At 71.5% G+C, this 57,133-nt stretch carries 47 protein-coding genes and 1 pseudogene (1 of these 48 running past the window's edge); 28 read left to right on the top strand and 20 right to left on the bottom strand.

Annotated elements, in window-relative coordinates; translation table 11 throughout:
• A protein-coding gene (locus tag LRD69_RS05165; RefSeq protein ID WP_277325364.1) for a GNAT family N-acetyltransferase crosses the window boundary here: on the top strand, window positions 1-290 show its 3' portion. Its footprint begins 190 nt before the window's first position; 290 of the gene's 480 nt are visible here — the last part of the coding sequence; the start codon falls outside the window, past its left edge; its stop codon occupies window positions 288-290.
• A 35-nt stretch (window positions 291-325) separates the two neighbouring features.
• Window positions 326-1,804 carry a trifunctional class I SAM-dependent methyltransferase/NUDIX hydrolase/VOC family protein gene (locus LRD69_RS05160; RefSeq protein WP_277325363.1) on the top strand — a complete coding sequence of 493 codons (1,479 nt, stop codon included), beginning with the start codon at window positions 326-328 and terminating at the stop codon, window positions 1,802-1,804.
• A 200-nt stretch (window positions 1,805-2,004) separates the two neighbouring features.
• On the opposite strand, the gene LRD69_RS05155 is transcribed toward LRD69_RS05160, so the two are convergent.
• The gene (locus tag LRD69_RS05155; RefSeq protein WP_277325362.1) at window positions 2,005-2,493 is read right to left on the bottom strand and encodes a DUF402 domain-containing protein; all 489 of its coding nucleotides are present in this window, start codon (window positions 2,491-2,493) and stop codon (window positions 2,005-2,007) included.
• A complete protein-coding gene (locus LRD69_RS05150; protein ID WP_277325361.1) occupies window positions 2,474-3,394 on the bottom strand; it encodes a GNAT family N-acetyltransferase in 921 nt (306 codons plus the stop codon). The genes LRD69_RS05155 and LRD69_RS05150 overlap by 20 nt, the downstream gene beginning before the upstream one ends.
• 69 nt (window positions 3,395-3,463) lie before the next feature.
• Here LRD69_RS05150 and LRD69_RS05145 point away from each other — a divergent pair, with 69 nt between their 5' ends.
• The gene (locus LRD69_RS05145) at window positions 3,464-3,838 is read left to right on the top strand and encodes a GntR family transcriptional regulator (RefSeq protein ID WP_277325360.1); all 375 of its coding nucleotides are present in this window, start codon (window positions 3,464-3,466) and stop codon (window positions 3,836-3,838) included.
• A 124-nt stretch (window positions 3,839-3,962) separates the two neighbouring features.
• Here LRD69_RS05145 and LRD69_RS05140 read toward each other — a convergent pair whose 3' ends face one another.
• Window positions 3,963-5,057, bottom strand: coding sequence for a DUF5925 domain-containing protein (locus tag LRD69_RS05140; RefSeq protein WP_277325359.1), 1,095 nt, complete (start codon window positions 5,055-5,057; stop codon window positions 3,963-3,965).
• Between the two features lie 260 nt (window positions 5,058-5,317).
• On the opposite strand from LRD69_RS05140, the gene LRD69_RS05135 reads away from it, so the two are divergent.
• Window positions 5,318-6,127, top strand: a complete 810-nt coding sequence (locus LRD69_RS05135) for an SGNH/GDSL hydrolase family protein (protein ID WP_277325358.1) — start codon at window positions 5,318-5,320, stop codon at window positions 6,125-6,127.
• An 18-nt stretch (window positions 6,128-6,145) separates the two neighbouring features.
• Here the strand turns inward: LRD69_RS05135 and LRD69_RS05130 are convergent, their stop codons facing one another.
• A complete protein-coding gene (locus LRD69_RS05130; RefSeq protein WP_277325357.1) occupies window positions 6,146-7,825 on the bottom strand; it encodes a serine/threonine-protein kinase in 1,680 nt (559 codons plus the stop codon).
• A gap of 265 nt (window positions 7,826-8,090) precedes the next feature.
• Here LRD69_RS05130 and LRD69_RS05125 point away from each other — a divergent pair, with 265 nt between their 5' ends.
• On the top strand, window positions 8,091-8,354 hold the full coding sequence (locus LRD69_RS05125; RefSeq protein WP_277325356.1) for a hypothetical protein: 264 nt from the start codon (window positions 8,091-8,093) through the stop codon (window positions 8,352-8,354).
• Between the two features lie 514 nt (window positions 8,355-8,868).
• A complete protein-coding gene (locus LRD69_RS05120) occupies window positions 8,869-10,569 on the top strand; it encodes an amidohydrolase (RefSeq protein WP_277325355.1) in 1,701 nt (566 codons plus the stop codon).
• A gap of 106 nt (window positions 10,570-10,675) precedes the next feature.
• On the opposite strand, the gene LRD69_RS05115 is transcribed toward LRD69_RS05120, so the two are convergent.
• Both LRD69_RS05115 and LRD69_RS05110 read right to left on the bottom strand, forming a co-directional pair.
• Window positions 10,676-11,503, bottom strand: coding sequence for an ABC transporter permease (locus LRD69_RS05115; protein WP_277325354.1), 828 nt, complete (start codon window positions 11,501-11,503; stop codon window positions 10,676-10,678).
• Entirely contained in the window at window positions 11,500-12,477 is a 978-nt protein-coding gene (locus LRD69_RS05110; protein WP_277325353.1) for an ATP-binding cassette domain-containing protein, read from the bottom strand. Before LRD69_RS05110 ends, LRD69_RS05115 begins: the two co-directional genes overlap by 4 nt.
• 64 nt (window positions 12,478-12,541) lie before the next feature.
• Between LRD69_RS05110 and LRD69_RS05105 the strand changes: the two genes are divergently transcribed.
• Complete coding sequence (locus LRD69_RS05105) at window positions 12,542-13,261, top strand: TetR/AcrR family transcriptional regulator (protein ID WP_277325352.1); 720 nt, start codon at window positions 12,542-12,544, stop codon at window positions 13,259-13,261.
• Between the two features lie 14 nt (window positions 13,262-13,275).
• On the opposite strand, the gene LRD69_RS05100 is transcribed toward LRD69_RS05105, so the two are convergent.
• The 3 genes from LRD69_RS05100 to hmgA form a co-directional block, all read right to left on the bottom strand.
• On the bottom strand, window positions 13,276-14,493 hold the full coding sequence (locus tag LRD69_RS05100; protein WP_277325351.1) for a type ISP restriction/modification enzyme: 1,218 nt from the start codon (window positions 14,491-14,493) through the stop codon (window positions 13,276-13,278).
• A 69-nt stretch (window positions 14,494-14,562) separates the two neighbouring features.
• The gene (locus LRD69_RS05095) at window positions 14,563-15,348 is read right to left on the bottom strand and encodes a GntR family transcriptional regulator (protein ID WP_277325350.1); all 786 of its coding nucleotides are present in this window, start codon (window positions 15,346-15,348) and stop codon (window positions 14,563-14,565) included.
• 64 nt (window positions 15,349-15,412) lie between these two features.
• Entirely contained in the window at window positions 15,413-16,750 is a 1,338-nt protein-coding gene (gene hmgA, locus LRD69_RS05090; protein ID WP_277325349.1) for a homogentisate 1,2-dioxygenase, read from the bottom strand.
• Between the two features lie 177 nt (window positions 16,751-16,927).
• Here hmgA and LRD69_RS05085 point away from each other — a divergent pair, with 177 nt between their 5' ends.
• The 9 genes from LRD69_RS05085 to LRD69_RS05045 all read left to right on the top strand — a co-directional run bounded on the left by LRD69_RS05085 (window position 16,928) and on the right by LRD69_RS05045 (window position 30,578).
• Window positions 16,928-19,060, top strand: a complete 2,133-nt coding sequence (locus tag LRD69_RS05085; RefSeq protein WP_277325348.1) for a right-handed parallel beta-helix repeat-containing protein — start codon at window positions 16,928-16,930, stop codon at window positions 19,058-19,060.
• Window positions 19,057-19,893 carry a hypothetical protein gene (locus LRD69_RS05080; RefSeq protein WP_277325347.1) on the top strand — a complete coding sequence of 279 codons (837 nt, stop codon included), beginning with the start codon at window positions 19,057-19,059 and terminating at the stop codon, window positions 19,891-19,893. Before LRD69_RS05085 ends, LRD69_RS05080 begins: the two co-directional genes overlap by 4 nt.
• Window positions 19,890-21,173, top strand: coding sequence for a hypothetical protein (locus LRD69_RS05075; RefSeq protein WP_277325346.1), 1,284 nt, complete (start codon window positions 19,890-19,892; stop codon window positions 21,171-21,173). The genes LRD69_RS05080 and LRD69_RS05075 overlap by 4 nt, the downstream gene beginning before the upstream one ends.
• Before the next feature lie 46 nt (window positions 21,174-21,219).
• Window positions 21,220-21,840 carry a TetR/AcrR family transcriptional regulator gene (locus LRD69_RS05070; protein WP_277325345.1) on the top strand — a complete coding sequence of 207 codons (621 nt, stop codon included), beginning with the start codon at window positions 21,220-21,222 and terminating at the stop codon, window positions 21,838-21,840.
• Window positions 21,841-22,031: 191 nt separating this feature from the next.
• The gene (locus tag LRD69_RS05065; protein ID WP_277325344.1) at window positions 22,032-24,305 is read left to right on the top strand and encodes a molybdopterin-dependent oxidoreductase; all 2,274 of its coding nucleotides are present in this window, start codon (window positions 22,032-22,034) and stop codon (window positions 24,303-24,305) included.
• Between the two features lie 121 nt (window positions 24,306-24,426).
• Window positions 24,427-25,851, top strand: coding sequence for a citrate:proton symporter (locus LRD69_RS05060; RefSeq protein ID WP_277325343.1), 1,425 nt, complete (start codon window positions 24,427-24,429; stop codon window positions 25,849-25,851).
• Window positions 25,852-25,853: 2 nt separating this feature from the next.
• Complete coding sequence (locus LRD69_RS05055) at window positions 25,854-27,107, top strand: MFS transporter (protein WP_277325342.1); 1,254 nt, start codon at window positions 25,854-25,856, stop codon at window positions 27,105-27,107.
• A gap of 138 nt (window positions 27,108-27,245) precedes the next feature.
• Window positions 27,246-28,616 carry an ABC transporter ATP-binding protein gene (locus tag LRD69_RS05050; protein ID WP_277325341.1) on the top strand — a complete coding sequence of 457 codons (1,371 nt, stop codon included), beginning with the start codon at window positions 27,246-27,248 and terminating at the stop codon, window positions 28,614-28,616.
• A gap of 75 nt (window positions 28,617-28,691) precedes the next feature.
• Window positions 28,692-30,578: an ABC transporter ATP-binding protein gene (locus LRD69_RS05045; protein ID WP_277325340.1), complete on the top strand. Its 1,887-nt coding sequence runs from the start codon at window positions 28,692-28,694 to the stop codon at window positions 30,576-30,578.
• 25 nt (window positions 30,579-30,603) lie between these two features.
• On the opposite strand, the gene LRD69_RS05040 is transcribed toward LRD69_RS05045, so the two are convergent.
• Both LRD69_RS05040 and LRD69_RS05035 read right to left on the bottom strand, forming a co-directional pair.
• Window positions 30,604-33,969, bottom strand: coding sequence for an AAA family ATPase (locus tag LRD69_RS05040; protein WP_277325339.1), 3,366 nt, complete (start codon window positions 33,967-33,969; stop codon window positions 30,604-30,606).
• 338 nt (window positions 33,970-34,307) lie between these two features.
• On the bottom strand, window positions 34,308-34,610 hold the full coding sequence (locus LRD69_RS05035) for a hypothetical protein (protein ID WP_277325338.1): 303 nt from the start codon (window positions 34,608-34,610) through the stop codon (window positions 34,308-34,310).
• A 397-nt stretch (window positions 34,611-35,007) separates the two neighbouring features.
• Here LRD69_RS05035 and LRD69_RS05030 point away from each other — a divergent pair, with 397 nt between their 5' ends.
• The 3 genes and pseudogenes from LRD69_RS05030 to LRD69_RS05020 form a co-directional block, all read left to right on the top strand.
• Window positions 35,008-36,402: an aldehyde dehydrogenase family protein gene (locus tag LRD69_RS05030; protein WP_277325337.1), complete on the top strand. Its 1,395-nt coding sequence runs from the start codon at window positions 35,008-35,010 to the stop codon at window positions 36,400-36,402.
• A gap of 40 nt (window positions 36,403-36,442) precedes the next feature.
• Window positions 36,443-37,522 carry a Zn-dependent alcohol dehydrogenase gene (locus LRD69_RS05025; RefSeq protein WP_277325336.1) on the top strand — a complete coding sequence of 360 codons (1,080 nt, stop codon included), beginning with the start codon at window positions 36,443-36,445 and terminating at the stop codon, window positions 37,520-37,522.
• A gap of 197 nt (window positions 37,523-37,719) precedes the next feature.
• Window positions 37,720-37,949 (top strand): annotated as a pseudogene (locus tag LRD69_RS05020) (MFS transporter); the annotation flags it as partial.
• Between the two features lie 153 nt (window positions 37,950-38,102).
• Here the strand turns inward: LRD69_RS05020 and ppk2 are convergent.
• The 3 genes from ppk2 to LRD69_RS05005 form a co-directional block, all read right to left on the bottom strand.
• Window positions 38,103-39,131, bottom strand: a complete 1,029-nt coding sequence (gene ppk2 / locus LRD69_RS05015; protein ID WP_277325335.1) for a polyphosphate kinase 2 — start codon at window positions 39,129-39,131, stop codon at window positions 38,103-38,105.
• On the bottom strand, window positions 39,061-40,074 hold the full coding sequence (locus LRD69_RS05010; RefSeq protein WP_277325334.1) for a DMT family transporter: 1,014 nt from the start codon (window positions 40,072-40,074) through the stop codon (window positions 39,061-39,063). Before LRD69_RS05010 ends, ppk2 begins: the two co-directional genes overlap by 71 nt.
• 83 nt (window positions 40,075-40,157) lie before the next feature.
• Window positions 40,158-40,832 (bottom strand): TetR/AcrR family transcriptional regulator C-terminal domain-containing protein, encoded by a 675-nt coding sequence (locus LRD69_RS05005; protein WP_277325333.1) that lies wholly within the window; start codon window positions 40,830-40,832, stop codon window positions 40,158-40,160.
• A 66-nt stretch (window positions 40,833-40,898) separates the two neighbouring features.
• Here LRD69_RS05005 and LRD69_RS05000 point away from each other — a divergent pair, with 66 nt between their 5' ends.
• Complete coding sequence (locus tag LRD69_RS05000; RefSeq protein WP_277325332.1) at window positions 40,899-42,050, top strand: acyl-CoA dehydrogenase family protein; 1,152 nt, start codon at window positions 40,899-40,901, stop codon at window positions 42,048-42,050.
• Window positions 42,051-42,094: 44 nt separating this feature from the next.
• On the opposite strand, the gene LRD69_RS04995 is transcribed toward LRD69_RS05000, so the two are convergent.
• Window positions 42,095-42,679 carry a hypothetical protein gene (locus tag LRD69_RS04995; protein WP_277325331.1) on the bottom strand — a complete coding sequence of 195 codons (585 nt, stop codon included), beginning with the start codon at window positions 42,677-42,679 and terminating at the stop codon, window positions 42,095-42,097.
• Window positions 42,680-42,809: 130 nt separating this feature from the next.
• On the opposite strand from LRD69_RS04995, the gene LRD69_RS04990 reads away from it, so the two are divergent.
• Window positions 42,810-43,100, top strand: a complete 291-nt coding sequence (locus tag LRD69_RS04990; protein WP_277325330.1) for a YiaA/YiaB family inner membrane protein — start codon at window positions 42,810-42,812, stop codon at window positions 43,098-43,100.
• A 95-nt stretch (window positions 43,101-43,195) separates the two neighbouring features.
• Window positions 43,196-43,819 (top strand): TetR/AcrR family transcriptional regulator, encoded by a 624-nt coding sequence (locus tag LRD69_RS04985; RefSeq protein WP_277325329.1) that lies wholly within the window; start codon window positions 43,196-43,198, stop codon window positions 43,817-43,819.
• A 42-nt stretch (window positions 43,820-43,861) separates the two neighbouring features.
• Here the strand turns inward: LRD69_RS04985 and LRD69_RS04980 are convergent, their stop codons facing one another.
• A complete protein-coding gene (locus tag LRD69_RS04980) occupies window positions 43,862-44,323 on the bottom strand; it encodes a MaoC family dehydratase (RefSeq protein ID WP_277325328.1) in 462 nt (153 codons plus the stop codon).
• Window positions 44,324-44,472: 149 nt separating this feature from the next.
• Here LRD69_RS04980 and soxR point away from each other — a divergent pair, with 149 nt between their 5' ends.
• A complete protein-coding gene (gene soxR / locus LRD69_RS04975) occupies window positions 44,473-44,946 on the top strand; it encodes a redox-sensitive transcriptional activator SoxR (protein WP_277325327.1) in 474 nt (157 codons plus the stop codon).
• A gap of 33 nt (window positions 44,947-44,979) precedes the next feature.
• Here the strand turns inward: soxR and LRD69_RS04970 are convergent, their stop codons facing one another.
• Window positions 44,980-45,591 (bottom strand): hypothetical protein, encoded by a 612-nt coding sequence (locus LRD69_RS04970; RefSeq protein ID WP_277325326.1) that lies wholly within the window; start codon window positions 45,589-45,591, stop codon window positions 44,980-44,982.
• Between the two features lie 249 nt (window positions 45,592-45,840).
• Here LRD69_RS04970 and LRD69_RS04965 point away from each other — a divergent pair, with 249 nt between their 5' ends.
• Complete coding sequence (locus LRD69_RS04965) at window positions 45,841-48,669, top strand: penicillin acylase family protein (RefSeq protein ID WP_277325325.1); 2,829 nt, start codon at window positions 45,841-45,843, stop codon at window positions 48,667-48,669.
• A 246-nt stretch (window positions 48,670-48,915) separates the two neighbouring features.
• Here LRD69_RS04965 and LRD69_RS04960 read toward each other — a convergent pair whose 3' ends face one another.
• A complete protein-coding gene (locus tag LRD69_RS04960; protein WP_277325324.1) occupies window positions 48,916-50,193 on the bottom strand; it encodes a DUF1343 domain-containing protein in 1,278 nt (425 codons plus the stop codon).
• 184 nt (window positions 50,194-50,377) lie between these two features.
• Between LRD69_RS04960 and LRD69_RS04955 the strand changes: the two genes are divergently transcribed.
• From LRD69_RS04955 to LRD69_RS04940, 4 genes are all read left to right on the top strand, one after another.
• Window positions 50,378-51,142 (top strand): SDR family oxidoreductase, encoded by a 765-nt coding sequence (locus tag LRD69_RS04955; RefSeq protein ID WP_277325323.1) that lies wholly within the window; start codon window positions 50,378-50,380, stop codon window positions 51,140-51,142.
• Window positions 51,139-52,815: an AMP-binding protein gene (locus LRD69_RS04950; RefSeq protein ID WP_277325322.1), complete on the top strand. Its 1,677-nt coding sequence runs from the start codon at window positions 51,139-51,141 to the stop codon at window positions 52,813-52,815. Before LRD69_RS04955 ends, LRD69_RS04950 begins: the two co-directional genes overlap by 4 nt.
• 41 nt (window positions 52,816-52,856) lie before the next feature.
• The gene (locus LRD69_RS04945) at window positions 52,857-53,450 is read left to right on the top strand and encodes a TetR/AcrR family transcriptional regulator (protein ID WP_277325321.1); all 594 of its coding nucleotides are present in this window, start codon (window positions 52,857-52,859) and stop codon (window positions 53,448-53,450) included.
• 187 nt (window positions 53,451-53,637) lie between these two features.
• A complete protein-coding gene (locus tag LRD69_RS04940) occupies window positions 53,638-54,765 on the top strand; it encodes a hypothetical protein (RefSeq protein WP_277325320.1) in 1,128 nt (375 codons plus the stop codon).
• An 87-nt stretch (window positions 54,766-54,852) separates the two neighbouring features.
• Here the strand turns inward: LRD69_RS04940 and LRD69_RS04935 are convergent, their stop codons facing one another.
• Entirely contained in the window at window positions 54,853-56,067 is a 1,215-nt protein-coding gene (locus LRD69_RS04935; RefSeq protein ID WP_277325319.1) for an acyl-CoA dehydrogenase family protein, read from the bottom strand.
• 8 nt (window positions 56,068-56,075) lie between these two features.
• Window positions 56,076-57,098 (bottom strand): phosphotransferase family protein, encoded by a 1,023-nt coding sequence (locus LRD69_RS04930; RefSeq protein WP_277325318.1) that lies wholly within the window; start codon window positions 57,096-57,098, stop codon window positions 56,076-56,078.
• Window positions 57,099-57,133 lie beyond the last annotated feature (35 nt).

Genomic DNA, 57,133 nt, shown 5'->3' with positions numbered 1-57,133 from the left:
TCGGCGTCCTGGTCCTCGTTCCGCACGAGGACCACTTGTTCCTGGAGTCCATCGCCGTCCGCCCGGACGCCGCCGGCCGAGGAGTCGGCCGGCGGCTGCTCGCCTTCGTCGACGCACACGCCGAAAGCCTCGGCCTCCCCGAGGTCCGGCTCTACACGAATGCCCTGATGTGGGAGAACCGGAAGATCTATCCGCGTTACGGATACGAGCTGGTGGAGCGGCGTGTGGAAGGCGAGTACGACCGGTTCCACTACCGCAAGCGGCTGACCGGCCACCGGCTGTCCGGCTGATCGACTGTGTCACTGGTGGCTGCGAGGATCGACGCATGACGACGATCGACTGGGACTCCGCCGCCGACTCCTTCGACGACGAGCCCGACCACGGACTGCTCGATCCGGCGGTCCGGCACGCGTGGGCGCAGCGGTTGGAGAACTGGCTGCCCGGCGCACGCTCCGACGTTCTCGACCTGGGCTGCGGCACCGGAAGTCTGGCCCTGCTCGTCACCGGGCAGGGGCACCGGGTCACCGGCGTCGACCGGTCGCCGCGCATGGTCGAGCAGGCGCGCGCCAAGCTCGCCGGGACGGGCGCCGAGGTGCTCGTCGGAGACGCGGCGCGACCGCCGGTCGGGAAGCAGCAGTTCGACGTGATCATGGTCCGCCATGTGGTGTGGCTGCTGCCCGACCCGTCGGCGGCCCTGCGCCTCTGGTTCGGACTGCTGCGCCCCGGCGGGCGGCTGCTGCTGATCGAAGGCGTGTGGGGCGGGGTGGGGCTCTCCGCCGAGCAACTGACCGGGCTGCTCGCCCCGTTCACCGAGCGCATCCACCACGAGCGGCTCTCCGACGACCCGAACCTGTGGGGCAGACAGGTCGACGACGACCGCTACGCGCTGGTGGCCCGCGCCGAACCGCCGCACCGGCACACCGAGGTCGTCGATGTGCATCTGATCCTCCGGCGCGGCCCCGACGTCCTGCTCGCCCGCCGTGCGGGCACGGGGTACGCGGACGGGCTGTACAACGGGCCGTCCGGGCACGTGGAGGACGGCGAGGACGTCCGCGAGGCGATGATCCGCGAGGCCGCCGAGGAGATCGGCGTCGAACTGGAGCCGGACGAGCTGCGGGTCGCGCTGGTCATGCAGCACCGCGGTCCCGGCGGCGCCCCGCGGACCGGCTGGTTCTTCGAGGCGGAGTACGATCCGGCCCGCCCGCCGTACAACCGTGAACCGGAGAAGTGCTCCGGACTCGCGTGGTTCCCGCTGGACTCCCTGCCCGACGACATCGTCGCGTACTGCCGTGCTGGGCTCGACGGATACCGGGCGGGGGAGCGTTTCCTGATCCACTGGCACGAGGACGGCGACACCGTGGCGTACCAGCCGCACGGCATCCGCCGCGCGGTGCCGCTGCCGTCCGCCGGGGACCGTACCGGCGGGGTGCACCACATCGAGCTGTGGGTGCCCGATCTCGCGGCGGCCGAGGCGGGGTGGGGCTGGCTGCTCGGTGAGCTGGGCCATGTGCCGTACCAGAACTGGGGGCGCGGCCGCAGCTGGCGGCGCGGCGACAGCTATCTGGTGATCGAGCAGTCCGCCGATCTGGCCCCGGGGCCGCACGACCGGCTCCGCCCGGGCCTGAACCACCTGGCGTTCCACGTCGGGGACCGGGCCACGCTGGACGCGCTGGTGGCGCGGGCCCCGGACCACGGCTGGCGGCTGCTGTTCCCGGACCGTCATCCGTACGCGGGCGGTGAGGGGCACTGCGCGGCATATCTGGAGGACGCGGCGGGATACGAGGTGGAGCTGGTGGTGCGTTAGCGCGAGCTGCCGTCGCCGGGCGGGCCCGACGGTGCCAGGCCGTGTCTGACACATCCCGCCTGGCGCGCGGCGCCCGGCACGCGCACTCGCGGCGTTGTCGGAGTCATCCAAGTACGTCCGGTACGAGGATGATCCTCCGCCTTGCGATTGCACGCACCGGACGCCGCGCGCCCCGCCCTGCGGGCGGACGACGGGATGTGTCAGACACGGCCCAGCAGCCCCGCGAGTTGGCCCGCCAGGGCCAGACGTTCCAGCTCGTCCAGCGCGCGGCGGGCCGCGTCGGCCGCCGCCGGATCGCGACCGGCCAGGCCGCTCTCCTCGAACTCGTCCTCGTCCAGCCGCAGTACGGAGGAACCGTCCGCCGACACCCACAGATCGAGATCCAGGTCCTCGACGAGCAGTTGTCCGTCGCGCAGTACGGCGGGCCGGGTGATGTCGCAGTACCAGCCCTTCAGCGTCCCCGCACCGGTACGGACCTCCTTCACCGCGAACCACCGGTTGCGCCAGTAGTGCTCGGTGAAGACATCGCCCGGCTCGAACCGTACGAAGCCGAAGTCGCGCACGCCCGGAGCGGCCCACGGGGCCGTCACCGTCACCCGGGTGCCGTCGTCGCGCACGACGTCCGCCGGATATCTGATCTTCGTCCTGCCCGCCTTGACCAGCGCCACCTCAACCGAGCGCGCGGACATGCCGTACCTCCGTGGCGCAGATCTCGTAGCCGAACCAGGTGTTGATCGCCAGCATCGGACCGTTGTCCGTGTCATTGCCGGTGTACGCGTCCGTGTAGCCGGCCGTGCGGGCCCGGTGCAGCGAGTCGCTCTTGGCGAGCTTCGCCAGGCCCCGGTTGCGGTATGCCCTGCGGGTGCCCGTCATCCCCGACCAGTAGCGGGTCAGGCCGTCGGTGTTCGCCGCGCTGAACGCAGCGACCTCGCCGTCCACCACCGCGACCGAGGTGAGCTCCCGGTCCAGACCGGGGTGGTTCCAGGTGTGCTGCAGCCAGTCCTCGTAGTCCGTGAGCTCGGCCGGGGTGTCGCTCGGCTCGTCCGCCGTGGCCTCGGCGTCCGCTTCGAACAGCGGCCGCGGGTCGTCGGCGAAGTCGGCGGCCGTACGCAGTTCCACACCGGCCGGAGGGTCCTGACGGGACGGCAGGGTGCCGTGCGCCAGGTCGAGGTGGAGGAAGTGCGCCGAGCGGCTCGGTGTGTAGCCGCGCTTCTCGGCGAAGGCCCGGTTGGCCGGTTCGTCGAGCACCCAGGTGTAGACGGCGACGGCCCCCACCGATGCCAGATGCTCCTCGGCGGTGCGCAGCAGCAGCGAGCCGGCGCCGCGGCCCGTCCGGCCGGGGAGCGTGTACGGGTTGCAGAAGCCCTGGCCGGGCTCCGGGCTCTCATGGGCGACACCGACCTGTGCGGTGCCGATGATCTCCCCGTCCTCCTCTGCGACCAGCAGCCGGTACCGCCTGCCGGGGTGGGCGTTGGCCAGCTCGAAGCCGACCTGTTCGGGCGTCGTCACCATGTAGGGAAGAGCGGCCCGCCGCACCCGTACCCAGTCCTCGGCATCGGCGGGCAGAAAGTCGCGAACGATGACAGTCATGCGCCGGACGGTACGTGGAGTTCCGGCCCGGTCGCCTCCGAATTTCCGGTGGTGGGGGAGAATCGGGGCGTGACCTTGAAGATCTCGCTTGATCCGGACGCCGGTACCGCCCCGTACGAGCAACTGCGTACGCAGATCTCCGAACTGGCCCGCTCCGGCGAACTGCCCGTCGGCCACCGACTTCCGACCGTGCGCGGCTTCGCCGAGGAGCTCGGCCTGGCTGCGAACACCGTCGCCAAGGCGTACCGGGCGCTGGAGGCGGACGGGGTGATCGAGACCCGCGGGCGCAACGGCACGTTCATCGCCGCCGCGGGCGATGCGGCGGACCGCAAGGCGGCTGCGGCCGCGCGGGAGTATGCGGAGCTGGCGGTACGGCTGGGGTTGTCCCGGGCGCGGGCGGCCTCGCTGGTGGAGGATGCGGTGCGGGTGGCGTACGAGGGGTGACACGAGGGGACCGCGGCCGCCGAGTGGCCGTTCCGCCCCCCATCTCCTCATGGCCTCAAGGGCAGGGATGGCCCCCTCGACGGGTCCGATGTCGCCGCCGCCGGCGGGACCCGCGCGCGGGGGCTCAGAGGTACAGGCCCGCGTCCGCTCCCGTGTCCTGCTTCGGGACCGATGCGGGGCCGGTGCCCCGTCGCAGTGCGTACAGTTCGGCCAGCGTCGTGCCGTCCCGGCCGAGCCCCTCCTCCGTGCCCAGCCAGGCGGCCGCCTCCTGCCGGGTCAGTGAGCCGACCTCGATACGGGCCAGGCAACGGCCGGGTCTGACCACCGCGGGGTGGAGCCGTTCCAGGTCCTCGTTGGTCGTCACGCCCACCAGCACATTGCGGCCCTGGCCCAGCAGCCCGTCGGTGAGGTTCAGCAGCCGGGACAGTGCCTGGCCCGCCGTGTGCTTGGCCTCGCCGCGGATCAGCTCGTCGCAGTCCTCCAGGAGCAGCAGCCGCCACCGGCCCTTGGCCGTGCCGTCGTCCTCGCCGATCGCGATGTCCATCAGATAGCCGACGTCGTTGAAGAGCCGTTCCGGATCGAGTACGCAGTCGACCTGGCACCAGTCGCGCCAGGACCGCGCCAGTGTGCGCAGCGCCGATGTCTTGCCGGTGCCGGGCGGGCCGTGCAGCAGGAGCAGCCGGCCCGCGATGTCGTCCGGGGTCACCTTCATCAGCCGGTCCATCGCATCGGCCACCGGCGCCGTGTAGTTGTTGCGTACCTCGTCCCATGTGCCTGCGGCGATCTGCCGGGTGGTGCGGTGCGGGCCGCGGCGCGGGGAGACGTACCAGAAGCCCATCGTCACGTTCTCGGGCTGCGGTTCCGGTTCGTCCTGGGCGCCGTCGGTCGCCTGGTCGAGGACCTTCTGCGCCAGCTCGGGGCTGGTCGCCGTGACGGTCACGTCGGCGCCCCGGTTCCACCGGGAGATGAGGAGCGTCCAGCCGTCGCCCTCGGCGAGCGTGGCGCTGCGGTCGTCGTCGCGGGCGGCGCGCAGCACCGTGGCGGCCGGAGGCAGCAGCGTCGCCCCGGACTTCACCCGGTCGAGGGAGGAACTGTGCGAGTACGGCTGCTCGCCCGTCGCGAAGCGGCCGAGGAACAGCGCGTCGACGACGTCGGACGGGGAGTCGCTGTCGTCGACGGTGAGCCGGATCGGCAGAGCGGCCTCAGGGTTGGCAGACATGCGCCCATGATCCGGCACAGGGGCACCGGGCGCACCCAGGTTTCGCCACCTTCCGTCGGCCGGGCCGAACGCCGTTGTTCAGCCGGCGGTGCGCGCGCTGCGCGCAGATGGACCGGATACCGGATGTCGAACTGACGTGTCCTCAGGAGCCTTCGGGGACACGTCATTCGACGGACTTGGCATGGACACTTCCGGAGTGGGGGTGTGACTGCTACCACTGAGTAGGCAGAGATCCTGCTGGTCGGTCCAAGGGAGGTTCCATGAAAATGTCCAGACTTGTGGCGTTCTCGTCCTCGCTCCTGCTCGGTGCCGTACTCGCTCTGACCGGGGCAGCCACCGCGAACGCCGCCTCGTCCGTCCTGGCCGTCGACTACGTGGCCCTCGGTGACTCGTACTCCTCGGGGGTCGGTTCCGGCAGCTACGACAGTGCAAGCGGTGACTGCAAGCGCAGCACCAAGGCCTACCCGGTCCTCTGGAAGAACGCCAACGCGCCCGCCTCGTTCGCCTTCACCGCCTGCTCGGGCGCGGTCACCGGCGATGTGACCGCCGGACAGCTCGGGCCGCTCAACTCCTCGACCGACCTCGTCTCCATATCCATCGGCGGCAACGACGCGGGATTCGCCGATGTCATGACCACCTGTGTGCTCCAGTCGGAGTCCACCTGCCTCAGCCGGATCGCGACCGCCCGCAGCTACGTCGACACCACCCTGCCCGGCAAGCTCGACTCGGTGTACACCGCGATAAGGAACAAGGCGCCGGCCGCCCATGTCGTCGTCCTCGGCTACCCCCGTTTCTACAAGCTCGGCGGCAGCTGCCTCGCCGGTCTGAGCGAGACCGAACGCTCCGCCATCAACAGCGCCTCCGACTACCTCAACGCAGCAACCGCCAAGCGTGCGGCCGACCACGGCTTCACGTTCGCCGACGTCGCAGGACGGTTCACCGGGCACGAGATCTGCTCGGGAAGCGCGTGGCTGCACAGCGTCAACTGGCTCAACCTCGGTGAGTCGTACCACCCCACGGCCGCCGGACAGTCGGGCGGCTACCTGCCCGCCCTCAGTTCGGCCGCCTGACCGGGCGCACCGCCCCGGTCAGCCCTCCTCCGGGTAGGAGACCCCGGGCGACGGGGTCTCCGTACGGCAGGTCACCGAGAACTCCACCCCGTTCGACGTGACGGCCACCGGACTCCTCACCTCCAGGGTGATCGTCCCGTGGTAGGTGCTGTCCTGCTGGTACGTCAGCTCCGTGTGCGACACCTGCTTGGTGCGGCCGTCGCCGGAACCGAAGGACAGCCACTGCCAGCCCGGATCGGTGCTCGTGCCGTCCTTGAGCACCCACCGGTACTCGACCTTCGCCGGTGTGCGCCCCACGGTGACGGTCGCCTCGACCGCCGGTGCCTCGGCGTGCGGGGGAGGGCAACCGCCGTCGTAACTGCCGCGCACCGAGGTGAGATACACGGTCACGGTCTGCGGCGGCGGTTTGCTCGTGGCGGTGTGGCCGCCTCCGGTGCTTCCGCCCTTGCCCGCCGTGGTGCCGCCCTCGTCGGTGGTGCCGCTGCCGCCCTGCGCTCCCGCGACGCCGGACGGATCCGGTGTGGCGGACGGCGTGCGCGGAACACTGCTGGTCGTGTGCGCGCCGCTGCCGGTGACGCCTCCGGCGTCGTTGTCCCCGCCCGGGTGCGCGAGCGTCCAGACGATCCCGCCGACGGCCAGCAGCAGCGCCGCCACACCCACGGCGAGCAGCGCGACCGCCCGGCGTGACGGCCCGTCGGGCGTGGCCCCGGCCGTCGTGGACGGGTCCGGAAAGGGCGGCGGGGGCATGGGAAGGGGGGTCGGCGGTGTGGCGGTGCGGGCAGAGACCGTCGGACCGTACGGATCCGGTACGCCGGGGCCCGGACCGGGGCCCGCGCCGGCGTCCCTGGTGCGCGGCGCTCCGCCCGCCGCGACGATCCGCAGCTGATGCTCGGCCTGCTCGGCGGAGAGCCGTTCGGCGGGATCCTTGTGCAGCAGCCCCCTGATGACCGGTGCGAGCGGGCCGGCCCGCCGGGGCGGCGGCAGTTCCTCGTCGACCACCGCCCGGAGCGTGTTGAGCGGGGTGTTCTGACGGAACGGCGAATTGCCCTCGGTCGCGGCGTACAGAAGCACACCGAGCGACCACAGATCCGATTCGGGGCCCGGTGTGCGCCCGAGTGCGCGCTCGGGTGCGAGGAACTCCGGCGAGCCGACGAGCTCACCCGTCATGGTGAGCGCGGACGTCCCCTCGACCATGGCGATACCGAAATCCGTCAGTACCACCCGCCCGTCGTTGGCGAGCAGCACATTGCCGGGCTTCACATCGCGGTGCAGCACCCCCGCCCCATGGGCGCTGCGCAGCGCGGCCAGTACTTCCGCGCCGATGCGCGCGGCTCGCTGAGGGGACAACGGCCCCTCGGCGTCCAGCACCTCGGAGAGGGCGAGCCCGCGGATCAGCTCCATCACGATCCACGGACGGGAGTCCTCGGTCGCCACGTCGTAGACGGTGACCACATTGCGGTGCGAGACCCGGGCCGCCGCCCACGCCTCCCGCTCCAGGCGTGCGTACAGACGCTGCACGTCGGAGGTGGCGAGCCCCGACGGGGCGCGGACCTCCTTCACGGCCACCTCGCGTCCCAGCAGTTCGTCGCGCGCCCGCCACACGACCCCCATACCGCCCTGGCCCAGCGGGCCCAGCAGGCGGTAACGGCCCGCGATCAGTCGGTCGTCGCCCGGCACTTCACTCACGGTGACCCCCATCCGAAGAAGTGGCGGCAGCACGGCGGAAACCTCTCCACGCTAGCTCAGACCGGACCGTTCCCGACCCCCTTGCGCGGCAATCCCCCGCTGCGGGCGAACCGCTCCCGATCTGTCCAACTCGCCCTGGAATCGAGCGAATTATGATGCCGATCGTCAACCTCCGTATATGTGTGCTCAATCCGGCCACCGGGATACACGAGTGTCGTCGCGGGGGGATAGGGTTAATCTGCCCGGGCCGGGTGCCCTCGTACGGGTGGGGAGTGACATGGAACAGATAACGGTGCGCAGCAGGCCGCGTGTGCCTGCCATCACTTGCGGGAGCAGTGCGACCAGTTCGCGCCTCGACCGCCATCTCGCAGTGCTCGGCGGCCCCGCCGTCCCGCAGCGCGAGACCGCGGAAGCGACGCTGCTGATGCTCGAGCTCACCTCGCGTGACGCGGCGCACACCCGCCGGAGCAAGAGCGCGCGTGTCTCGCTCTTCGCGCCGCTGCGGCGACTGCGGCGCTCGCTCTTCGGTGGCCGCCACTGACCCGACGGCCCGTCACCGCTGATCCGGCCCCCGACCCGATCGCTCGTCCCTGACCGATCCGGCCCACGGCTCGGGCTGCTCAGGCGATCACACCGTCCCGGCCCGGCACTGCTGCCTGTTTGTCCGTCATCCCCGCGGCCCGCAGCAGTGCTTCGGTGTGCTCGCCTGACCCCGATGTCCCTCTTCGGCTCCCGGCCCCGGTGCCGCCCTGCCCGCCCGTCGCCATGCGCGATCGGGCGGGCAGCCGAGCCTCCGCTGCTCCTGCCCGGGCAGCCGCCAATTCCGGACGCCCCGGCGTCTGTTCGCCGGATCGTTGCCGCTTTCGACCGCCCGTGTGCGGGCGGCGGCGGGACCGGTGAGCCCGTGTACGTAACAACTTTTTCATCGCGAGATGTTGACGTCGAAAACTTCCGGGGCCAGGGTGCTGATCGTTTGGCACGTACACGGCACCTCACCCCCGGAGGCGTACATGTGTGACCTGCACGATCAGCACGAGCATGCCCACGATGCGGCCATGGCGGCAGGTCCGGTCCTCAGCCGGAGACGGATCATGCAGATGCTCGGCGCGGCAGGGGTGACCACGGCGGCGATGGCGGCCGACGCCGACCCGGCGATGGCCGCGGCCGCCGAGACGGCCGACGCCGCGGCGGACGACGGTTACGAGGCTCCGAAGGGACTGGCGCAGGACAGCCCGGCCAAGCAGGCGGCGATGGGCTGGATCGACGGCAACAGCGGTCGGATCACCGGGCTCAACGCGGAGATCTGGGACCATGCCGAGCTCAGCCTGCGCGAGTGGAACTCCTCACTGGCCGAGGCCGGGTTCCTGGAGAAGGCGGGCTTCGACGTCGAGTTCGGCACCGCGGGTTTCCCGACCGCCTTCACCGCCACGTTCCGCTACGGCAGCGGCGGCCCGGTCCTCGGCTTCAGCGGGGAGTACGACGCGCTGCCCGGCCTCTCGCAGAACAAGGGCGTCGGCCACCACGACCCGCGCGAGTACATCCACGACCCGTTCGCGCCGGGTTACGGCCCCGGACACGGTTGCGGGCACAGTGCGCTGGGAACGGCCGCGGCGGCCGGCGCGGCAGCCGTCGCCCAGTCCGCGAAGAAGCACGGACTTCCGGTCACCGTGAAGTTCTTCGGCTCGACGGCCGAGGAGGCACTGATCGGCAAGACGTACGCCGTCAGCAAGGGCGTCTACGACGGTCTGGACGCGTTCCTGGACTGGCATCCGTCCACGGCCAACGCCACCGGCTGGGGCACCACCACCGCGATGACGGCGGTGACGTTCACCTTCCTCGGGGTCGCCGGACACGGCGGCACCCCACTCGGCAACAAGAGCGCGCTGGACGCCGCCGTGATGATGGCGACGATGTCGGAGTTTCTGCGCGAGGAGAACCTCGCCCCGTCGGGCCGGCTCCACTGGGTGATTAACAACGGGGGTGACATCCCCAACGTCACCCCGGAGATCGCCGAGATCTCCTACTACGTACGCGAAGGCAGCCCGGCCCGCGTCCAGGTGCTGCTCGACAAGGTGATCGCGGTCTCCGAAGCGGCGGCGAAGGCCAGCCAGACCACGGTCGGACACCGGATCACCTCGGCCTGCTGGAACCAGCTGCCGTCGAAGTCCTTCGCCGAACTGCTGCACGAGAACATGACGCAGATCGGTCCGCCCGCATTCACCGACGAGGCGCACGCGCTGGCCAAGGAACTCCAGGAGTCACTCGGACTGCCGGCCGCCGGCATGCACGACAAGGTCGGCGCGCTCACCCCGCCCAACCCGGTCTTCATGGGCGGCGGTTCGACCGATGTCGCGGACATCAGCTGGAATGTGCCGACCGTGTCGATGGGCGCGGCCCTGGCCCCCATCGGCACCAAGATGCACACCTGGTCCACGGCCGCGTGCGCGGCCGCCGCTCCCGGTCAGGCGGCGGTGCTCGCGGCGGCGAAGTATCTGGCGGCGACCGCGGTCGATCTGCTCACGCAGCCGGAGCGGCTCAAGGCGATCAAGGCCGAGTTCGCGGAACGCACCAAGGGGCTGGAGTGGAAGACGGCGCTGCCGGAGGGCTATGAGCCGCCGATGTACGAGCCGCCGGCCTGGTTCCTGAAGAAGACCGGACAGAAGTGGCCGCCGAACAACATCACCTGGCCGCCGAAGCGGGTCGTGTCGCACGAGAAGTTCTCCTCGCTGGGACCGGAGCTGACACCGCAGAAGTAGGAGGCGGGCGCCGGGGCGTGTGCGCGCGGCACGACCCGGCGCCACGGCACCGGGTGACGTCTGCCCGGCAGCGGGGGGTCCCCAGGGCCGCCGCTGCCGGCCCGGATCACTCGCCGCCGCGCGCATGGCGCCGTACGGTCAGTGGAACGAAGACCGCGAGCAGCACCGCCGACCAGGCGAGCGTGCCCGCCACCGGGTGGGTGACCGGCCAGGCGGCACCGGCGGGCGGTGACGCATTGCCGAACAGGTCGCGGGTGGCGGCGGCCATGGCGCTGATCGGGTTCCACTCCGCGACCGTCCGCAGCCAGTCCGGCAGGTTGTCGGTCGGGATGTAGGCACTGGACAGCAGGGGCAGGATGAACGTGGCGCTGCCCAGTTGGCCGGCCGCCTCCTCGTTGCGGATCAGCAGGCCCAGCCAGCAGCCCATCCACGATGTGGCGAACCGGAGGAGCAGCAGCAGCCCGAAGGCGCCCAGGGCGGCCGGCGCGCCGCCCTCGATCCGCCAGCCGACCGCGATCCCGACCAGGATCAGCGGGACCATGCCGATGGCCGTGGTCAGCAGATCGGCGGCGGTCTGGCCGAAGGGTACGGCGGGCCGGCTCATCGGCAGTGTGCGGAACCGGTCCATCACCCCGCGGTGGCAGTCCTGCGCGGACTGGAACATCCCGGTCATGATGCCGTTGGCCGCCGTTGCCGCGAGCAGACCCGGCACCAGGAAGGCGCGGTACTCCTGGCCGGGCATGGCCAGGGCGCTGCCGAACACGTAGCCGAAGAACAGCAGCATCGTGATCGGCATGGTCTGGGTCAGGATCACCACGCCCGGGGCGGCTTTGATCCGCTGCAGATGGCGGCCCAGCACGGCCAGGGTGTCGGCGACCGGGGTGCTGGTGGCGGGTCCGGTGCGCTGCTCATGTGCCAGTACGGTGCTGCTCATGCTGCCGTCTCCTTCAGGGGCGGGGAGGTGCGGCCGTCGCCGCGGCCGGTCAGGCGGAGGAAGACCTCGTCGAGCGTCGGCGGGCGCAGGCTCGCGTCGATCAGCGGTACGCCGGCCGCGTCGAGTTCGCGGACGATACGGGGGAGGGTGAGCGTGGTGTCGGTCGCGACGGCGCCCACGGTGCGGCGCTCGTGGTCGAGCACCGGTTCGGCGCCGGTGAGCTGGTCGAGGACGGCCGCCGCCGGGATCAGCGCCGACACCTGGGGGACGACCACCTCGGCGTACGAACCGATGAGGGCCTTCAGCTCGGCGGGGGTGCCGCGGTGGGCGGTCCGGCCCCGGTCGATCAGCACGATGTCGTCGGCCAGCTGATCGGCCTCCTCCAGATACTGCGTGGTGAGCAGGACGGTCGTACCCCGGCCGGCCAGCTCGCGTACCGCCGCCCAGATCTGGTTGCGGCTGTGCGGGTCGAGTCCGGTGGTCGGCTCGTCCAGGAAGAGCACCCTCGGCCGGGTGAGCAGGCTGGCGGCGAGGTCGAGGCGGCGGTGCATGCCGCCCGAGTAGGTGCGGGCCGGGCGGTCGGCGGCGTCGGTCAGCTCGAAGCGTTCCAGGAGCTCGTCGGCGCGCATGCGCGCGGCCTCGCCGCGGAACCGCAGGAGCTTGGCGAAGAGCCGCAGGTTCTGCCGGCCGGTGAGCTCGCCGTCGACCGAGGCGTTCTGCCCGGTGACGCCGATCGCCGCGCGTACCGAGCCCGCCTCGCGCACCACGTCGTGCCCCGCGACCCTGGCGCTGCCGCCGTCCGGGGCCGTCAATGTGGTGAGCACCCGGACAGCGGTGGTCTTGCCCGCGCCGTTCGGTCCCAGGATTCCGCAGACGCTGCCCTCGGCGACAGCGAGATCGAGTCCGCGCAGCGCGTGGACACGGCCGTAATGCTTCTCCAGACCTTCACTAAGTACAGCGTACGTAGTTGTCATGCGGCCCACCGTATCGCACTACGTACGGTGTACGTAACTAGGATGGGGAGCGAGGTGATGATCGATGGTGGGGCGACCCGCTGTACCCGAAGTGATCTGGGCGCGCCCCGAGCGTGCGGGCCGTGGCCCGAAGCCCGCGTTCAGCCGTGCCGACATCGCGGATGCCGCCGTCGGCATCGCCGATGCGGAGGGCGTCGACGCGGTGTCCATGCGCAAGGTGGCGGCGGAGCTCGGCTGCGGCACGATGTCGCTGTACAACTACGTGCCACGCAAGGAGGACCTGTACGAGCTCATGGTCGACCGGGTCAGCGCCGGGTACGAGCTGCCGGAGCATCCTTCGGGGGACTGGCGCGCCGACCTCGTGGCACTCGCCCACCAGACTCGCGAGCTGATGCGCCGCCACACGTGGGTGCCGCGGCTGATGTCACCCGTCTACGGCTTCTCGCCGAACGCGCTGCGGTACCTGGAGTACGCGCTGAGCTGCCTGGACGGTCTCGATGCGCGGTTCGGCGAGAAGATGGAGCTCATCGCCATGGTGAACGGCATGGTCACCACCTACATGTCCAACGAGATCGCCACGGCGGAGCGCAGCCGGTCGCTGCCCTGGTCGGAGGCGCAGGAGCACGCCGTCCGCACCGGCTATCTGCTCAGCCAGATCACGACCGGGAAGTACCCGCGGATGGCGGCCGGGTTCGCCGAGGATTCCGGGCCGATCGATCTGGACGGGGCGTTCGACCGGGCACTCGACCGGGTGCTGGACTCGTTCGAGCGATCCGCGTCCTGACTCCCTGAGGCGCGTCAGAGCAGTGCGAACTGCCCGTCCGGGCCCTCTTCCTGGTGGTCGAGCACCGACGCGGGCCGCCGGGCCGTCGCCGCGACCGGCAGCACACGGGCCGCCCGCAGGTCACCGGTGGTGAGCTGCGGGCCCTCGGTCAACGCCTGCTGCCGGGGCCGGAGTTCGGCGAGCAGCGCCAGTACGGTGATCAGTTCCAGCAGCTCCGAGGTCCACTCCTGGGGCCAGCCCCGGGGCCGGATGGCTTCCAGACCGTCCTCCCCGTCCGCTGCTGCCCGCCGCTCGAACCACAGCTCCAGCATCCGCACCCCGCCCACCCGGAACTCCCAGGCCCCCGGCGGCACGGGCGAGATGCGCCCCGTGCCCAGCAGGAGCGCCTCGTCATCGGGGTCGTACTCCAGCGTGCCCGGCACGGCCGGCACGGCGGCCCGCACGTAGGGGCGCCGCCCACCGGGCAGCCGTGGGCGTTCCCCGCCGCGGGCGCCGCGCAGCTGCAGCCGTATGAGCTCCCTGCCGAGCTCCACCCCGGCCGACCAGCGCGCGGTGTCGGCGGGCAGCGGCACCGTACAGCCGGCGGGGGAGTGGCGGGCCGCCGCGACGATCCACGCCAGCACGGACTCCGCGGTGACCGCGTCCCCGTGCCGGGCACGCAGCAGCCCGAGCAGACCGGGCGCCAGATTGGGTTCCCGTCCACCGGGCCGCCGGTAGAGCGGCCGGATCCGGCCGGGGCGGCCGGCCGGGGAGTGCCCGTCGGGCAGCAGCGCCGTCACGGACAGGGCGGGTCCGGTGTCCTGCGGTACGTACCCGTGCTCGACGGCGAAGAGCTGCTGCCCGTCGGCGACCCGCCACAGCTCGGGGCGGGCGGTGTCGATCAGCCGGTGGTCAGGGATCAGCCACTGCTCGTCGAACGGGCCGTGCAGGATCCGCACCGGCTCCGGACACGGCCCGGACTCCCGGGCGAAACGGCCGGTGGAGGTGGCCCGGCCGGGCAGCGCGCCGACCGCGGTCTGCGGCGTGCGGGACCGGGTGGGACGGAACAGCCGGTCCCGCTCGGCGCCTTCGGCGCGGACCAGCCGATCCCAACGGGCCCTGAGAGAACCGGCATCCGGGGCGCTCACCCAGGGGCGCCCGGTGCGCAGGGGCCGTACCGACCATGGCATGAGGTCGTCGAGCAGCGGGATGTCGTCGTCCCCGCCGGCTCCGGCGCCTGCCCGTGCTGCCACCGTGTCGTCCTCCCCGTCGCCACGTCTGCCCGCCCCGGCATCGTAACGGCGCAGCGCGAGGGCGGTCGGTCAGTGGGCCTCCACCGTCACCGAGAACGAGAACCGGTCCCCCCGGTACCGGATCTGTGCCACATCGACCACCCGGCCGTTCTCGTCGTACGTCACCCCCGTGTAGAACAGGATCGGGCTCAGCAGCGGCACCCGGAGGAGCTCGGCGGTCGCGGGGTCGGCGAGCCGCGCCTCGACGGTGTCCGTGATCCGCGCGATCCGCACACCGACGCGGTCGCGCAGCACCTTGGTCATCGGCCACCGTTCGAGATCGGCGGCATCGAGCCGGGCCGCGACCTCGGGATGCACGGCGTTCTCCGCCCAGTTGGTGGGCTCGCCGCTGTCGCCGTCGCAGCGCAGCCGCCGGTAGCCCATCACCTCCGTGCAGTCCGGGAAGTACTCCGCGAGATCGCCCGGCAGCGCCAGCGGACCGTGGTCGAGCACCGTGGTCCGCTCGCCCGACTGCTGGGCGACGATCGCATCGACGGAGCCGAGCAGCCGCACCGGTGAGACCCGCCGGGCGCGCGGCTCGATGAAGGTGCCGCGCCGTCGGTGGCGGCTGATCAGCCCCTCCGTCTCCAGTTCCTTGAGCGCCTGCCGCATCGTGAGGACGCTGACGCCGTAGTGCGCGGCCAGCTGTGCCTCGGTCGGCAACCGCAGCGAGGCGTCCTGGGTGCGGCCGAGTATGGAGGCACGCAGGGACTGCGAGACCTGGTACCACAGCGGCAGTTTGCGGTTCAGCACCAGCGAGTCGGGGGCGAAGGCCGTCACCTGGGGCGTCTGGGGCAGTTGAGGCACCTGGGTCACCTGGACTCTCCGTACTGCGACACTGCGGACGCGACGAGCGGGGGCCGGAAAGGGCGGGCTTCGCCTATGGCCGGAAGTTGCGTTCGAGACCCTGCCACACGTCGTCGTACCCGCGCTGCAGATGGTCGGCGGTTGCCGCCTGCCCGGTCGCCGTGACCGGCCAGCGGGTCTCGAACATGAAGGCAAGACCGTCGTCGATCCTCTGCGGCTTAAGCTCCGCCGCGCTCGCCCGGTCGAAGGTCTCCCGGTCCGGGCCGTGCGCCGACATCATGTTGTGGAGCGAGCCGCCGCCCGGCACGAAGCCGCCCTTGCCTGCCGTCTTCGCGTCGTACGCGCCCTCGATCAGCCCCATGTACTCGCTCATCACATTGCGGTGGAAGTACGGCGGCCGGAACGTGTCCTCGCCGACCAGCCAGCGTGGCGCGAAGACGACGAAGTCCACACCGGCCAGACCGGGGGTGTCGGACGGCGAGGTCAGCACCGTGAAGATCGACGGATCGGGGTGGTCGTAGCTGATGGAGCCGATGACATTGAAGCGGTGCAGGTCGTAGACGTACGGGGTGTGGTTGCCGTGCCAGGCGACGACATCGAGCGGCGAATGGTCGTACGTCGCGGACCAGAGGTTGCCGCAGAACTTGTTGACCACCTGGACGGGGCCGTCCTCGTCCTCGTACGCCGCGACGGGGGCGAGGAAGTCCCGGGCGTTGGCAAGGCCGTTGGCGCCGATCGGCCCGAGGTCGGGGAGGGCGAACGGCCGGCCGTAGTTCTCGCAGACATAGCCGCGGGCGGAGTCGTCGAGGAGTTCCACGCGGAAGCGGACGCCGCGGGGGATCAGCGCGATGTGGCCGGGCTCGGCGCGCAGCAGGCCCAGTTCGGTACGGAGCAGCAGGCCGCCGCGCTCCGGGACGATCAGCAGTTCGCCGTCGGAGTCGCTGAACACCCGGTCCGTCATGGCCGTGTTGGCGTGGTAGAGGTGCACCGCCATGCCGGTGCGCTGGGTGACGTCGCCGTTGCCGCCGAGCGTCCACAGGCCTGCCAGGAAGTCCGTTCCGGGAGCGGGTTCGGGGAGCGGGTCCCAGCGCAGCCGGTTCGGATCGGGGACGGATTCGGTGAAGGGGGCGGTACGCACCGCGCCGTTGTCGATCCGGACGAACGGCGGGTGGGCGGCCGAGGGGCGGATCCGGTAGAGCCACGAACGGCGGTTGTGGGCGCGCGGTTCGGTGAAGGCCGAACCGCTCAGCTGCTCGGCGTAGAGCCCGAGGGGCGCGCGCTGCGGCGAGTTGCGGCCGTGCGGCAACGCCCCGGGAACCGCCTCGGAGCTGTGCTCGTTGCCGAAACCCGCGGAGTGCGCAAGCGCTTCCGCCGTCTTCCTCGCCTGCTCGATGCCGCTGGTGCCGCCCATGCCGCGCTCCCGGTGCCGAAGAAATCCTATGGACCACCGTAGGAATCAGATCGTGGCACGTCAACGGGGCGGGGCGGCGGCGCGCCGTGGATTCCTGACGGGTTCGTGCCGGAAATCTCCTGGTCCGCCGCGCACAGGGGGGTTCCAAAAGCTGAACATTGCTCTACTCTCCCGCACATGTCGTGGACACGAAGACTTCTGGTGGTCCTGGTGGCGTTGGCCGCCGCACTCCTCGCGGCCCCGGCCGCCCAGGCGCACGAGGAACGGCCGGTCACCCTCCCCGACGGTTCCGGAAGCGTCCCCGTCCACCGCACCGGCGAGCCCGATCTGCTGGTCTGCAAGAGTGACCGGGCCGACTTCGAACGACGGATATCCGGCTTCCCGGCCAAGCTCCGGGCCCGCAACCTCGAACTCTTCGAGCGGTGCCGGAAGTCCGGCTACCGGCATCTGCAACAGGCCGTCGACAAGGTCGCCAGGCCCGGCATGAACATCGCGATCCTGCCCGGCCTGTACGAGGAGGAGCCCTCGCTGCCCGGGCCGACGGGGGAGTGCGCGAGGCTCAAGGCGCCCGACTCGCAGCTCGGCTACCAGATCCTGTCGTACGCACAGCAGAAGCAGTGTCCGCACAACCAGAACCTGGTGGCGATCCTCGGCAAGAAGCAGCTCCAGATCGAGGGGACCGGGGCCGAGCGCACCGACGTCGTCATCGACGCCAAGTACCAGAAGCTCAATGCGATCCGCGCGGACGGCTCCGACGGCATCTACTTCAAGAATTTCACCGCCCAGCGCACCACGTTCAACTCGCTGTACGTGCTCGCGCAGGACGGCTTCGTCATCGACGACGTCCTCACCCGGTGGAACGACGAGTACGGCTTCCTCACCTTCGCCAGTGACCACGGGCTGTACAAGAACTGCGAGTCGTACGGCAACGGCGACTCCGGCATCTATCCCGGCAGCGCGTCGGACATCAACGACGGATACGGCTACGACGTGCCGCGCTACTCGATCGAGATCACCGGCTGCCGCAGCCACCACAACATGGTCGGCTACTCCGGCACCGCGGGCGACTCCGTCCACGTCCACGACAACGAGTTCGACCACAACATGGGCGGCGCCTCGATGGACAGCGCCTTCCCGGGGCACCCGGGACTCCCACAGAACCACGCGCGCTTCGAACGCAACCTGATCCACGACAACAACGCCGACTACTACCCGTACGTCGCCGACGGCACCTGCGCCAAACCGCCTGTGGAGCGAGGCTACGAGGACGGCGTCGTCTGCCCGCAGATTTCCATGCCGCCGGGCACCGGCATCATCACCGCGGGCGGCAACTGGAACATCTACGAGAACAACTGGATCTACGGACAGCGGCGCGCCGCCTTCTTCCTGAGCGCCGTCCCCGCCTTCATCCGCGGCGAGGACGCCCTGGCGAAACAGACCGACACCTCGCACCACAACCGGTACGCGGGCAACCACCTCGGCACGGACAAGGCGCGCCGCTCCCGGCCCAACGGCGCCGATGTGTGGTGGGACGGCCAGGGCGACGGCAACTGCTGGCAGTCGGACACCGGACCGTCCACACCGCGCTCGCTGCCCGAGTGCGGGGCGGCACGCGGCGCGGTCTCGGGCCGCACCGATCGACTCGTGGGTGAACCGGTCAAAATCGCCCAGCTGCTGGTCTGTGCCGACTACAACGTGCAGGCGCGGCGGCTGCCGTCCGGCTGCGACTGGTACGGCGCGCGCGGCATCGAGCGCATCGAGGTACAGATCGCGCTGGCTGCCGCCCTGGTGCTCGTGCTGGTCGGCGGGGTGCTGTGGTGGCGCCGCCTGCGGCACAGCCGGCTCGCCACGGCGGCCACGCTGCTCGGCGCGATTGGCCTCGGGCTGGATGTGGCCGGTGCGACGACGGGCCTCGCCTCCTCCTATCTGCCCGCGGTGGCGCTGCTGCTGACCGGGGCGTGGTGGACCGGCATCGGGCTCGTGCTGCGCGGCGAGCGGCCCGGACTGGGCTGGACCACGATGGTGCTGGGCGTCCTGACCCTGCTCGACGCCTTCGACAAGGCCGTCCTGATGATCCCGTGGATCCCGGTCGGCCCGGCCTGGGTACGCGGCCTCGTCGGCGTCGTCTGGGTGGTGTGGGCGGTGGCGGCCTCGGCGCGGCACGCCGAACGGACGGCCGGAGTGGGCGCGGACCGGGGGCCGGACGCGGACGCCGATGCGGCGGGCACACAGGACGGCGGCGAGACGGGGGCCGGTGCGGGTGCACGGTCCGGATCGGCGGATTCCGGGCCGGATGGGGGACGGTCATGAAGCGGTCCCCCAGCCCCCTGCGGCTCCACACGCGCACGGCTTTCCTCCGCATCACCGTCGCCGCCCTCACCGCGGGCACCCTCGCGTTCGGTGCGAGTGCCTGCGGCGGACGTGCGACCACCCACCACCGGCCCGGCACCAGTCATGAACAGGCCGTCGGCAGCGTCGGCCGGCTCCTCACCGCCGACGACGGATCCGGCCACCGGCTCCGCCAGATCGACGCCGAGGGCGCCCCCGCGGTGACCGTCGCCGTACGGCCGGACTCCGAGGACGGATGGAACGTCCATCTCTCCGTACAGAACTTCAGGTTCACCCCGGACAGCGTCGGCGGCGCGGCGCTCCTCGGACGCGGCCACGCCCGACTCCTCCTCGACGGTCACCCACTGGCCCGGCTGTACGGCCTCTGGTACCACCTCCCCAGCTCCCTGGTCCGCGCCGCGGGCGGCGGCCGTACCCTCACGGCCCGGCTGTACGCCGACGACCACACCGCCTGGGCCGTGCACTCCACACCGATTCAGGCCACCACCCCACTCACCGCCACCGCTTCCGGCACACCCGCCGAGCCCCGTCCCGACCGGACTCTGGAGATCGTCATCTCGCACGGCAAGGTCAGCCCCGCCCCCGGCCGCACCGAGCTCAAGAAGGGGCAGCGCATCGAGTTGCGCATCCGCACCGACCGCGCGGACACCCTCCACGTCCACGGCTACGACAAGGAAGCGCGTCTGCCCGCCGGGCGGACCACCGCCCTCACCCTCACCGCCGACCGCACCGGACTCTTCGAGGTCGAGACCCATGAGTCCGATCTGCTTCTGACCCAGCTCGTCGTGCGGTGAGCGTCCTCGCGCACGGCATCGGCTCCCGGCACGACCTGCCACTGTCCCCCTTCTACGCTTTCGCCGGTGCCTTCGCCGCCCTCTTCGTCTCCTTTCTCGCGCTCGGCCTGCTCTGGTCCGACTCCCGGTTCCGCGGCGACCGGGCGGGCCACCCGATCCCGGTCGCCCTCCAGCGCCTTGCCGATGCCCGCCCCACCCGTGTGGCCGCGCGCGTTCTCGGCCTGGCCGCCGCCCTGTTCGTCCTCCTCCACCTCCTTCTCGGGCCGGACGGGCCGGAGCGCAACCCGGCCCCCGGCGCCGTCCATGTGCTCCTCTGGGTCGGGCTCGTCCCCGCCTCGCTCCTCCTCGGTCCCGTCTGGCGACTCCTCAACCCCCTGCGCACGCTCCACCTGCTCGTCTGCCGCGCGCTCGGCCGGAACCCGGCCGCGGGGTGCCCCCTCCCCGCACACCTCGGTCTCTGGCCCGCCGCGGCCGGACTCCTCGCCTTCGCCTGGCTCGAACTCGTCGCCCCCGATCCCGCGTCGTCCACCGCCCTCCTCCTCTTCTTCGTGCTCCACGGTGTGGTCCACCTCGCGGGCGCCGCCCGCCACGGCGCCCGCTGGTTCGACCAGGCCGACGCCTTCGAGGTCTACTCCGGTCTGCTCGCCCGACTCTCGCCCCTCGGCCGCCGGCCCGCCGACCGCCGACTCGTCCTGCGCTCCCCGCTCAACGGACTCGACGCCGTCCCGCAGACCGCCGGTCTTGTCGCCACCGTCTGCGTCATGCTCGGCTCCACCGCCTACGACGGCTTCGCCGACGCCCCCTCGTGGATCACCACCGTCCAGACCTCACCCCTGGGCCGCACCACGGCAGCCACTCTCGGACTGCTCGCCGCCGTCGCCCTCGTCGCCACCCTGTATGCCCTCTGCGCCGGTGCCACCCGGCTGATCTCCGGTCAACTCCGCCACCCCCTCACGGCCTTCGCGCACTCGCTCGTCCCGATCGCCCTCGGCTATCTCGTCGCCCACTACTTCACACTCTTCGTCACCGAAGGGCCACGTACGGTCATGACGGCACTCGGCACCGACAACGCGGTCGCGCCCGAACCGCCCCTGGCCCCCGGCGGCGTCGCCACGCTCCAGGTCGCCGCGATCGTCATCGGGCACGTCCTCGGTGTGGTCGCCGCCCACGACCGGTCCGTCCGCCTCTTCCCGCCCGCCCGCGCCGTCGCAGGGCAACTCCCCCTGCTGGCCCTGATGATCGCGTACACCATCGGCGGGCTGACCCTGCTCCTCGTCTGACCGCAGGCGCGCACCCGCCCCTCCCGCAGAGGAGAGCCACGGCATCATGGAGCCCGTGCCCCATGCGAATAAGAACCTCCGCCGTGCCCCCGTGCAGCAGCGCAGCGCCGAACGCCTCGCCCGGATACTCGACGCGTGCGCGGAACTCCTCGACGAGACCGGTTACGAGCTGCTTTCCACCCGGGCCGTCGCCGCCCGCGCGGAAGTCCCGATCGGATCCGTCTACCGGTTCTTCTCCAACAAGCGTGCCCTCGCCGACGCCCTGGCCCTGCGCAACCTGGACAGCTACGCGGAGCGCATCACCGGCCGCCTGGCCGCCATCCCGGCCGCCGACTGGCGCAGCGCCATCGACGCCGTGCTCGACGAATACCTGGAGATGAAGCGCTCCGTCCCCGGCTTCGCCCTCGTCGACTTCGGCGCTCCGGCCCCCGTGGACGACCCGGCCTCCGACGCCAACCACCGGGTCGCGGACCGGCTCGCCCAACTGCTCTCCGGCCATCTGGGGCTCACCCCTGACGAGGATCTGCTCCGGTCGATCCTGGTCTGCGTCGAAGCCGCCGATGCGCTCCTGCGACTTGCCTTCCGCACGGACCCGTCGGGCGATCAGGCGATCGTCGGCGAGACGCGCGTCCTGATCCAGGCGTACCTGGCCCGGGTCCTGGACTGAACCGGACCCCGCGCGACGCCTCGTCCCACGCGTACGTCACCGCATCGCACCCCGCTTCTCCCGCACCGGGCGGGCCCCTGCCCGGCAACATCGCCGCGACAACACCTCCCCACCATGCGTACCGGTCGGTATGCTCAGCCCCGCTTGCCCATGCTCGCGTGCCACCGCCGTTGCCGCCCCGGGGAGGGCCCATGCCGCACGACTCCAGCAGCAGTTCCGGCGAGTGCCGCACCGCCCTGCGCGTCTGCCCCCTGTGCGAGGCCACCTGCGGACTCACCCTCACCATCGAGGGGACACGGGTCACCGGCGCCCGCGGCGACCGGGACGACATCCTCAGCCGGGGCTTCATCTGCCCCAAGGGCGCCTCCTTCGGCGGGCTGGACGCAGACCCGGACCGGCTCCGCACCCCGCTCGTCCGCAGGAACGGCGTGCTGCAGGAGGCCAGTTGGAGCGAGGCGTTCGACGCGATCGCCGCCGTGCTGCCCGCACTGACCGCGCAGCATGGGCAGCAGGCCGTCGGGCTCGTCCTCGGCAACCCGAACGTCCACACCATGGCCGGCGCGCTCTACCCGCCCGCCCTCCTCGCCGCGCTCCGCACCCGGGCCTTCTTCACCGCGAGCACCCTCGACCAGATGCCCAAGCACGTCTCCAGCGGACTGCTCTTCGGTGACCCGAACGCCATCGCGGTGCCGGACCTCGACCGCACCGGTCATCTGCTGCTCCTCGGCGCCAACCCGCTGGAATCCAACGGCAGTCTCTGCACGGCCCCCGACTTCCCCGGCAGACTCAAGGCGCTGCGGCGCCGTGGCGGCACCCTCACCGTCGTCGACCCGCGCCGCACCCGTACCGCCCGCCTCGCAGACCGGCATGTCGCCATCCGCCCCGGCACCGACGCCCTCCTGCTCGCGGCACTCACCCATGTGCTCTTCGAGGAGAAGCTCACCGACCCCGGCGCGCTCACCGGCCATCTCGAAGGAATCGACGAAGTAGCCGAAGCAGTACGGGGGTTCACGCCAGAGGCGGTTGCCGGGGCGTGTGACGTGGACGCAGCGACCATCCGTACGATCGCCCGGGAGCTGGCCGCCGCCCCCGCTGCCGCCGTCTACGGGCGCATCGGCAGTTCCACCGTCGCGCACGGCACCCTGGCCAGCTGGCTCGTCGACGTCCTCAACATCCTCACCGGCAACCTCGACCGCCCCGGTGGCGCCCTCTTCCCGCTCTCCGCCACCTCCCGCGCTCCCCGGCCCGCAGCTCCCGGCAAGGGCTTCACTCTCGGACGGTGGGCGAGCCGGGTCTCCGGACACCCCGAGGCCAAGGGTGAACTGCCCCTCGCCGCCCTGGCCGAGGAGATCGAGACCCCGGGGGAGGGGCGGATCCGCGCCCTGATCGTCCTGGCCGCCAACCCCGTACTCTCCGCACCCGACGGCGACCGCCTGGACCGGGCGCTCGACGAGCTGGACTTCATGGTGAGCGTCGACCCCTACCTCAACGAGACCTCGCGCCACGCCCATGTGGTGCTGCCTCCGCCGCCGCCCTCGCAGAGCGCCCACTTCGACTTCGCGTTCAACGCGCTCGCCGTGCGCAACCAGGTCCGCTACACCCGTCCCGCCGTCCCGCTCGACGACGGCCTGATGGACGAGAGCGAGATCCTCGCGCGGCTCGTCCTCGCCGTCACCGGGATGCACGGAACGGACGCGTCCGCCGTCGACGCGATGATCGTCGACCGGGTGCTGTCCAAGGCCGTCGCCGATCCGCTCTCACCCGTTTACGGCCGAGCCCCCGCCGAACTGTCCGCCGCGCTCACCGGCCGCACCGGACCGGAACGCCGGCTCGACCTGATGCTCCGCCTCGGCCCGTACGGCGAAGGCTTCGGCGCCGACCCCGACGGCCTGACCCTGGACCGGCTGCTCGCCCACCCGCACGGCATCGACCTCGGCCCGCTCCGGCCCCGCATCCCGCAGGTCCTGGCCACCCGCAGCGGACGCATCGAACTCCTTCCCGCGCCGATCGCCGCCGACCTGCCGAGGCTCCGCAGCGCCCTCGCCGACCGGCCGGGACCCGACTCGCTCGTCCTCGTCGGCCGTCGCCATCTGCGCTCCAACAACAGCTGGATGCACAACGTCGCCGCGCTGGGCGGCGGTACGAACGTCTGCACCCTCCAGGTGCACCCGGCCGACGCGGCCCGGCTGGGCCTCGCGGACGGCGCCGCCGCCACGATCACCGCGGTCGGCGGCGCAGTGACCGCACCCGTGGAGATCACCGAGGGCGTACGGGCCGGTGTGGTGAGCCTCCCGCACGGATGGGGACACGACCGGCCCGGCACCCGGATGTCCGTCGCTTCCGCCGCCCCCGGCGTCAACGTCAACCAGCTCCTCGACGGCACCCTGCTCGACCCGCTGTCCGGCACCGCCGTTCTCAACGGCATCCCCGTCGCGGTGGCCGCGTGTGCCGCACCAAGTCACTGACCTGGGGTTTTGCTCGTATTGCTCACATGTCAACGTCTTGTTAACGCTGCGAGGTGCGACCTAACGTCATCCGGACCGCCGACTCCGGTGGGAGTTCAAGGGTGAACGATAGGTATCCCACATGCTGACAATCCTCGGCTTTGCCATGATTGCGACCTTTCTGGTCCTGATCATGATGAAGAAGATGTCGCCGATCGCGGCGCTGGTCCTGATTCCCGCACTCTTCTGTGTCGCCGTCGGGGAGGGTGCCAAGCTCGGCGACTACGTGATCGACGGCGTGGGCAACCTCGCGCCGACCGCCGCGATGCTGATGTTCGCCATCGTCTACTTCGGTGTGATGATCGATGTCGGTCTCTTCGACCCGATCGTCCGGGGCATTCTGCGCTTCTGCAAGGCCGACCCGATGCGGATCGTCGTCGGTACGGCGGTTCTCGCCGCGATCGTCTCGCTGGACGGCGACGGCTCCACCACCTTCATGATCACCGTCTCGGCGATGTACCCGCTTTACAAGCGCCTCAAGATGAGCCTGGTCGTGATGACCGGTGTCGCCGCCACGGCCAACGGCGTGATGAACACGCTGCCCTGGGGCGGCCCCACCGCCCGCGCCGCCACGGCGCTCAAGCTGGACGCGGGCGACATCTTCGTGCCGATGATCCCGGCGCTCGGCGTCGGACTGCTCGCGGTCATCCTCCTGGCGGTCGTCCTCGGCCGGCGCGAGCGCAAGCGGCTGGGCTTCCTCACCCTCGACGAGGCAGTGGCCCAGGAGCCCGAGACGGTCCTCGTCGGTGCGGGCGGCGCGGCCGGCGACAGCGACCGTACCCGCAAGACCTCCGGCGGAGCCGGTACGGGCACGGACGCCGAGCCCGAGGCAGCGGCCCACCGCGACGCGGACGACGACGAGGGCTTCAAGGGCCTCGACCCGAACCGTGCCACCCTGCGGCCCGGGCTCTACTGGTTCAACGCCGGGCTCACCGTCGTCCTCCTCACCGCGATGATCATGGAACTGATGCCGATCCCGGTGCTCTTCCTGCTCGGTGCCGCGCTCGCCCTTACCGTCAACTTCCCCCACATGTCCGACCAGCGGGCCCGCATCGCGGCCCATGCCGACAACGTCCTCAACGTCTCCGGCATGGTCTTCGCCGCCGCAGTCTTCACCGGCGTGCTCTCCGGCACGGGCATGGTCGAGCACATGGCGGACTGGCTCGTCGGCGCGATCCCGGACGGCATGGGCCCGCACATGGCGCTCGTCACCGGCATCCTGAGCATCCCGCTCACCTACTTCATGTCCAACGACGGCTTCTACTTCGGCGTCGTCCCGGTGCTCGCCGAGGCCGGCGCCGCCCACGGTGTCTCCCCGCTGGAGATCGCCCGCGCCTCCCTGGTCGGCCAGCCGCTGCACATGTCGTCCCCGCTGGTCCCCGCCGTCTACGTGCTCGTCGGCATGGCGAAGGTCGAATTCGGCGACCACACCAGGTTCACCGTCAAATGGGCCGCGGTCACCTCCCTGGTGGTGCTCTGCGCCGGCCTCCTCTTCGGCATCATCTGATCATGGCCGACACGACCGAGCCCGGCAGGAGCTGGCTGCTGCGCCTCGTCATCGCCTTCGCCTTCGCGCAGGGGGCGGTGTCGATGGCGCGGCCCGCCGTCTCCTACCGGGCTCTCTCGCTCGGCGCTGACGAGCGCGCCATCGGCGTGATCACCGGGGTGTACGCGCTTCTCCCGCTCTTCGCCGCCGTCCCGCTCGGACGCCGGACGGACCACGGCAGGTGCGCTCCTCTGCTGCCCCTCGGTGTCGTCCTGATCGCGGGCGGCTGCGCCCTCAGCGGCACGTCGGGCTCCCTCCCGGCGATCGCGGCGTGGAGCGGTGTGATGGGGCTCGGCCATCTCTGCTTCGTCATCGGCGCCCAGTCGATCGTCGCGCGGCAGTCCTCCACGGCCGAACAGGACCGCAACTTCGGCCACTTCACCATCGGCGCCTCCCTCGGCCAGCTCATCGGACCGATCGCCGCGGGGTACGTCATCTCCGAGCGGGACGGTGCCCTGGCCCGTACGAGCGCACTCGCCCTGGTCGTCTCGGCGGCCGTCGCCGCCGCGTCGTTCGTCTCGCTCTGGCGCATCGAACACCGCACCGCGCCGGGCGCCCGCGCGGCCGCCCGGGCCGGCAAGGTGCCCGTCGGCAGCATCCTGCGTACCCGCGGTGTTCCGGCCGGCATCTTCATCAGCCTCGCCGTGCTCTCCGCGACCGACATCCTCACGGCCTATCTGCCCGTCGTCGGCGAGCACCGGTCCATCGCCCCCGCCACCATCGGCCTGCTGCTCAGCCTGCGGGCCGCCGCCACCATCGCCTGCCGCCTGGTGATGACGCCGATGCTGCGCGTCCTGGGCCGTACGGCGCTGCTCACCGCGACCTGTCTGCTGGCCGGTCTGCTCTGCGCGGGCATCGCCCTGCCGGTCCCCGTCTGGGCGCTCGCCACGATGCTGGCCGTGCTCGGCTTCTGTCTCGGCGTCGGCCAGCCGCTGTCGATGACCACCGTCGTCCAGGCGGCCCCGGCGGAGGCCCGTTCCACCGCGCTCGCCCTCCGGCTCACCGGCAACCGGCTCGGACAGGTCGCGGCCCCCGCCTCCGCCGGCGCGATCGCCGGAGTGGCGGGCACCGCCGCGCCGTTCGTGATGCTGGGTGCGCTCCTCCTCGCGGCGGCGGGGCTCGGGGCACGCGGAGGACGTGGCCGTACGGCCGGCGCGGCCCCGGTCGTGTCCGGATCACGGACGGGAAATCCCTCGTTGAACCGGAATCGCGCTTAACACTTCCCGCTCATCCACCCCGGTACTGCACAACCTTTGCACGAGTCATTCCCACCACACCGGCCGGTGGGCTAATTTCAGCGCACTGCAGCCCCGCTCCCCACCGCGCCACTTCACCATCCACCCGGGCGGAACCACATGACTCGCGCGATCTCCCTGCACAACGTCAGCAAGGCGTACGGACGGTCCCCACGTGCCGTCGACCGCTTCTCGCTCTCCATCGACCCCGGCGAATTCGTCGTCCTGCTCGGCCCGTCGGGGTGCGGCAAGTCGACCGTGCTCCGCATGATCGCCGGCCTGGAGGAGATCACCGAGGGCGAGCTCCTGCTCGACGGTGAACCGGCCAACGACATAGAGCCCCGCGAACGCGGTATGGCCATGGTCTTCCAGAACTTTGCGCTCTACCCGACCATGACCAACCGGGCCAACATCGGTTTTCCGTTGAAGCTGGAGAACCCGCGCCAGGACAACAGTGAGCGCATCGAGAGCACGGCCAGGCTGCTCGGCATCGAAAGCGTCCTCGACCGCTATCCCGGTCAGCTCTCCGGCGGTGAGCGCCAGCGCGTCGCCATGGGACGGGCCATCTCGCGCCAGCCCTCCGCGTTCCTGATGGACGAGCCGCTCTCCAACCTCGACGCGAAGCTGCGCAACCATCTGCGGGCCGAAATATCGCAGCTCACAAGGGAGTTGGGCGTCACTACCGTCTATGTGACGCATGATCAGTCCGAGGCGATGTCCCTCGGCGACCGGGTCGCCGTGATGCGGGGCGGACGGCTCCAGCAGGTCAGCCCGCCGCGCGAGGTCTACGCCCTGCCGGAGAACGTCTTCGTCGCCGCGTTCATCGGCACCCCGCGCATCAACCTCCTCCAGGCCGTCGTCCACGCCCCCCTCGAAGGGCGCATGTCGATCGACCTCGGCCGCCAGCGGCTGCCGCTGCCCGAACCGCTCAGCCCCGACCACCAGTTGCTCCGCATCCAGCAGGGCCGCCAGATCATCGTCGGACTGCGCTCGGAGGCGGCCAGAATCGCCGCGCCCAGCCAGGCCCGCCCCGGCGAGGTCGCACTGAGCGGCATCGTCGAGCACGTCGAGTACCAGGGCCACGAAGCGCTGGTCCACCTCAACACGGGGTCACAGCCCGCCGTGGTGCCCGACCTCGAATCGGCCCGCCCGGGCCGCGCCGTCCCGCGCCGCCGCCGCGCCGCCGGTGGCGGATCAGGTGGTGGAGTCGGCGTACTGGAACGGCTGAGGGAGCGCGCCACCGGCCACATCAGCGGCCCCGTCGTCACCCTCGACGATCGGGCCCCCGACTTCGAGCAGCCCGCCACCCGCAGCCCCGACCGACCCGCGATCACGTCCAGCGACCTCGTCGTCCGTACCGGTCCCGACATGCGGCTGCGCATCGGCGGGCAGGTCCCGCTCCTTGTCGACCTCGCGCATCTGTACGTCTTCGACCACTACGGCCGCCGGATCTGCCCCCTGCCCAGGGACATTCCGGGCCTCGACGTGTAGCCCGTCTCCGCAGGACCGGTCCGCGCGGACCAGGGCGATTGACCTCAAGTCCGCTGGAGGTCGTACGTTCCTTCCATGAGCATGGAAGCCACCGCGTGGACGCAGCTCCACAACGTCATGACCGCGCAGCAGGACCGCCGCCCCTTCGACCGCACCACCCTGCGGCGCATCGCCGCGTTCGCCCGCCCGCACCGGCGCCGGGTCGCCGTGTTCCTGGCGCTGAGCGTGGCGACCGCGCTGCTCGCGGTCGCCACCCCCGTCCTTGCCGGGAGCGTCGTGAACGCGATCGTGACCGGCAAGGAGGCGGGGACCGTCACGCGGCTGGCCGTGCTCATCGCCGTGATCGCCGTCGCGGAGGCGGGACTCGGGCTGGCCGGCCGCTGGCTGTCGGCGACCCTCGGCGAAGGGCTGATCCTCGACCTGCGGACCGCCGTCTTCGACCATGTGCAGCGCATGCCGATCGCGTTCTTCACCCGTACCCGCACCGGCGCGCTCGTCAGCCGTCTCAACAACGACGTCATCGGGGCCCAGCGCGCCTTCAGCAACACCCTCTCGGGCGTCGTCAGCAACGTGGTCACCCTGCTGCTCACCCTCGGCGTGATGCTCAGCATCTCCTGGCAGATCACCGTACTCGCGCTGGTCCTGCTGCCGGTGTTCGTGCTGCCCGCACGCCGGATGGGAACGCGGATGGCGAGACTCCAGCGCGAAGCCGCGGCCCATAACGCCGCGATGGGGACCCGGATGACCGAGCGCTTCTCCGCGCCCGGCGCGACCCTGGTCAAACTCTTCGGCCGGCCCGCCGACGAGTCCGCCGAATTCGCCGCCAGGGCGGGTCGCGTACGGGACATCGGGGTCCGCACGGCCATGGCCCAGTCCGCGTTCATCACGGCGCTCACGCTGGTGTCGGCGCTGGCGCTCGCCCTGGTCTACGGGCTCGGCGGGTACTACACGCTGCGCGGCCGGCTGGACGCCGGAGCGGTCGTCGCTCTCGCCCTTCTGCTGACCCGGCTGTACGCACCCCTCACCGCTCTCGCCGGAGCACGCGTCGAGGTGATGAGCGCGCTCGTCAGCTTCGAGAGGGTCTTCGAGGTCCTCGACCTCAAGCCGCTCATCGAGCAGAAGCCGGATGCACGGGCGGTTCCGGACGGGCCGGTGTCCGTGGAGTTCGACAACGTGCGCTTCGGCTACCCGTCCGCGGACAAGGTCTCCCTCGCCTCGCTCGAGGACGTCGCCACCCTGGACACCCGGGGCGGCACCGAAGTGCTGCGCGGGATCTCCTTCCGCGCCGAACCCGGCCAGACGGTGGCCCTGGTCGGATCGTCCGGCGCGGGCAAGTCGACCATCGCCCAGCTGCTGCCCCGGCTGTACGACACGGACGAGGGTTCCGTACGCGTCGGCGGCATCGACGTACGCGACCTGACCGCCGACACCCTGCGCGACACGCTCGGCATGGTCACCCAGGACGGCCACCTCTTCCACGAGTCGGTCCGCGCCAACCTCCTCCTCGCCCGTCCGGGAGCCACCGAGGAGGACCTCTGGGACGCACTGCGCCGCTCGCGGCTGGACGGCCTGGTCGCCGCACTGCCCGACGGCCTCGACACCGTCGTCGGTGAACGCGGCTACCGGCTCTCCGGCGGCGAACGCCAGCGGCTCACCATCGCCCGGCTGCTGCTGGCCCGCCAGCGCGTCGTCATCCTCGACGAGGCCACCGCCCATCTGGACAACACCTCCGAGGCGGCCGTCCAGGAGGCGCTGGCCGAAGCCCTCCAGGGACGCACCGCGGTGGTGATCGCCCACCGGCTCTCCACCGTACGGACGGCGGATCTCATCCTCGTCGTGGAGAACGGGCAGATCGCGGAGCGGGGCACGCACGAGGAACTCCTCGCGGCCGGCGGCCGGTACGAGGAGTTGTACCGCACCCAGTTCGAGCGTCCGGGTGCGGAGGCCGCGGAGCTCGCCTGACCGGCGAGGCCGCCGGTGCCGAAGGTCAGCCGGGGAATCCCGGACGGCTGGTCCAGTCCGCCCCGGCGGCCCGCTCCACCGCGAACGCCCCTGCCGGATACGGGAGTTCCGCGGCGAGGGCGGCGGCCCGGCCGAACTCCTCATGTGCCTCCCGCGCCCGGCCCAGCGTCGCGAGGGCCGCCGCGTGAACCGTACGGGCATCGGTCGACGAGAGCTGCTCGCCGGCCGTTTCGGCGCGGGCGGCCTCGTCCGCCGCCAGCCGCGCCGCGCGCTCGGGGCGTCCCGACAGCAGCTCCGCCCACGCCAGCAGTGCGGCCGAGCCGGGACCGCTGCCGTCGGCCGGCAGTGCCAGAGCCTCCCGCGGGCGGCCCGTACGCACCAGGAGTTCGGCCTGCGCCGTCCGTACCTCGTACACCGCCTGCCGGTCGCCCTGCGCCTCGGCCACCCCCTCGGCGCGGGCCAGCAGCTCCGCGGCGCCCGGTTCGTCCGTCCTCATCCGGAACCGGGCCAGTGCGGCCAGCGCGTACGGGGTGCACCATGCGGGCTGCCCGTCGCTCTCCCGTGCCGCGGCCTCCGCATGCTCCCGCGCCTCCGTGAACTCCCGTAGCAACAAGTGGAGTTCCGCGAGGTTGGCTCGCTCGAAGGCGACCGCGGTCGGATCGCCGGTGTGCTCGGCGAGCCGCTGGGCCCGCCGGCCGAAGGACACCGCCTCGGCGAGCCGGCCCGATCGCCGGGCATGCTCGCGCAGTACGGAGACGACGGTGGCCAGCAACTCCTGGTCGCCGTACGCCTCGGCATGCGGCAGTGCCAGATCGGCCGCCTCGCGGGCCTGCGCGAACCGGCCCGCGAGACCGAGCGAGGTCGCCTGCATCCCCAGGGCCCGGGCCAGCAGCCCCCGGCGTTCGCTGCCCGCAATGGCGTCCGCGGCGTCCTGCGCGATACGGGCCGCGGTGTGCGCCGACGCGTACCGGCCGGTCACGAACCGCAGGACCGCCGCCGCCAGATGGTGGGTCGCGGCGGCCAGCGGCAGGGTGCGCGGACCGGGCGGGTAGGTGCGCAGCAGTTCCTCGCCCTCGTCGGTGCCGCGGTACTTCACCAGCACCTCGGTCAGCCGGGCGGCGGCCAGCACCTGACCGTCCTCGTCGCCGCGCCGGACCATGTCGTCCAGTGCCTCGCGCAGCACCGCCGCGGCCTCCTGGTAGCGGGCCATCCGGCGCAGCACGACGGCGCGGTCGATCCGGGCCTGCGCCGCGTCGGAGGCCAACGCGTCGAGCCGGGCGGTCAGTTCGGCGTAGTAGCGGTCCGCGGTGTCATTGGCGCACAGGGCGGCCGCACGCTCGGCCGCCTGCCGCAGATAGTGGGTGGCCCGGGGGTCGTCGGCGCGCGCCAGATGCGAGGCCAGGGTGTCGACGGCGTCCGGCCTGCGTCGCAGCACCGCCTCCGCATACGCCGAGTGCAGCTGCCGGCGACGGGCGGCGGACAGGCCGTCGTAGCAGGTCAGCCGCACCAGCGGATGCCGGAACGCGAGACCGGGCATGGGGCGGCCGCCGACCACCACGGTCCGCTCCGCCACCACCGACGCCGCGACCGCCGCGTCCACGGCGTCCGTCGCCTCGGCGGACGACAGGGGCGGATGGAGCCCGTGCTCGGCCATGTCGAGCACCTCGGACAGCGCGGCGCCTCCGCCCGCCACGGAGACGGCCTCCACGACCCGGCGCGCCGCCGGTCCCAGCCGTGCGAGCCGGGCCGCCACCAGCTGCCGCACGCCCTCCGGCGCGCTGAGCGCGGCGGGGTTCGCGCCCTCGTGGACGGTCCGGGCCAGTTCCAGGGCGAAGAGGGGGTTGCCCAGCGACAGCTCCCAGACCCGGTCGAGCCCGGTCCTGGCGCCCGCGTCCGCCGCGATCGCCAGACACTGCGCACGGTCGAGCCGCCCCAACTCCATGGTGCGGGCCAGTCCTTGACGAGTCAGCCCGTCCAGCGCGGTGCGCCGGGGGTCCGCCGCCGCGAACTCCTCGGCCCGGTACGTCACGGCGAACCGCCAGTCGGCGCCGGTGGCCACCGCCCGCCGGGCCAGATGGCTGAGCAGCTGGTACGTCCCCGCGTCGGCGGCGTGCAGATCGTCCAGCACGAGCAGCACCGGGGCGGTGGCCGCCAGATCGCCCAGCAGCCCGGCCGTCGCCCGGAAAAGCCGGTCGCGCTGTTCCTCCGGGCTGCGTTCCGCCGCGGCATCGATCTGGCCCAACGTGGGCAGCAGCGAGGCGAGTTCGGGGTACTCGCCGCCGATCCTGGCCCGTTCGGCGGACGGCCGGTCGGCCATCCAGGCGTCCAGTGCCTCGACGAAGGCGCCGTACGGCGTGTGGCCCTCGGCGTCGTGGCCCGCGCCCCACAGCACAGTCGTCCCGTCCTCGGCCGCCCGCCGGGCCGCCTCCGCCGTCAGCCGGGTCTTGCCCACCCCGGCCTCGCCGCCGATCAGCCGTACCGGCGGTCCGTCGTCGGACAGCAGCACATCGAGCTCGTCGATCCGGCCGCGCAGCGGCGGACCGGGCGGGGTACGGATCGCCGCCGGAAGCACGAGAGCGGAGGCGGCGGGAAGTACCGTCGTGGCCGCGTCCAGGGCCAGCAGATGCAGCTGCTCGGTGGCGTGCCCCGGGCGCACGCCGAGCTCTGCGTCGAGCGCTTCACGGCACAGGTGGTACTGGCGCACGGCCTGGCGGCGCAGGCCCTGGCGCAGATAGGCGTCGATCAGTACCCGGTGGGCACGCTCCTCGGCGGGTGCGGCCGCCACGGCGCGCAGCGCCACCTCGGTGGCCGACTCCGTGTCGCCGTCCGCGAGGTGGGCTTCGGCGAGGGCGAGCCGCACCCGGTCGCACAGCGCGGACAGCCGCTCGCGCCGGGCCTCGGCCCACGGGGCGTAACGGTCCTCGGGCAGCAGCTCCCCGGTGAACGCGGCGAGCGCGGCGGCCAGCTCCCCCGCCGTGCCGCCGTCGAGGGCCCGCTCCGCGAGCGACTCGGCGTGGTCGGCGTCGATCCACACCGTGTGCGGGTCGAGCCGCAGCAGTGCGCCGTCGCCGGCGAGGTAGGAGGAGGCGGCCCGGGGCGCGAGTTCGGGTTCGACGGCCCGGCGGGCCGCGTGCAGGGCGACCCGCAGGCTCCCGAGCGCGGCCTGTGGATCGGCGTCGGGCCAGCAGATCTCCATGGCCTGCTCGCGGTGGAGGCTGTGCCCGGGAGTGACGGCGAGCAGCTTCACCAGGGCGCGGGCGCTGGGGCGCGGCCAGCGTTCGGCGAGCGGTGGACCGCCGTCACGATTCACCCTGAACCCACCGAACAGGTGCACACGGAGCAAAGGGGCCGCTCCGGTGGAGTCCTCGTTCTCGGTGAATGTCCTGGCCATAGGGGGAGCAACTGTAATCCGTGCCGCTGTGCACGGCCGCAGGCCCCCCGGATCGAGCACTCGGGGGGGCCTGTGGCGACCGGCCCGTGCCGGTCGGGGCGGGTCAGGAGCCGCTGATCGTCGCCACGGTCAGCCCGCGGACAGCGGCGCATCAGGGGGCCCTGAGCGGGGCCGTACGTGCGCAGAGCGTAGGTGCTGCCCATGACCAGGCCCTCCGGTCCGGTGAACCGGTTGCCGAGCCCGCCGCAGCCTCCGGGCGACGCCGGTGTGCAGCACCTCGCCGGCGCGGCCGTCACGGATCTCGACGGCGACGCTCGAGCAGGAGACGCCGTACAGCTTCACCGGGAAGGGCAGCGTGATCGTCCTGGCGTCCTCGTCGCCCGTGAGACCGGTCCTGGCGACACGCCGTTGATCCAGGAGTACGCGGCCGGCGCGCAGCTGTTGCCCGAGGCGTCGGCGAGGTTGGGCAGCGCGACGGTTGCGGTCTCGTCGCCGTCGACGGTCAGCGCACCGGCGTAGTCGCTGTCGCACAGGACCGGGGCGGCGGGCGCGGCCGTCCGCGTGAAGGCGCCCTCGGCGACCTTCGGCAGGGTGAAGTGCGCCGCGGGGATCGGGGCAGATACATCGGAGTGCTCCTCCATGGCTGGTACGGGGGAACCCGCCGCGGTTCCGGGACCCGGGGGCAGTACGGGAGGAGGCGGGCTGATCCGGGACGCCAAGGGCTGTCCCGTAATTCCTGGCGGGCGCACGACGACAGCTACGGCACCTCGCCGCGTTGTCGGAACGCCCGAATACGACCGGTATGAGGACGCCCCTCCGCCTTGCGATGGACCGCATCCGACGCCGCGCGCTGATCCACCAGGGATGACGGGCCAGCCCTTAGGAGGAGGCCGCTACTGGTGAATTACTGAACCGTGCGGCGGAGCTCGGGTGAACGGACCGTCCGCACATGGCGGGCGTCTCTGGCGCCCAAAAACTAACGCCGCTAGTTTGGGGTGCGGACGACATCGGCCGTACCCCTGTCCGGAAGGAAATGCCATGAAGGCCCACGACGGTATGTACATCGGCGGGGAGTGGCGCCCCGCAGCGGGCGCGGACACGATCCCGGTCGTGAACCCGGTGGACGAGCAGGTCATCGCCCATGTCCCGGCCGGAACGGCCGAGGACGTCGACGCCGCGATACGGGCCGCCCGCGCCGCGTTCCCCGGCTGGGCCGCCACCCCGCCCGCCGAACGCGCCGCACGGATCGCCGCCCTGCGCGATGTCCTGGTGGCCCGCCAGGACGAGATCGCCGCCACCGTCACCGCCGAACTGGGCGCACCGCTCCCGCTGTCGCAGGCGGTGCATGCGGGTGTGCCGATCCTCGTCGCCGGCTCGTACGCCGAACTCGCCGCCTCGTACCCCTTCGAGGAGAAGCACGGCAACTCCACCGTTCTGCTGGAGCCCGTCGGAGTCGTCGGGGCGATCACCCCGTGGAACTACCCGCTGCACCAGATCGTCGCCAAGGTGGCCCCGGCACTCGCGGCCGGCTGCACGATCGTGCTCAAGCCGGCCGAGGACACCCCGCTGACCGCGCAGCTGTTCGCCGAGGCCACCGAGGAGGCCGGCCTGCCCGCCGGTGTCTTCAACCTGGTCACCGGTCTCGGCCCGGTCGCCGGACAGGCCCTCGCCGCGCACGAGGACGTCGACCTGGTCTCGTTCACCGGCTCCACCGCCGTCGGGAAGCAGATCGGCGCCACCGCGGGCGGCGCGGTCAAGCGCGTCGCACTGGAGCTCGGCGGCAAGTCCGCCAACGTCATCCTGCCCTCCGCCGATCTGGCCAAGGCCGTCAATGTGGGCGTCGCCAACGTGATGTCCAATTCCGGCCAGACGTGCAGCGCCTGGACCCGGATGCTCGTCGACGGCGAGCGCTACGAGGAGGCCGTCGCCCTCGCCGCCGCAGCCGTCGCCAAGTACGTGCCGGGGGAGCGGGTCGGCCCCGTCGTCAACGCCAAGCAGCAGGCGCGGGTGCGCGGTTACATCGAGAAGGGCATCGAGGAGGGCGCCCGGCTCGTCGCCGGTGGCCCCGAGGCCCCGCTCCCGGCCGGGTACTACGTCAGCCCCACGGTGTTCGCCGACGTCACCCCGGAGATGACCATCGCCCAGGAGGAGATCTTCGGCCCGGTCGTCTCGATCCTGAAGTACGAGGACGAGGACGACGCGCTCCGGATCGCCAACGGCACGGTGTACGGGCTCGCGGGCGCCGTATGGGCAGCCGACGACGCGGAGGCCGTCGCCTTCGCCCGCCGGATGGACACCGGGCAGGTCGACATCAACGGCGGCCGGTTCAACCCGCTCGCCCCGTTCGGGGGCTACAAGCAGTCCGGCGTCGGCCGCGAACTCGGCTCGCACGGCCTGGGCGAGTACCTCCAGACCAAGTCCCTCCAGTTCTGAACCACCCCCGATGCACTCCCGATCAGCAAGGAGCCGGTCCGTGGTCCGCGCCGCCGTACTGCCCGCCGTCGGAGCTCCCCTGGAGGTCACCGACATCGAACTCCCGGAGCCCGGCCCCGGCCAGGTGAGGCTCCGTCTCGCCGCCGCCGGGGTCTGTCACTCCGACCTGTCCCTGTCCAACGGCACGATGAGGGTGCCCGTCCCCGCCGTCCTCGGCCATGAGGGAGCGGGCACCGTCGTCTCCGTCGGCGAGGGCGTCACCCACGTCGCGCCCGGCGACGGTGTCGTACTCAACTGGGCGCCGTCCTGCGGCACCTGCCACCACTGCGGGCTCGGCGAGGTATGGCTGTGCGCCGACGCGCTCACGGGTGCGGGCAACATCCACGCCCGTACCGCCGACGGCACCGAACTCCACCCCGGCCTGAACGTCGCGGCGTTCGCCGAGGAGACGGTGGTCGCCGCGAACTGCGCGCTTCCCGCCCCCGACGGCATCCCGCTGACCGACGCCGCCCTGCTCGGCTGCGCGGTCCTCACCGGATACGGCGCGGTCCACCACAGCGCCCGGGTGCGGGCCGGCGAGACGGTCGTCGTCTTCGGCATCGGTGGCGTCGGTCTCGCCGTGCTCCAGTCCGCCCGGATCGCCGGCGCCTCGAAGATCATCGCCGTCGACGTCTCCCCGGAGAAGGAGGAGCTCGCCCGCCGGGCGGGCGCAACCGACTACGTCATCGCCTCCGACACCACGCCGCGCGCGATCCGCAGGCTCACCGGCGGGCAGGGCGCGGACGTCGCCGTCGAGTGCGTCGGCCGGCCCGCGACCATCCGCGGTGCCTGGGACTCCACCCGGCGCGGCGGCCGCACCACGGTCGTCGGGATCGGCGGCAAGGACCAGCAGGTGACCTTCAACGCCCTGGAGATCTTCCACTGGGGGCGCACCCTCGCCGGCTGTGTCTACGGCAACGCGGACCCCGCGCGGGACCTGCCCGTCCTGGCCGACCACATCCGCGCGGAACGGTTCGACCTCAGCGCCCTGGTGACGGAGCGCATCACTCTCGACGGCATCCCGGCGGCGTTCGACAACATGATCGCGGGCAAGGGCGGACGGGCCCTGGTGGTCTTCTAGCCGATGCCCGGAGGGGACCCCGGCCGCCTCGGCGGCGGCCGGGGATTTCGGCGTGCCCCGCCCTCCTCGTCGCGGTCGCCCGAATGTCATATGCAGGTAAAAGCTGCTGCTGCACGAGCCGTTGACCTGCATACCGTCCGATCAGTACGTTCCCCGGACCGGTGGGTCGGCCCCGCCGGGCACCCCGTCCCCGCACCCCGCAGGCGGCGCTGTTCGCCGGGCTGTCACGGCCGAGATGCGCTACACCGGCGCCTCGCTCGGCTACCGGATCGCGGCGGTTCTCGGCGGCGGCCTCGCCCCGTTCGTGATGGTGCTGCTGCTGGAGGCGACGGGCACGTCGATGGCGGTGGCGGCCTGCATCATCGGCCTGGCCGTCATCGCCCTGATCTCCATCAAGGTCCTTGCGGGACGGGCGGGTCCACGCTGATCAGGACTCCCTGACCCCGTCCGCTCCGGCACCGGTGCCTCCCCCCCGGTGCCGGAGCCGTCCGACCTCACCATGACGGACACCGGGCGGACCGGCCGGACCGCATCCCGTGGCCGTCGACCACGTGGGTCCTCGTGGGGCTCCGATCCGGGCTCACGCCGTCGGCCCCGCCTTTGTGCGGCCCGCGGAGAGCAGCCGGGCGCCCATCTCGCCCTGCTCGAAGAGCCGCGAGGCCGAGCCCACGATCAGCGGGTCCGGCTCGCGGACCACGGTCGTGTCCTTGTCCGGGTAGTCGAAGCGGTACAGCACATGCCGGATCGCCTCCAGCCTGGCCCGCTTCTTGTCGTTGCTCTTCACCACGGTCCAGGGCGCGTCCGCCGTGTCCGTGTGGAACAGCATCAGCTCCTTGGCCTCCGTGTACGCGTCCCACTTGTCCAGCGACGCGAGGTCGACCGGGCTGAGCTTCCACTGCCGTACGGGATCTATCTGGCGGATCATGAACCGGTTGCGCTGCTCGTTGCGGGACACGGAGAACCAGAACTTCACCAGATGGATGCCGTCCCGGGCGAGCATCCGCTCGAAGCTCGGTGCCTGGTGCATGAACTCGAGGTACTCGCGGGTCGTGCAGAACCCCATCACCCGCTCCACACCTGCCCGGTTGTACCAGGACCGGTCGAAGAGCACGATCTCCCCGGCGCTCGGAAGATGCGCCGTGTACCGCTGGAAATACCACTGGGTGCGCTCGCGTTCGGTGGGCTTCTCCAGTGCCACCACCCGCGCACCACGGGGGTTGAGGTGCTCGGTGAAGCGATTGATCGTGCCGCCCTTGCCCGCCGCGTCGCGCCCCTCGAAGATGATGATGAGCCGCTGGTCGCGCTCCTTCACCCAGTGCTGGAACTTGAGCAGCTCGATCTGCAGCGCGCGCTTGTCCCTCTCGTACGCCTTCCGGCCGAGCTTGTGGTCGTACGGATAGTCCTCGCGCCAGGCGTCGCGCGCCCGGCCGTCGGGCGTCACCAGGACCGGATCGTCGTCGCCGCTGTCGACCACGCCGAACGCCGCGAGCTCGGGGCCGCCGTGGCGGGCCGCCCAGTCGAGGGCGGCCTGCCGGTGCTCAGCGTCGTCGGCCGCTCGTTTCTTCTTCGCCTTCCTGGGGCCGCTCGGACCCCGGGTGCTCCTGGTCATGACGGCCTCCCTCCACCGGCGGGGCCGGACTGTTACGACGTCCAGTCTGCGGATGCATACGGGAGACCGCCACCCCTGCCAGGCAGAGCAGGCCGCCGCCGACCGTGAACAGCGCGGGCACCTCGTCGAGCAGCAGCCACGACATCAGCACCACCAGGGCTGGCACCGCGTAGGTGGTGGCGCCCATCCGGCCGGCCGTCGTGCGGGCGAGCGCATAGGCCCAGGTGGTGAAGGCCAGAGCGGTGGGGAAGATGCCCAGATAGACCATGTTCAGCGTCGCGGACACCGGTGCGTCGGCCACCTCGGAGACCAGCACGCCGGAGAACGGCAGACAGGCGGCCGTACCGACCAGGCAGCCGAACGTGGTGATCTGCAGCGCCGAGCCGTGCCGCAGCGCCGGCTTCTGGGCGACCACCCCGGCCGCGTACGCCACCGCCGCCAGCAGACAGAGCGCCACGCCGAGCACCGAGGAACCCCCGTGTCCCGACATGGAGAGGCCGACCACCACGGCGCCCGCGAACGACACGCCCATCCCCACCAGCAGCATGCGCGGCAGGCCCTCGCCCAGCAGCCGGGCGCCGAGCAGGGCGATCAGGATCGGGCCGATGTTCACGACCATGGCCGCCGTGCCCGCGTCGACCTGCTGCTCGCCCCAGTTGAGCACCACCATGTAGAGCCCGAACCAGAGCAGTCCGGACGCCACGATGCCCGGCCACGCCGCCCTGGCCGGCAGTCCCTCGCGGCGTACGAGAAGGATCACGCCGAGCGTGAGCGAACCTGCCAGCAGTCGGCCGAGTGCGAGCGCACCGGGGGAGTAGGCGTCGCCCGCGCTCCGGATGGAGACGAAGGCGGAGGCCCACAGCGCCACGGTGGTGCAGGCCGCGGCGGTCGCCCGCCGGTTGCGGCCCGTGTGGGTGGAGGCCGGTGTGGGTGTCGTCGTCATGCGCCCGACTCTAAGCGAACAACGGTTCGACTCTCGCCGAATTGTTGAGCGAGATGAGCCGGGGAACAACCGCTCGGGAGATGTCAGGAACGCTCCGGTGCCGGCCGGGCCGCATCCGGGGTGCGGCGCTGCCGGTACTGCAGGGCGAGTCCGTCGAGCAGGGCCCGCAGCCCGGTCTCGAACGCACCCTCGTCGACCTGCTGGCGGCGGTCGGCCAGCAGGTGGGCCTGGCCGAGGTGCGGATAGTCGGCGGGGTCGTACGCCGTCTCGTCGTCGACGAAGCCGCGCGCGAACGAGCCCAGTGCCGAGCCGGTGATGAAGTACCGCATGAGTGCGCCGATGTACGTGGCCTGGGCGGGCGGCCATCCCGCTCGGACCATGGCGCCGAAGGCCGCGTCGGCGACCCGCAGCCCGGCCGGACGGCGGCCGGGGCCCTGGGCCAGTACGGGGACGATGTGCGGGTGCGCGGTCAGCGCCGCACGATAGGAGACCGCCCAGTCGTGCAGGGCGGCACGCCAGTCGCGGCCGTCGGACTCGTCGAACATCGACAGATCGACCTGTGCGGACACGGCGTCCGCGACCGCGTCCAGGATCTCGTCCTTGTTGCGGAAGTGGTTGTACAGCGAGGGTCCGCTGACCCCGAGTTCGGCCGCGAGCCGGCGGGTGGAGACGGCGTCGAGCCCCTCGGCGTCCACGAGCGCGCTCGCCGTCTCGACGATGCGGTCTCTGCTGAGGAGGGGCTTGCGCGGTCGGGCCATGCGGCACATAGTAGGGCCTGCAAACGTAAAACTAGCAGTGCTAATTAAAAGTGGGAGAACCGAAGGATGAACCTGGAGCTCAGCGAGGAGCAGGAAGCCGCCCGGCAGCTCGCCAAGGACTTCGTCGCCCGCGAGATCGCCCCGCATGTCGTCGAGTGGGACCGCGCCGAGAATGTCGACAGGTCGATCGTCAAGAAGCTGGGTTCCCTCGGCTTCCTCGGGCTGACCGTCCCCGAGGAGTACGGCGGCTCGGGCGGCGACCACCTGGCGTACTGCCTGGTCACCGAGGAACTCGGCCGCGGCGACTCCTCGGTCCGCGGCATCGTCTCGGTCTCCTTGGGGCTGGTCACCAAGACCATCGCCACCTGGGGCGACGAGAAGCAGAAGCAGCAGTGGCTGCCCCGGCTCACCGCGGGCGAGGCGATCGGCTGCTTCGGCCTCACCGAGCCCGGCACCGGCTCGGACGCCGGGAACCTGACGACGAAGGCCGTCCGCGACGGCGACTCGTATGTCATCAACGGCACCAAGATGTTCATCACCAACGGCACCTGGGCCGACGTCGTGCTGCTCTTCGCCCGCACCAATGACACCCCCGGCCACAAGGGCATATCCGCATTCCTGGTGCCCACCGACACTCCCGGCCTCACCCGCCGCACCATCCACGGCAAGCTCGGTCTGCGCGGCCAGGCCACCGCCGAAGTGGTCCTGGAGGACGTCCGCGTTCCCGCCACCACGCTCCTGGGCCCCGAGGGCAAGGGCTTCTCGATCGCCATGTCCGCCCTGGCCAAGGGGAGGATGTCGGTCGCGGCAGGCTGCGTCGGGATCGCCCAGGCCGCGCTCGACGCCGCCGTGGGGTACGCGGGCGAGCGCGAGCAGTTCGGCAAGCCCATCGCGGGCTACCAGCTCGTCCAGGAACTGATCAGCGACATCGCGGTGGACGTGGACGCCGCCCGGCTGCTGACCTGGCGGGTCGCCGACCTGATCGACCGCGGCGAGGACTTCGCCACCGCGGCGTCCAAGGCGAAGCTCTTCGCCTCCGAGGCAGCCGTCCGCGCGGCCAGCAACGCCCTGCAGGTCTTCGGCGGCTACGGCTACATCGACGAGTACCCGGTCGGCAAGCTGCTGCGCGACGCCCGGGTGATGACGCTCTACGAGGGCACCAGTCAGATCCAGAAGCTGATCATCGGCCGGGCGCTCACGGGGGTCTCCGCCTTCTGAGCGGGACCCGGGCCCGGGGCGCGGTGCCCGTACGGGACGTCGTCCTACCCGGTCGGGGAGTCCGGCCGGATCCCGTACGCGGCGAGCCAGGCCAGAACCTCGCTCCGGGACGCCCGGACGAGGCTGCCACCGGTGAAGCGTGCGTCGTCGGTGACCTCGGCGACACACTCCGGGGGCGGCGCAAATGCTTCCGCGTCCGCGTCGTCGGTGAACTCCGCCTCCGCCATGACCAGGCCGTGCAGCGGAGGACCGAAGACGTCGACGCCGAGGGGAGGGACGCTGAAGCGCGTCTTGACCAGCACGGCGGCAGGCAGGGAGGCGAGCAGCCGATATTCGTCCGGGGACAGGTAGATGTTCGTCGTCAGGCCCTGAACGGGACCCGGCAGCTCGGTGGGCACCTTCTGGGTGAGCTTGTACGTACGGGCATCGAGGTCCGGACGCTCCTCGCACCTCAGCCGCAGACGCGTGCCCACCAGATAGCGATCGGTGATCGACCGGACGGCGACGGCGGACGAGGGGCTCGGCGGCCCCGCGAGCAGGAACCGCCTCTCCCGTTCGACGCGTGCGTACTTCCCCTCGCGGACGTGCTCTCCCTCTACCGAGCCGCTCTTCTCGGTCATGTCAGTCATGGAAGAAGCTTGGCAGTACCCACCGTCCCGACGCCGGTGCCGAGCTCCGATCACCCGAACGGGCGGCTGAGTACCGAACTGAGTACGGGGGCGGATGTGGCGGGCGCCACAGTGGCCGATGCTGTCCGCCATGAGTGAGACGACAACGGTCAAGCAGCAGAGCACCGCGGCCTTCTACGGGCAGGCCGTCGCATCCTTCGGGGTGGCGATGGGCGCGGTGGCCCTCGGTATCTACTTCCTCGATGCGAACGCCTGGGTGCGGGGCTTCCTCGCCATCGGCGTCCTCTATCTCGTCACGTCCTGCTTCACCCTTGCCAAGGTCATCCGGGACCGTCAGGAGGCGGGGCAGATCGTCAGCCGGGTGGACCAGGCCCGGCTCGAGAAGATCCTTGCCGAGCACGATCCCTTCCAGAAGCTCTGATCCTCCCGGTCACCGGAACCCGCGGACATTCCCTAAGCGCTTGCTCAGGTTCGGGGTATGGTGTTCGTCCTGCTGAAGGGAAGGGGTCGGTGACGATGAGCACGGCGGAGGAGACCGGCGGCGACAGCGCGCCGTGGGGCGAAGTGACGCCCGAGGCGGCCAGGCGGCTCCTCGTCGCGGCCGTCGACGCCTTCGCCGAGCGGGGGTACCACGCGACCACCACCCGTGACATCGCGAGCCGCGCCGGGATGAGTCCTGCGGCGCTCTACATCCACTACAAGACGAAGGAAGAGCTGCTCCACCGGATCAGCAGGATCGGTCACGACCGGGCCCTGCTGATCCTGGAGACGGCCGCGGACGGTGAGGGCACGGCGTCCGAGCGGCTCGCCGAGGCCGTGCGCTCCTTCGTCCGCTGGCACGCCGAAGGGCACACCACCGCCCGCGTGGTCCAGTACGAACTCGACGCCCTCGGCCCGGAGCACCGCACCGAGATCGTCGCGCTGCGCCGCAGGAGCGACGCGGTGATCCGCCGGATCATCAGCGAGGGGGTGCAGGCGGGGGAGTTCGACGTCCCGGACATCCCGGGCACCACGCTCGCCGTGCTCTCGTTGTGCATCGATGTGGCGCGCTGGTTCAGCGCGCAGGGGAGCCGGACGCCGGACGAGGTCGGCGCTCTGTACGCCGACCTCGTTCTGCGCATGGTCGCGGTCCAGCGGTAGGGCGGGGCCGGGCCCGCGGGCCCGGCAGCCCGGTCCGCGGGCTCAGAAGTAGTAGCGCGACACCGACTCGGCGACGCAGACCGGCTTGTCGCCGCCCTCGCGCTCGACCGTGACGACGGCCGTGACCTGGACGCCGCCGCCGGCCTCCTCGACGCTCTTGAGGGCGGCCGTCGCCCGCAGGCGTGAGCCCACCGGCACGGTGGACGGGAAGCGGACCTTGTTGGTGCCGTAGTTGATGCCCATCTTCATGCCCTCGACCCGCATGATCTGCGGGACGAGCGCCGGGAGCAGCGAGAGCGTGAGATAGCCGTGCGCGATCGTCGTGCCGAACGGGCCGGCCGCGGCACGCTCCGGGTCCACGTGGATCCACTGGTGGTCACCGGTGGCGTCGGCGAAGAGATCGACCCTCTTCTGGTCGATCTCCAGCCAGTCGCTGTGACCCAGCTGCTCGCCCACCCCGTCGCGCAGCTCCTGCGCGGACGTGAAGATCCTCGGCTCTGCCATGTCCCTGGTCCTGCCTTCCCGCTCTTGACCGTCCGTCGTCATGACTTGTCCTTCATCGCCTACTGTCTAAGCGCTTGCTCAGCATGGTTGGGCGGTGCGTTCCTGTCAACGACGGACCGTTCCCGAGGAGTGCACGTAGGGTTCGAGGGGTGCCCCAGATCCCACAGACACTCCAGGAACTCACGGTCGGCCAGCTCTCCGCGCGCAGCGGCGCGGCCGTTTCGGCCCTGCACTTCTACGAGAGCAAGGGCCTGATCAGCAGCCGCCGCACCAGTGGCAACCAGCGCCGCTACAGCCGGGACGCGCTGCGCCGGGTCGCTTTCGTCCGCGCGGCCCAACGCGTCGGCATACCGCTGGCCACGATCCGCGACGCGCTGGCCGAGCTCCCGGAGGAGCGCACCCCGACCCGCGACGACTGGGCGCGGCTCTCCGGAACCTGGCGCTCCGAACTCGACGAGCGGATCAAGCAGCTGGGCCGGTTGCGCGACCATCTGACCGACTGCATCGGCTGCGGCTGCCTGTCGCTGGAGACGTGCGTGCTCTCCAACCCGAACGACATCACCGGCGACACCATCAGCGGCTCCCGCCTCATGCCGGAGCGCCGGTCCGCGGACTGCCGATAGGGGCGGCGGCCGGGGCCGCCGCCCGGTGCTCCCTCATGCCGCGGAGGCCAGACCCGTCCGCCGCGGCCGCTGCGCCCTGGCCAGCGCCCCCGGCGTGAGCACGGGCTGCGGGACCACGATCCCGCAGCCCGTGCAGACCGGCCCCGACCACGGTTCGTGGCCGAGGTCCTGACGCCAGACGATCCCGGTGGCCGCACACACCGGGCAGGCCGTGCCCGGCTCCGACTCGAGGGCGGCGATCAGCCGGCCCAGCACCTCGCCCAGTGGTGCGGTCGGGTGGACCGCCGGATCACCGCAGCGCGCCACCCCGTTCCCGCCCCAGATGCGCCGGTGCCAGTCGTCGAATGCGCCCGGCCGGCGCAGTCCGTCGTGCTTCTCCCGCCTGCGGCGTTCGGCGAACCCCGCCTCGTACCCCAGCCAGACGGCCCGGGCCTCCTCCAACTCCTCCAGGGCGTGCACCAGTCGCTCGGGGTCGGGGGCCCGGTCCTCGGGCTCGATCCGGTGCCGGGCGCACAGATGGTTCCAGGTCGCCCGGTGGCCGTAAGGGGCGAACCTCTCCAGGCACTTGCGCAGCGAGTACCGCCGCAGCGCCAGGTCGCCCCGCGGATCGCGGACCTGTCTCGCAAGACTCCGGAAACCGGCCATTGCACTGCCACCTCCGTCGCTCGTACTTCGACGTCAGGGAATGGACGTACGACTACCCGATCCGGCTCCATCGAAGGGTGATACGCGTCCATCGACTGAGACGGCCCTCGTCGGAGGAGGTCGGCCGGTCTCATGTCCGGCCGGGACGAGGCGGCGTGTGATGATTCGGAAAAGGTGACCGATGCTCACCTTACCGACGAGTCATACCGTCAGTAACCTCCGGCGCACAGGCCTTCCGGAGGAGCGCGCATGCCCCCACGCACCGTCACGTCCAGAGCCGCGGCCATCGCGGCGGTCGTAGCTCTCGGTACCACCCTGCTCGCGGCCTCGCCGCAGTCCGGGGCCGCGGCAGCGGATCCCGTCCCCGTCGCCGACTACTGCCAGGGGCAGTGCGACGACATCCTGCCGCCCGGCGAGAACGGCAACGCCACGCTCGTCGAGATCCTCGGCAACCAGGCGTTCGGTACGCACCCCGCGCACAGCGACGACCAACTCGACCGGTACAACGGCCTGGTGGCCGGGCACACCGGTCTCACCGACCAGAAGCTGACCGACTTCTTCAACGACGCCTCGTTCGGCGTTCCGAAGGACCGGGTCGAGTCCGTCATCTCGCCCCGCGCGGACGTGACGATCACCCGCGACAAGGCATCCGGTGTGCCGCACGTCAAGGGCACCACCCGCTACGGCACCGAGTTCGGCGCCGGGTTCGCGGCGGGGCAGGACCGGCTCTGGCTGATGGACCTCTTCCGGCACATCGGGCGCGGGGAGTTGACCTCCTTCGCCGGCGGCGCCCTCGCCAACCAGGGTCTGGAGCAGCAGTTCTGGCCACAGGCTCCCTATACCGAGTCCGATCTCGAAGCCCAGGTCGACCACATCAGGACCCACGAGGGCGCCGAGGGCGAGCAGGCCATGGCCGATGCCCAGGCGTACGTCGACGGCATCAACGCATACCGCGAGAAGTCCAAGAAGGGCCGCTACTTCCCCGGCGAGTACGTTCTCACCGGCAAGATCGACGCGATCACCAACCTCGGTGAGATACAGCCGTTCAAGCTGACCGACCTGATCTCGATCGCCTCCGTCGTCGGCGGCCAGTTCGGCGGCGGCGGTGGGGGCGAAGTACAGGCGGCGCTCTCGCTGCTGTCCGCCCAGCAGAAGTACGGGGTCGCCGAAGGTACCGAGGTCTGGGAGTCGTTCCGGCAGCGCAACGATCCCGAGGCCGTGCTGACGATCCACGACGGGACGTCGTTCCCGTACGCGGGCAGGCCCGCGGAGGCGCGCGGCACCGCCCTTCCCGACCCGGGCTCCGTCACCGCCGAGCCGCTCGTCCACGACCGCACCGGCTCCGCCGGCACGAACGCGAAGGCCCCCGTCAGGGCGCCGGCTGCGCTCAAGCAGGCCCAGGGCATCTACGACGACGGCGTCATCCCCGAGGGTTCGCTGCCCGGATCCGGCTCCGGCGCGCAGCGGCGCGGCATGTCCAACGCCCTGCTGGTCTCCGGCAAGCACACCGCGAGCGGAAACCCGATCGCCGTGTTCGGCCCGCAGACCGGCTACTTCGCCCCCCAGCTGATGATGCTTCAGGAGCTCCAGGGCCCCGGCATCAGCGCCCGCGGTGTCTCGTTCGCCGGCGTCGGCATGTACGTCCAGATGGGCCGCGGCCAGGACTACGCGTGGAGCGCCACCTCGGCGGGCCAGGACATCACCGACACGTACGCCGTCGAGCTGTGCGAGCCGGACGGCTCCACGCCCGCCAAGGACTCCACGCACTACCTCCACCACGGCACCTGCACCGCGATGGAGACGCTGGAGCGCACCAACTCCTGGACACCGACCGTCGCCGACTCCACGGCGAAGGGTTCCTACCGGATGCAGGTCCGGCGGACCGCGTACGGCATCGTCACCCACCGCGCCACCGTGGGCGGCAAACCCGTCGCGTACACCTCGCTGCGCACCACCTACCGCCACGAGGCCGACTCGATCATCGGCTTCCAGCTGCTCAACGACCCGGCGTACGTCACGGACGCCGCCTCCTTCCAGCAGGCGGTGAGCAACATCGACTACGCCTTCAACTGGTTCTACGCCGACTCCCGCACGGCCGCCTACTACAACAGCGGCATGAACCCGGTGCGCGCCGCGGGCGTCGACCCGGCCCTGCCTGTCAAGGCCGAGAAGGCGTACGAATGGCAGGGCTACGACCCGGTCGCCAACAGCGCCGACTACACCCCGTTCGCCGCGCATCCGCACTCCAGCGGCCAGGACTACTACGTCTCCTGGAACAACAAGCAGGCCGAGGGGTACGCCTCCGCGGGCTTCGGCCTCAGCGCGGTGCACCGGGCGGATCTGCTCGACGAGCGGGTGGCGAAGCTGGTGGAGCAGGGCGGCGTCACCCGCGCCTCGCTCACCCGGGCCATGGCGGACGCCGCCCTCACCGATCTGCGCGGCGAGCAGCTGCTGCCCGAACTGCTGAAGGTGCTCCGCTCCCAGCCGGTCACCGACCCGGAACTGAACGCGGCGATCCAGAAACTGGAGTCCTGGCGGGCGTCGGGCTCGCAGCGCAAGGAGACGAGCCCCGGCTCGCACACGTACACCGACGCGGACGCGGTACGGATCATGGACGCGTGGTGGCCGAAGCTGGTCCAGGCGGAGTTCGGGCCGGGTCTCGGCGCCGACCTGTACGGGGCGCTGACCGCCGCCCTCGCCACCGACGAGTCCCCGGCCGCCAGCCACGGCCCGAGCGGTGCGCACAGCGGATCGGCGTTCCAGTACGGCTGGTGGGGCTTCGTGGACAAGGACCTGCGCCAGGTCCTCGGTCAGCCGGTCAAGGGGCCGCTCGCCAGGACGTACTGCGGAAACGGCGACCTGAGCAGCTGCCGCGCCACCCTGCTCGCCTCCCTGAAGCAGGCGGCGGCCGAACCGGCCACCGAGGTCTACCCCGGTGATGACAGCTGCAAGGCCGGCGAGCAGTGGTGCACGGACTCGATCGTTCACCGGGCGCTGGGCGGAATCAGCCAGAAGGCGATCCACTGGCAGAACCGCCCGACGTACCAGCAGGTGGTGGAGTTCCCCGCCCACCGGTAGAGCGTGGCCACCGGTCGTGCGCCCTCGATCGCCGGGCGGGCCCACTCCTCGGGCCCGTCCGGCGGCCGACGGCAGCGCACGCGGCGAACCACCCGGGTCCGCACGGCGGTTCACCACAGTCCCTTCCGGCGTCCGAGGACGCAACCGTACGCCGGGCGGGCCCGGGCTTCCGGGCCCGCCCGGCGAACACCGCGGCGCGTCCGGCGATCGGGGACGGAAGCACCGGCCGCCGGACGTCCCCCGGTCTCATCGGTACTGCAAGTACTTCTTCCGCATCGCCCGGAACGCGGCGAGGTCCGCCGCCCAGGCGCCCACCACCTCGTCCGTGTCCGCGCCCGCGTCGATCATCGTGCGGACCCGCGTGTTCCCGGTGAGCTTGTCGATCCAGTTGTCCGAGCGCCACGCGAACCCGCTCCACGACTGCTTCGCCGTCACCAGCAGGGCGATCCCGGTGCGTACCGGGTCGAACACCTCCCGGTCCTGCACGTGCAGCTGCACCCCGCCGACCGTCTTTCCCTGGAACTTGGAGAACGTCGGCGCGAAGTACGCCTCACGGAACGCGACTCCGGGCAGGTCCAGCGCGTTCGCGGCCTCGGCCCACCGGTAGTCGATGCCCTCCGCGCCGAGCAGTTCGAACGGCCGCGTCGTGCCGCGCCCCTCGGAGAGGTTCGTGCCCTCGAAGAGGCAGGTCCCGGAGTACACCAGTGCGGTGTCGGGCGTCGGCATGTTCGGGCTCGGCGGGACCCACGGCAGCCCCGTCTCGTCGAAGAAGTCCGAGCGCCGCCACCCCGACATCGTCACGATGTCCAGCTCGACCGGCCGCTCGGCCAGGAACTCCGCGTTGAAGAGCAGCGCCAGCTCGGTGACCGTCATGCCGTGCGCCTGCGCTATCTCCCGGCGCCCCACGAACGTCGAGAACGCCGGGTCGAGGACCGGCCCGAGCGCCGCCCGCCCGGTCACCGGGTTCGGCCGGTCCAGCACGACGAATCGCTTGCCCGCGAGGGCCGCCGCCTCCATGCAGTCGTACAGCGTCCAGATGTACGTGTAGAAGCGCGCGCCCGCGTCCTGGATGTCGAAGACGATCGTGTCCACGCCGGACGCGGTGAAGACGTCGGCGAGCGGCTGCCCGCTCTTCAGATACGTGTCGTAGACAGGGAGCCCGGTCGCCGGGTCGTCGTACCGTCCCTCGGAGCCGCCCGCCTGCGCGGTGCCGCGGAAGCCGTGTTCGGGCCCGAAGACCGCGACCAGGTTCACCCGCTCGTCCGGGTGCATCACATCGACGATGTGGCGGACATCGGAGGTGATCCCGGTCGGATTGGTGACGACCCCGACCTTCTGTCCCTTCAGCAGCGCGTAACCGTCCGCGGCCAGCCGGTCGAAGCCGGTGCGCAGACGGTTCCGTCCGGCGCCCTGTCCCTTGCCGGGCACGGGTCCCGCTGCCGCCGTTCCGGTTCCTGCGGCCGTCGCTGCGACGGCTCCGACTGCACCACCAGCGGCCAGCAGACCACGTCTGGACAGGCTCATTCGGCTACCTCCATGATCGCTTCAACTGTCATGGTCACGCACGCTAGCGCGCGGAAGCGCTCCGGGGAACGTGCCGGACGCTACCGCTGTGACAGGAGTGGCGACAACCCGGGCCAAGCCCTTCCCGGACGACATACCGACTGGTTAGTCTGCTGGGGAAGTCGGCTGAGAGAGGCGGGACCCGATGAGTACGGTGCAGGGCGCGGGCGTGGTGGTCACCGGAGCCGGAGGCGGCATCGGCGCCGCTCTGGCCCGCAGATTCGCCGCGGAGGGCGCGAGGGTCGTCGTCAACGACCTCGACGAGGCCCGGATCAAGGCGCTGGCCGAGGAGATCGGCGGCACCGCCGTCGCCGGTGACGCCTCACGGATCGTGGACGCCGCCCGGGACGCGCTGGACGGCACCGTCGACATCTACTGCGCCAACGCGGGCCTCGCCTCGCCCGGCGACGTCTTCGCCGACGAGGACGTCTGGGCAGCGGCCTGGGACGTCAATGTGATGGCCCATGTCCGCGCGGCCAGGGCGCTGCTGCCGGACTGGCTGGAGCGCGGCAGCGGCCGGTTCGTCTCCACCGCGTCCGCCGCCGGGCTGCTGACGATGATCGGTGCGGCGCCGTACAGCGTCACCAAGCACGGGGTCGTCGCCTTCGCCGAATGGCTCTCGCTGACCTACCGCCACCGCGGCATCAAGGTCCACGCGATCTGCCCGCAGGGCGTGCGCACGGACATGCTCACCGCCGCGGGGTCGGCCGGCGAGCTCGTGCTCGCCCCCAGCGCCATCGAGCCGGAGGCCGTCGCCGACGCGCTCTTCGACGCCATGGCCGAGGACCGCTTCCTCGTCCTGCCGCACCCCGAGGTCGCCGGGTACTACCGGGCCCGCACCAAGGACACCGACCACTGGCTCGGCAGCATGAACCACCTTCAGCAGAAGTGGGAGGAGACCGGCGCATGACCGAGTCCGACACCGACACCGGGTCCGTCTACGCGGCGAAGCCCTGGATTTCCCTGCTCAGCGAGGCCCAGCGGGCCCCGGTCAGCCCCGCCCGGACCCTGGTGCACGCCTTCCGCGCCTCCGCCGCCCGCGCTCCCGAGCACCCGGCGCTCGCCTACTTCGACGGACGGCTCGGTTACCGCGAGACCGACGCGCTTTCCGACTCCGTGGCCGGTCACCTCGCCGCGAAGGGGCTGGAGCGCGGCGACCGGGTCGCGATCATGCTGCAGAACTCCCCGCAGTTCGTGCTCGCCCTGCTCGGTGCCTGGAAGGCCGGCGCGACCGTGGTCCCGCTCAACCCGATGTACAAGTCCGGCGAGGTCGGGCATGTGCTGAAGGACGCCGAGGTCACCGCGCTGATCTGCGCGGACCGGGCGTGGGAGGCGTATCTGCGGGACACCGCGGCGGCGGCCCCGTCCGTGCGGTTCGCGCTCACCGCCTGCGAGCTCGACCTGCAGAGCCAGAACGACGAACGCGTCCTGAATTTCGAGCGGCTGCCCGTCCCCGGCGACACCGACGACCTGGTGGCCGTCGCCCGCAGCGGGCTCGCCGCCCCCGACGGCCGTGAACTCGACTCCGCCGACGTGGCGCTGATCAGCTACACGTCCGGGACCAGCGGCGCCCCCAAGGGCGCCATGAACTCCCACGGCAACATCATGGTCAACGCCGAGCGCCAGCGCACCGGACACCCGGTTCCCGAGGGCTCCGCGTACTTCGCGCTCGCCCCGCTCTTCCACATCACCGGCATGGTGTGCCAGCTGGCGGCCTGTCTCACCAACGCCGGCACGCTCGTCCTCGCGTACCGCTTCCACCCCGGTGTCGTCCTCGACGCGTTCGCCGAGCACCGCCCCGCGTACACCGTCGGTCCGTCGACGGCCTTCATGGCGCTCGCCGCCACCCCGGGCGTGACACCCGAGCACTTCGCCTCGTTCCGGATCCTGTCCTCCGGCGGCGCACCGCTGCCGCCCGCACTCGTGGAGAAGTTCCGGGACGGCTTCGGCCCGTACATCCGCAACGGCTACGGTCTCACCGAGTGCACGGCGCCCTGTGCGTCCGTACCGCCCGAGCGGGAAGCCCCCGTCGACCCGGTCTCCGGGACGCTCTCCGTCGGCGTTCCGGGCCCCGACACGGTCGTCCGGATCCTCGACGAGAACGGCGACGAGGTGCCGTTCGGTGAGCAGGGCGAGATCGCCGTCCGAGGTCCCCAGGTCGTCTCCGGCTACTGGCGGCTGCCCGAGGCGACCGCCGCCGCCTTCCCGGACGGTGAGCTGCGGACCGGCGACATCGGCTTCATGGACCGCGACGGCTGGCTGTACGTCGTCGACCGCAAGAAGGACATGATCAACGCCTCCGGCTTCAAGGTCTGGCCGCGCGAGGTGGAAGATGTCCTGTACACCCACCCGGCGGTGCGGGAAGCGGCCGTCGTCGGTGTCCCCGACGCGTACCGCGGCGAGACCGTCCGGGCGTACGTCAGCCTGCGGCCCGGAGCGGTGATCGAGCCCGGTGAGCTGGGTGCGTACTGCAAGGAGCGGCTGGCGGCGTACAAGTATCCGCGCGAGGTCGAGATCCTGGCCGAACTCCCGAAGACGGCTAGTGGGAAGATCCTCAGGCGGGAACTGCGTTCGGCGCAGTAGCGCAGCGCATGCACGGATCGGACGGAAGGCAGGTGGCGGCAATGGCCAGAACGACGGACGGGAACGATGCCCCGGTTCCGCAGCGGCTGCTGGCCGCCGCCACCAGGCTCTTCGCCGAGCGGGGCTACGACCGCACGTCGGTCCAGGAGATCGTCGAGGCGGCGGGCGTCACCAAGGGCGCGCTGTACCACTACTTCGGGTCCAAGGAGGATCTCCTCCAGGAGGTCTACGCCCGGGTGCTGCGCCTCCAGCAGGAGCGGCTCGACGCCTTCGCCGACGCCGATGCGCCGGTCGAGCAGCGACTGCGGGACGCGGCGGCGGACGTCGTCGTCACGACGATCGAGAACCTCGACGACGCGTCGATCTTCTTCCGGTCCATGCACCATCTGAGCCCGGAGAAGAACAAGCAGGTGCGGGTGGAACGGCGCCGCTACCACGAACGGTTCCGGGCGCTGGTGGAAGAGGGCCAGCAGAGCGGGGTGTTCTCGACGGCCACCCCGGCGGATCTGGTGGTGGACTACCACTTCGGCTCCGTGCACCACCTGTCGACGTGGTACCGCCCGGACGGCCCGCTCAGCCAGCAGGAGGTCGCCGACCATCTGGCGGACCTGCTGCTGCGCGCGCTGCGCCCCTGACGTCGGATCAGGGACACGGGAGAGGCACCCGTCCGGCTCCGGCTTCCCGAGCGAGGTCCAAGGCCCCGCGGTCACCGACCGCGGGGCCTTGCCGCGGTACGCACTCTTGCCGGATTGGTCTGTACCTGCCACGCTGCCTGCGCCGCCCCCCGCGTCCCGTCGGCCACTTCCTTCCCCGGAGGTTCGGATGCGTCCCCACGTGCCCCCGTTCAGCAGACTCCGCCCCAGGCCGCTCCGCCGGCCCCTGCTTGCCGTCCTCGGCCTGCTCCTCGCCGTGCTCGTTCCGCAGTCCCCCACGGCCTCGGCCGCCACCGTCACCCCGCCCCAGATCTACGGAGCCTGGCACTGCAGCGACGATGCCTGTACCTGGGGCACCGTGCGCAGCGCCGCCGACTTCGACTCCAAGAACCACTGGCTGATCGACCGCGGCGACGGGCGCCCCTCGGTCAACCTGGTGGTGCTCAGCTTCGTGGAGCCGCAGCGACTGCTCCACCGTACGGACGACGCGACCACGGCGGGCGGGCTGCCCAAGGGCATGACCCGCGAGGTCGTGCAGTACTTCACCTCGCACGGCATCCGAGTGATGCTCTCCATCGGCGGCATCACCTACACCGACGCATGGGACGCGGCGCTCGCCGAAAACGCCACTCAACTCGGCCTGAACGCCGCCGCCGTGGCGAGCGACCTGGGTGTCGGCATCGAGATCGACTACGAGCAGAACACCGACCCCGACCTCACCGGACTCCAGTCCTTCATCGACGCCTACCGCTCTGTCCACCCCTATGACGCGTCGGGCAGCGACCCGGCCGCCCGGCTCACCATCGACACGGCCGCCGGCGACCGCTGGCTGATCGGCATCAACCGGAAGGCGACCACCGACTGGCTGCGCACCGACAACCCGGTCCTGGACTACGCCAACGCGATGGTGGCCGCGCGCCAGCCGTCGGCGAGCACGGCGGTCGCCAACTGGCAGGAGCATGTGGACGGCAAGCCCACCTACGCGCCCCCCGTTCCCCCGCTCGCTCCGGCCAAGTTCACCGGCGCCGTCTACATCAGTGACCAGACCAAGTCGCTGCCGGAGTGCACCGACTTCGCGAACTCGCTGCAGAAGTCGACGGGAGCGTTCGAGCAGAGTGTCGCGCCGAACGGGGCCGGGACGACATCCGGCATGCTCGGCTACATGTTCTGGGCTGCGGAGCGGCCCTCCACGCGCGGCACCGGCACCCAGCCGCCCAACACCTGCGAGGGCGGCGTGGGCGTCGGCGCCACCACGTACGGCATTGCGTTGCCGATGCCTCCGCTGCGCCAGAGCTGAACCTCTCCATCCCTGGGCCGGACGGGCGGAATCCCGGCCCGTCCGGCTCCGCGGGACGGTGCGGCTGCAGCCCGCGCCGTCCCGCCGCTACAGGTACTTCTTCAGCTCGCGCCGCGCCAGCGACCGCTGATGCACCTCGTCCGGCCCGTCCGCCAGCCTCAGCGTCCGCGCTCCCGCCCACAGTTCCGCCAGCGGGAAGTCCTGGCTGACGCCGCCCGCGCCGTGCAGCTGCACCGCCTGGTCGAGGATGTCGACCACCGCCCGCGGGGTGGCGATCTTGATGGACTGGATCTCCGTGTGAGCCCCACGGTTGCCCACCGTGTCCATCAGCCAGGCCGTCTTCAGCACCAGCAGGCGCAGCTGCTCCACCGTGACCCGCGCGTCCGCGATCCAGTTCTGCACGACGCCCTGCTGGGCGAGCGGCTTGCCGAACGCCGTACGGGACACCGCCCGCCTGCACATCAGCTCGATGGCCCGCTCGGCCATCCCGATCAGCCGCATGCAGTGGTGGATCCGGCCGGGACCCAGCCGTGCCTGCGCGATCGCGAAACCGTCGCCCTCCTCGCCGACCAGGTTCGCGGCGGGCACCCGCACGTCGTTGAACACGACCTCCGCGTGACCGCCGTGGTAGTGGTCCTCGTACCCGTACACCTGCATCGCGCGCCGCACTTCGAGGCCGGGTGTGTCGCGCGGGACGAGGATCATCGACTGCTGCCGGCGGATGTCGTCGCCGTCCGGGTCGGTCTTGCCCATCACGATGAAGATCCGGCAGTCCGGGTTCATCGCCCCGGAGATGTACCACTTGCGGCCGTTGATGACGTAGTCGTCACCGTCGCGCACGATCCGGGTCTCGATGTTGGTCGCGTCCGACGACGCCACCTCCGGCTCCGTCATGGCGAACGCCGACCGGATCTCCCCGGCCAGCAGCGGCTCCAACCACTGCTTCTTCTGCTCGTCCGTGCCGAACTGGAACAGCACCTCCATGTTCCCGGTGTCCGGCGCCGCGCAGTTCAGCGCCGTCGGCGCCAACTGCGGTGAGCGGCCGGTGATTTCGGCGAGGGGCGCGTACTGGAGGTTGGTCAGCCCGGCACCGTACTCCGCGTCGGGCAGGAAGAGGTTCCACAGGCCCTGCCTGCGCGCCTCGGCCTTCAGGTCCTCGACGATCTGCGGGGTGTCCCACGGGGAGGCGAGCAGTGCACGCTGCTCGTGCGCGATCTGCTCGGCCGGGTGCACGTGCTCGTCCATGAAGGTGAGCAGCTTGCCGCGCAGCTCCTCCGTACGGGCGTCGAATGCGAAGTCCATGGGGGTGATCAGCCTTCCTGGAGGGTGGTGAGACCGTGCTCGATGAAGACGGGGACGAGCTCGCCGATGCGGTCGAACCCGGGGCCCACGGTCTGGCCGAGGGTGTAGCGGTAGTGGATGCCCTCCAGGATCACGGCGAGCTTGAACCACGCGAACGCCGTGTACCAGGGGAGGGAGGAGGTGTCCCGCCCGGAGCGGGCGGCGTAGCGCTCGATCAGTTCGGCGGGGGTGGGGTGGCCGGGTGCGCCGCTGGTGGTGGAGACCGGGGACCCCGGCAGGCCGAGATCCGCGCTGTACATCGCCAGCAGTCCGACGTCGGTCAGCGGGTCGCCGAGCGTGGACATCTCCCAGTCGAGGACTGCCTTGATCTCGTCGTCCGGGCCGATCAGGACGTTGTCCAGGCGGTAGTCGCCGTGGACGACGGTCGCCGCGGGGGAGACGGGCAGTTCGCGGCCCAGGGCCGCGTGCAGCTCGTCGATGCCGGGCAGTTCGCGGTTGCGGGAGGCGTCCAGCTGCTTGCCCCAGCGGCGCAGCTGCCGGTCGAGGAAGCCCTCGGGGCGCCCGAAGTCCCCGAGCCCCACGGACTCGGGGTCCACCGCGTGCAGATCCACCAGCGTGTCGACCAGGCCGAGGACGGCCGCCCGGGTGCGCTCGGCGCCCAGCGGGACGAGCTGTTCGGCCGTGCGGTACGGGGTGCCGTCGACGTGCTCCATGACGTAGAAGGGCGATCCGATGACGGTGTCGTCCTCGCAGAGCAGCATGGGCTCGGGCACCGGCACGGCGGTCGGGTGCAGCGCACTGATCACCCGGTGCTCGCGCTTCATGTCGTGTGCGGTGGCGAGGACATGGCCGAGCGGCGGCCGGCGGACGACCCAGCGGGCCGTGCCGTCCGTGACGAGGTACGTCAGGTTGGAGCGGCCGCCCTCGACGAGCCGTGCCTCGAGCGGTCCGTTCACCAGCCCCGGCCGCTCGCGGTCGAGATGTCCGCGGAGCCGGTCCAGGTCGAGACCTGGCGGGTGGACTGAGCTCATCGTGCGCACCTCCGGGGTGAAAAGACGTCGGTGCT

Origin of the sequence: Streptomyces sp. JH14, assembly GCF_029428675.1 — a bacterium.
Lineage (GTDB): Bacteria > Actinomycetota > Actinomycetes > Streptomycetales > Streptomycetaceae > Streptomyces.
Note: the sequence above shows the minus strand (reverse complement) of the source record. Positions and strands in the feature narration are given on the sequence as shown.

Bases quoted from the DNA above. Each gene is read 5' to 3' on its own strand.
- LRD69_RS05160 (WP_277325363.1), top strand. From the start codon at position 326: ATGACGACGATCGACTGGGACTCCGCCGCCGACTCCTTCGACGACGAG.
- LRD69_RS05155 (WP_277325362.1), bottom strand. From the start codon at position 2,493: ATGTCCGCGCGCTCGGTTGAGGTGGCGCTGGTCAAGGCGGGCAGGACG.
- LRD69_RS05150 (WP_277325361.1), bottom strand. From the start codon at position 3,394: ATGACTGTCATCGTTCGCGACTTTCTGCCCGCCGATGCCGAGGACTGG.
- LRD69_RS05140 (WP_277325359.1), bottom strand. From the start codon at position 5,057: ATGTCTGCCAACCCTGAGGCCGCTCTGCCGATCCGGCTCACCGTCGAC.
- LRD69_RS05135 (WP_277325358.1), top strand. From the start codon at position 5,318: ATGAAAATGTCCAGACTTGTGGCGTTCTCGTCCTCGCTCCTGCTCGGT.
- LRD69_RS05130 (WP_277325357.1), bottom strand. From the start codon at position 7,825: ATGGGGGTCACCGTGAGTGAAGTGCCGGGCGACGACCGACTGATCGCG.
- LRD69_RS05125 (WP_277325356.1), top strand. From the start codon at position 8,091: ATGGAACAGATAACGGTGCGCAGCAGGCCGCGTGTGCCTGCCATCACT.
- LRD69_RS05120 (WP_277325355.1), top strand. From the start codon at position 8,869: ATGGCGGCAGGTCCGGTCCTCAGCCGGAGACGGATCATGCAGATGCTC.
- LRD69_RS05115 (WP_277325354.1), bottom strand. From the start codon at position 11,503: ATGAGCAGCACCGTACTGGCACATGAGCAGCGCACCGGACCCGCCACC.
- LRD69_RS05110 (WP_277325353.1), bottom strand. From the start codon at position 12,477: ATGACAACTACGTACGCTGTACTTAGTGAAGGTCTGGAGAAGCATTAC.
- LRD69_RS05105 (WP_277325352.1), top strand. From the start codon at position 12,542: ATGGTGGGGCGACCCGCTGTACCCGAAGTGATCTGGGCGCGCCCCGAG.
- hmgA (WP_277325349.1), bottom strand. From the start codon at position 16,750: ATGGGCGGCACCAGCGGCATCGAGCAGGCGAGGAAGACGGCGGAAGCG.
- LRD69_RS05085 (WP_277325348.1), top strand. From the start codon at position 16,928: ATGTCGTGGACACGAAGACTTCTGGTGGTCCTGGTGGCGTTGGCCGCC.
- LRD69_RS05080 (WP_277325347.1), top strand. From the start codon at position 19,057: ATGAAGCGGTCCCCCAGCCCCCTGCGGCTCCACACGCGCACGGCTTTC.
- LRD69_RS05070 (WP_277325345.1), top strand. From the start codon at position 21,220: ATGGAGCCCGTGCCCCATGCGAATAAGAACCTCCGCCGTGCCCCCGTG.
- LRD69_RS05065 (WP_277325344.1), top strand. From the start codon at position 22,032: ATGCCGCACGACTCCAGCAGCAGTTCCGGCGAGTGCCGCACCGCCCTG.
- LRD69_RS05060 (WP_277325343.1), top strand. From the start codon at position 24,427: ATGCTGACAATCCTCGGCTTTGCCATGATTGCGACCTTTCTGGTCCTG.
- LRD69_RS05055 (WP_277325342.1), top strand. From the start codon at position 25,854: ATGGCCGACACGACCGAGCCCGGCAGGAGCTGGCTGCTGCGCCTCGTC.
- LRD69_RS05050 (WP_277325341.1), top strand. From the start codon at position 27,246: ATGACTCGCGCGATCTCCCTGCACAACGTCAGCAAGGCGTACGGACGG.
- LRD69_RS05045 (WP_277325340.1), top strand. From the start codon at position 28,692: ATGAGCATGGAAGCCACCGCGTGGACGCAGCTCCACAACGTCATGACC.
- LRD69_RS05040 (WP_277325339.1), bottom strand. From the start codon at position 33,969: ATGGCCAGGACATTCACCGAGAACGAGGACTCCACCGGAGCGGCCCCT.
- LRD69_RS05035 (WP_277325338.1), bottom strand. From the start codon at position 34,610: ATGGAGGAGCACTCCGATGTATCTGCCCCGATCCCCGCGGCGCACTTC.
- LRD69_RS05030 (WP_277325337.1), top strand. From the start codon at position 35,008: ATGAAGGCCCACGACGGTATGTACATCGGCGGGGAGTGGCGCCCCGCA.
- ppk2 (WP_277325335.1), bottom strand. From the start codon at position 39,131: ATGACCAGGAGCACCCGGGGTCCGAGCGGCCCCAGGAAGGCGAAGAAG.
- LRD69_RS05010 (WP_277325334.1), bottom strand. From the start codon at position 40,074: ATGACGACGACACCCACACCGGCCTCCACCCACACGGGCCGCAACCGG.
- LRD69_RS05005 (WP_277325333.1), bottom strand. From the start codon at position 40,832: ATGGCCCGACCGCGCAAGCCCCTCCTCAGCAGAGACCGCATCGTCGAG.
- LRD69_RS05000 (WP_277325332.1), top strand. From the start codon at position 40,899: ATGAACCTGGAGCTCAGCGAGGAGCAGGAAGCCGCCCGGCAGCTCGCC.
- LRD69_RS04995 (WP_277325331.1), bottom strand. From the start codon at position 42,679: ATGACTGACATGACCGAGAAGAGCGGCTCGGTAGAGGGAGAGCACGTC.
- LRD69_RS04990 (WP_277325330.1), top strand. From the start codon at position 42,810: ATGAGTGAGACGACAACGGTCAAGCAGCAGAGCACCGCGGCCTTCTAC.
- LRD69_RS04985 (WP_277325329.1), top strand. From the start codon at position 43,196: ATGAGCACGGCGGAGGAGACCGGCGGCGACAGCGCGCCGTGGGGCGAA.
- LRD69_RS04980 (WP_277325328.1), bottom strand. From the start codon at position 44,323: ATGGCAGAGCCGAGGATCTTCACGTCCGCGCAGGAGCTGCGCGACGGG.
- LRD69_RS04970 (WP_277325326.1), bottom strand. From the start codon at position 45,591: ATGGCCGGTTTCCGGAGTCTTGCGAGACAGGTCCGCGATCCGCGGGGC.
- LRD69_RS04965 (WP_277325325.1), top strand. From the start codon at position 45,841: ATGCCCCCACGCACCGTCACGTCCAGAGCCGCGGCCATCGCGGCGGTC.
- LRD69_RS04960 (WP_277325324.1), bottom strand. From the start codon at position 50,193: ATGAGCCTGTCCAGACGTGGTCTGCTGGCCGCTGGTGGTGCAGTCGGA.
- LRD69_RS04955 (WP_277325323.1), top strand. From the start codon at position 50,378: ATGAGTACGGTGCAGGGCGCGGGCGTGGTGGTCACCGGAGCCGGAGGC.
- LRD69_RS04950 (WP_277325322.1), top strand. From the start codon at position 51,139: ATGACCGAGTCCGACACCGACACCGGGTCCGTCTACGCGGCGAAGCCC.
- LRD69_RS04945 (WP_277325321.1), top strand. From the start codon at position 52,857: ATGGCCAGAACGACGGACGGGAACGATGCCCCGGTTCCGCAGCGGCTG.
- LRD69_RS04940 (WP_277325320.1), top strand. From the start codon at position 53,638: ATGCGTCCCCACGTGCCCCCGTTCAGCAGACTCCGCCCCAGGCCGCTC.
- LRD69_RS04935 (WP_277325319.1), bottom strand. From the start codon at position 56,067: ATGGACTTCGCATTCGACGCCCGTACGGAGGAGCTGCGCGGCAAGCTG.
- LRD69_RS04930 (WP_277325318.1), bottom strand. From the start codon at position 57,098: ATGAGCTCAGTCCACCCGCCAGGTCTCGACCTGGACCGGCTCCGCGGA.